This is a genomic window from Sphingobacterium wenxiniae, assembly GCF_900116225.1.
GTDB lineage: Bacteria > Bacteroidota > Bacteroidia > Sphingobacteriales > Sphingobacteriaceae > Sphingobacterium > Sphingobacterium wenxiniae.
Window position 1 is genome coordinate 1 of sequence record NZ_FOZZ01000007.1, and the last position, 57,671, is coordinate 57,671.

The window sequence follows — 57,671 nt, forward strand, 5'->3', positions numbered from 1 at the left end:
CTGATATCCGCAGAGCTATTTATACCACAAATGCTATTGAGGCTATGCACCGTCAGATCAGAAAAGTGACCAAAACGAAAGGTGCATTTACTTCTGATCAGGCACTCTTGAAGTTGGTTTATCTCACGGTTAAGGAGATTTCAAAAAAATGGACCATGCCTATTCGAAATTGGGGATTGACAATGCAACAACTACATATTAAATTTGGGGATAGAATTAAGGCCTTCGGCAACTCCTTTTAGGGTTCGCACTCGAGGCTTTCAGCCTCTGAGCACGAACCCTAAAAGGAGTGATGTGACACAGTTCAGTTTACACTACCTTTTTCACTACAAAACGCAAATACTTCTTCAAGTTATACGCTAAACTTGACATCAGAATATGCTTATTGGCTTGAGACATACCTCGGCTGTTGACTCTTTTCAGGTTGAAAAAGTTAAGCAAAAGTTCGACTTTTTTCGTAAATTTGAGCCTTGTCGCTCGCTCGGAGTTTTCTGCTCGCCTTTTTGGCTGCTTACGTCCTAATCGAACGTATTTTCAGCTGTGCTACTTAATCACCTGCCGCGCAGCTTGCATCAGCGGACTGGCAAATACAAAATCATTCAACTCCTGAACATCTGACTTCAACATATCGGTATTCGATCCTTCCCAAAATTTTTCACCTTTATAGAGGAATAAAATATAATCACCAATTCCCATCACCGAGTTCATATCATGGGTAACCACTACCGTTGTACATTGATACTCCTCGGTGAGTTCTTGAATCAGCTCATCGATCAAGATAGATGTTGCTGGATCTAAACCAGAGTTTGGTTCATCACAAAACAGATATTTTGGATTCATACTAATTGCTCGAGCAATACCAACACGCTTCTTCATACCTCCCGAAAGCTCCGATGGATAAAGGTGATTTGTGTTTTTCAGGTTCACACGCTCCAAACATAAGTTTGCCCGATCCACCTTTTCCTCTTTGCTCATGCTGGTAAACATATCCAACCCAAAGACAATATTTTGTTCCACTGTCATAGAATCAAAGAGCGCAGAATTCTGAAACAACATCCCTATCTCTCGGCGTACAGGGATACGTTCTTCAAAACTCATCTGCGTAAACTCCTCTTTGTCAAAGTAAACCTGCCCTTTCTCCGGCTCATGCAACCCTACAATACACTTCAGAAGCGTACTTTTTCCCGAACCAGAACCACCGATAATCATACTGACCTTTCCTGGTTCAAAAGCCGCATCAATCCCCTTCAACACATGATTATCCCCAAAAGATTTATGTATATTTTGAATCTCAATCATAAATTTATTTTTTGAAATGCAGATCTGCAAATTTGCGCATCTACAAACCTAAAGCATTAGTGCGGTAATAACATAGTCACAAACCAATATCGAAATACAGCCGATGACTACGGCCTGCGTTCCGGCCTGCCCGACTTCCAAGGCTCCTCCACGTACATAAAACCCCTTATAGGCCGGCACAGAGGTAATAATAAACCCAAAAACAAATGCCTTTACCAAGGCTACTGCTACCGTGAAACCATTGAACCCACCTTGTATGCCCTGGATATAATCTGAAGGAGCAACCGCTCCCGATAAAGAACCACCAATCAAACCCCCACAGATCGCACAAAAAATAGCCACAATTACTAATGCAGGCATCATCACTACCCCAGCAATAATCTTAGGCAGGATAAGGTACCCCGGCGCATTAATCCCCATAATTTCCAAGGCATCGATCTGTTCGGTTACACGCATCGAACCTATCTGTGATGATATAGAAGAACCTACTTTCCCCATCAGCACCAATGCCGAAATCGTAGGCCCCAGTTCCAGAATGTTAGAGTCCCTATTAATCTGCCCGATAACCGTAGACGGTATCAGATCTGAAACCAACTGAAACGCAATTTGCAATGTCATTACGGCTCCGATGAACGTCGAAATAATCAGAATCAGCCCCAAAGAACCAACACCAATTTCATTCATCTCATGAAAAATCTCCTTGATGTATATTTTCCACTTCTCCGGTTTTTTGAAAACCTTCCGCAACAACATCACATACTTACCAAAATGATGGAATATCATACTATTTTACAAGCTTAAAACAAATTATAACGCAATATACACATTTACACCTAAGATTATTAATCCTCATTAAGTCATTTTGACTTTAGAAAACCTCATATCTTAGCGACAAGAAGAAAATTCACCGATACAAAACTTCCTTTCGCCGATAATATGAACAACATAACCTAAAAGTAGTTTGCCAAAAAATTAGTATCTTATACTTTTGACCTATATATTTACACAGGAAATCAAGTAACATGGAAAATAAAATCATCTCTGGAATATGGTTCGTCTGCATAGGTCTACTGCTGCTGTTGCACAATCTAGACGTAATCGATTTCAATTTATGGGCAATCGTGAAATACTGGCCACTTTCCGTTATCCTCGTTGGGGTCAACCTCATGGTACAGAACAGAGCCTACGGAGGATACATCAAAATAGCTTGTAACGTACTCTTTTTGGGTTGGATTGTTTTCGTAGGTCTCTCCTCTCCCAATACAGGATGGACTCCCAAAATATTTAACAACGGAAATATCTCTTTCTCCAACGACAAAGATAATAAAGACCTCCTTTCTACAGTCTCAGTACCTTACGAAGAAAACGTGCAAGAAGTAAAATTCGACTTTAACGGCGGTGCCGGAGCCTTTGAAATCGCACCGTCTGATGCAAAACTTCTTGAGGCAACGTGTGAAAGTGAAGACATGGGACTTCGCTTGGAGAGCAAAAACAAAGACGGCGAGCAAAAAATCGAACTTACAGCTAAACCCAAAGGGAAGAAGAATAACAAAGTCAACAGAAAAGTTGCGATGTCATTGCATACAGCTCCCGTTTGGGATATGGAATTAAACTATGGTGCTGCTAAGTTTTCTGGTGATTTATCCCCCTTTAAAATAAAGAAACTGGATATCAACACCGGAGCAAGCTCTATGGACTTGAAACTGGGAGAACCACAATTGGAAACCACAAAAATAAAGATTGCCACAGGTGCTTCAACCATTCACCTGCACATTCCGAAAGATGCTCCTGTACGGATAAAATATTCCACTATAGCCTCTTCCAACAACTTAGAAGGATTTGACAATATGCAAAAAGGGTTGGCAACCAGCAATAACTACGATAATGCGTCAAAAAGATTCGATATCGAATTAGATGGAGCGGCGAATACGTTTACCATTTCAAGGTATTAAGGATAATCCCTACCTTTGTGGGTGACAATGGATACGAAAAACGCAATCATATTAGCAGGCGGATACTGTAACTCCAAAACGGAGTACAGTCGGTTTTTGACAAGAGAAGTACAAATCGGAGATATACCGATGGGCGGACAGCAGCCCATACGTATCCAAAGCATGACCACCGTGGACACAATGGACACTTTTGGTTCTATTGAGCAAACAATCCGTATGGTGGATGCCGGTTGTGAATATGTCCGCATTACCGCCCCGAGTATCAAGGAAGCCGAGAATCTCGCACTTATCAAAAAAGGTTTACGAGACAGAGGTTACCATGTACCCTTGGTTGCCGATATCCACTTCACTCCTAACGCTGCTGAAGTTGCTGCACGAATTGTAGAGAAAGTCCGCATCAATCCCGGCAACTATGCCGACAAAAAGAAATTCGATCAAATCGACTATACGGATAGTGAATATCAAGGTGAATTAGACCGAATCTACAAGAAATTTGCGCCTTTGGTAGGTATATGTAAAGAGTACGGAACTGCGATGCGTATCGGTACCAACCATGGCTCTCTATCCGACCGCATCATGAGTCGATATGGAGATACACCGGAGGGCATGGTAGAATCTGCTTTAGAATTTATCCGTATCTGTGAAGACCTCAGCTATTATAACCTCGTAGTTTCCATGAAATCTTCCAACCCGCAGATTATGGTGAAGGCCTATCGCTTGTTGGTCGAAAGAATGGTTGCTGAGAACATGAACTATCCGCTGCACTTAGGCGTAACAGAAGCTGGTGATGGTGAAGATGGACGCATTAAATCTGCCGTTGGCATAGGCACCCTTCTCGAAGACGGATTAGGTGATACCGTTCGCGTATCCCTTACTGAAGAACCTGAAAAAGAAGCACCAGTAGCTATCGCCTTGGTTAATCGATATGCGCGCAGAAAGACCGCTATAGAAAACCATCCACCGCGTGAAATCCTAAAATTATCCGACTATGCGGAAACACAACCCTACGAAGCTCAGGAAGTAAATGCTTTTATAGGAGGTTCACTTGTTCCTCGCGTAGTGGTGGATATTTCCAATGAAAACTTAAAAGATCCATTTATTCTATCAGCTGTAGGCTATCGTTACGATGCGTTGAACGACAAATACCACATGGGGGATCAGTCTGTAGATTTTGTTTACTTAGGCAACAACCTCCCCTCTTTTCAGCTTCCGGGAAACCTTAAGGTGCTTTACAATTATGCGACTTGGCGCCAACTGGCAGAGAAGGGAAATAAACATCCAGTATATAGCCTATCGGAATACAATACCGCAGCTGAAAAAGACAAGGCATTAAATCTCGTTCATATCAGCAATGACGACCTTTCGTCAGAAGATTTCGCGAATATGCAAGTGGACAAGACCACGGTGTTCATTTTGGAAACACAGCACATACATGGTATGGCAGACCAACGGCAGTTTTTCCAAAACCTGCAAGCTATTGGCATCAACAACCCGGTAATTATTAAGCGGAGCTATGCCGTTGAAGAGTTTTCAGGGCCTTTAGGCGATATTATGAATCCCGAAGAACCCATATCCAAGCTACAATTATATGCAGCAACGGATATTGGAGCCCTTTTAATAGACGGACTTGGTTCAGGAATCTGGATTGAATCTCCGGCTACAGCTATCGACAAATTAACGTCCATTTCATTCGGTGTACTACAAGCTACGCGTTCACGTATTTCCAAGACAGAATACATTTCTTGCCCAAGCTGCGGACGTACCCTATTTGACTTGCAAGAAACAACACAGATGATACGCTTGCGTACAAGCCACCTCAAAGGCCTTAAAATCGGCATTATGGGCTGTATTGTGAATGGACCGGGAGAAATGGCAGATGCAGATTACGGCTATGTTGGTGCTGGTCCGGACAAAATCACCTTATATCGCGGAAAAGAAGTCGTGAAAAAGAATGTAAGTTCCGCCAATGCGCTTGATGAACTTATCGACATTATCAAAGCCGACGGGTTGTGGATAGAAGAGTAAGGGGGAAAGGAATTATCTTACCGAAATACGTTTTACGATAACTTCCGTACCAGAGGTGACACGGACAAAATAGAAACCTGCGGTCAGTTTTCCATTTGCATCGAAAGACAAACTTTGCAAACCGTCATCCAAACGACCGTTCATTAAGTTCAACACTTCATTCCCCAAAGCATCCATCACCTTAATCGCAACCGTATTTTGCTTATTAAGTTTGAAGTTAAGCGTAACTTGATCTGCAATCGGGTTATAGAAAACTTTGACATTCGAAATCAGCTTCTCGCTATCATCATTTGCACGTTCCGAAGAAACAGCATACAAAAATTCTGTTTTTGTCGGGATAAGAGATAAATCTACAGCAGAAAAATTAGCCGTAGCTTTCCCTGTAGTAAGCATCATTGCGCTTACTATCATTGTTAAAGCTACTTTTCCAATTATTCTTGTCATAGTTTATTTCAATAGACTAAAAAATAGATGTTTGGTTTAAATACACTTCTTTCAAAGCACCTATACAAATCTAATTTTTTTTATTGAAAAACCATGCACTGTTAAAAAAAAGTTTTCCTTTTAACAATTTTTAACAGCAATATACGTTGTATTGTTTTTTTTATCTACATTCGCTCCGTTTTTCTAATACCCGTGTTTCAAATAAATTATACAAAATGAAACCAACAAAGCATCACGATGCACATAAACTCAGCATGGCTGGTTTATTGATAAGCTTAGGCATTATTTTCGGTGATATTGGCACTTCTCCCCTCTATGTTTTCAAAGCTATATTCAATCAAGGTATTGTTGAGAAAGACCTTATCTTAGGCAGTCTTTCTTGCGTATTTTGGACATTAACGCTACAAACTACCATCAAATATGTATGGATTACGCTTAATGCAGACAATAAGGGAGAAGGAGGAATACTGTCACTCTATTCATTGGTCAAGAAAAGAGCAAAATGGTTAATCATTCCCGCTATTATTGGAGCAAGCACACTACTTGCAGATGGGATGATTACTCCCGCAATAACCATTTCGTCCGCCGTAGAGGGATTGCTGATTCACAACCCTTCCCTACCCACTGTCCCTATCGTAGTTAGTATCATATCTTTGCTTTTTCTTATACAACGATTCGGCACCTCTATTGTTGGTCGGGTATTCGGGCCATTGATGCTCATCTGGTTTTCGACAATCGGTATATTAGGCGCATTACATATTCATCACGCACCGGAGATAGTCTCTGCCCTTAACCCCTACTACGCTATACGTACCATTATCGAACATCCCAATGCGCTTGTGCTCATTGGGGCTATTTTCCTATGTACAACAGGGGCAGAAGCCTTGTATTCAGATATGGGGCATTGCGGAAAGCAGAATATCCGTATCAGTTGGATCTTTGTTAAGATAGCATTAATATTAAATTACTTCGGACAGGGAGCTTGGTTATTAGAACACGTTGGATCGCCTATTAGCGGACAAAATCCTTTCTATGGGATTATGCCTGCGGGTTTCCTGGTTTATGGCATTGCTATCGCGACCATTGCCGCCATTATCGCCAGTCAAGCAATGATATCCGGTTCTTTTACACTTATTTCGGAAGCCGTGCGCTTGAATATATGGCCCAAAGTAACAATTCGATACCCTAGTGACCAGAAAGGACAATTATATGTTCCATCCATTAATTTCATATTGTATGTCGGCTGTATGCTTATCATCGTCGTATTCAAGGAATCCAGTAATATGGAAGCTGCTTACGGCCTGGCTATCAACCTGACCTTTATTGCCACAACCATCCTGATGTGTTTCTTCTTGATCCGGGTACACATCCAAAAAGTCTGGGTCATCCTTTTCGCCTTAGTATATTTTATCATAGAGATTACATTCTTGATGGGCAATGGGGTGAAAATACAACATGGTGGTTGGTTAACCCTGCTATTGGCCAGTACCCTTTTTATCATCATGTTCTCATGGTATGGCGCTCGAAAAATCAAGAACAGTTTTGTCCGATTTACCAAAATCCAAGACTACTATTCGATCATATCTGAATTAAGCGAAGATAAAAGTGTACCGCTCTTTGCTTCACATCTGGTATATCTCACAAGCGCGAACAATAAAAGCGAGATTGAATATAAAATTATCTATTCTATTATTAACAAAAAACCTAAACGAGCAGATGTATATTGGCTTGTTCACGTCGATGTGATGGACAATCCCCACACGCGGGAATACACCGTCCAACAACTCATTCCTCAAAAACTAGTTCGTATTGATTTTAGATTAGGTTTCCGTGAAGAACAACGTATAAGTCTTCTATTCCGTAAAGTTGTAGAAGATATGGTAGCTAACGGTGAGATTGACATCACTAGTAATTATGACACATTAAAAAAACATCATATAGCCGGTGATTTTAATTTCGTAGTCTTGGAAAAAATAATTTCCAAAACCCATGATCTGCGTTGGTACCAGAAAATAATATTGGAAATCTACAAATTTCTTAAACGCTTTAGCTTATCAGAAGAAAAAGGGTTTGGGTTGGATAGCAGCTTCGTCACGGTAGAACGTGTGCCGTTGAACATACCCAACACCAAAGAAGTAAAACTCCACAGGATATAAGTGCCTAAGTAATCTTATGCACTTATATTCCCGGTGTTCAATTTGGAATGGCGATAACCGTATATAAAATAAATTACCAAACCAAGCACCAACCAGATCACAAAGATTATCCAGTTGCTGGCGCCAAGCTCAGTCATCAAATACAGGTTAACCAGAATACCCGTCACAGGTAACAGGGAGAAATTGTATTTATACCCCATCACGGCCAAGACAATCCACACGATCCAAAAGATAATGGTCAGCGATTTATGTTCAAGGATATAAAGCCAGCTCTCATTGCGCCACTCTTGTAGCGCATCTTGCCCATAAAGCCATAAAAGAACCAAAGCGATAACCAAACCTAAACCTATCAGGTATTTACCATTTACATACGGCACTTTAAACTTAGATTTCTTAGAGAGACCAGAATGATCCATATAAAGAACCCCGCCACAAACAAGGATAAAGGCGAAAAACGTACCTACAGAGGTCAAATCGACAAAGAAATCCATTTTGAAGAACAAAGAAGGAATAGCAACTACAAATCCTGTCACAATAGTAGCATACGAAGGCGTTTTATATTTAGGGTGTATACGCGCAAATTTCTTCCATAGCAAGCCATCACGGCTCATCGTCATCCAGATACGTGGCTGTGCCAATTGAAAAACAAGTAACGCACTCGTAATCGCAATGACAGAAGTTACCGAAATAATACCAGCCATATGGTCAAAACCAACGTATTCAAACACATAAGCCAACGGATCCTTGACGTTCAAATCTGAATAATGAACCATCCCTGTCAATACCAATGTAATCAATACATACAACACTGCACAAATAACCAAACAGTAAATCATCGCTCGAGGCAAGTCCCGTTGAGGATTTTTACATTCCTCGGCTGTAGTCGAGATAGAGTCAAAACCAATAAAAGCAAAGAACACGGCTGCTATTCCACTTAACACGCCTCCCATTCCATTTGGCGCAAATGGTGTCCAGTTCTCTGGCTTGATGAAAAAAATGCCCCCTAAAATCACCGCTACAATAACACCTATCTTAATAAGCACCATAAGATTGCTTGCCTTTTGGGATTCCTTGATACCAATATACACCAACCAAGTCACCAACACTGTAATCAGTCCGGCTGGTAAATCAAAAATAATCGGAATATCACCGATTCTCGGCGCAGTCTGATAAGCTTGCAGAGCAACCTTTTCGATACCTTGCAAGTTTTCCACTCCAACCTCCAACATTTTAGCCTGAGCATCGAGCGCATATCCCGGAGCCATAGTCAGCCATTTAGGTATGTGGAGACCAAAACCAGAACACATCGACACAAAATATTGAGACCATGAAATAGCGACTACCATATTCGATACCGCATATTCCAATACCAGTGCCCAACCTATGATCCACGCAAAAAGTTCGCCAAAAGCCACATAAGCGTAGGTGTAAGCACTCCCCGATACAGGTACAGTACTGGCAAACTGTGCATAGGACAAAGCAGTGAATACACAGGCAAAAGCAACAAACACAAAAAGCAAAGAAACCGCCGGACCACCGTTATAAGCCGCTAAGCCTATCGTACTGAAAATACCTGCCCCAACGATAGCCGCAATGCCCAACGAAACCAAATCCCGCACACCCAGAACTTTCGCTAACCCTGTCCCCTCTTGCGAATCGCGTAAAATCTGGTCAACACTCTTCTTCCTGAAAAGTCTATTATTCATATTATTCTAAAGTTATCGAAGCGAACGAAGTTATGGAGGTAATGAAAGCTATGTCCTTCATCACGATCTTCACTACCATAACCCTTATCACTTTTTTATATTTTATATTCGTGTTAGTAGTATACAAAGCATTTAAGAGCACAAAACTGCCAATAAAAAATAAGAAATCAAGTCAGGTTGTCCTGAATATCATAAAATATTTTCCTAAAACCTCCCAATTCCTTATCCCTGTAGCGAGTTAAACAATCAGTTAGTTTCTCGTAATCCCCATCTTCTATCGAAAAAGTCCACACCCGTTTGCAGATATTGAACAGTGCATAGGCAATATTCTCGATCTGTGCATAATCCAGAATGTAACGCGACGCTATAAATTTCTCATAAAACTCCAGAAACTCCGTGGCATCTATTCCCAATACACTGAGATATTGTCTAATTTGACTCGCTTTAACCTGTCCAAGATGCTCATACAATCGAACAGGATTTACCAAGGAATGTACAATTAACAGATGATCCAGCAACAATTCGACAGCGATGTGCGCCATAAATGAAGCACGAATAGGAAGGTGCGTTAAAATAGGTTCTAACTCCTTACGTAAAACATGACAGTGATCCAGAAAAAAAGGTGCATTATGAAATAACCTATCGACTTCTACATGTCTATACCAGCCCTCTGATATATGCCGCGTGGAAGGATGAGCAAATAAGATCTCTTCGTGACATTGTGGGTGAAAATTATATTCTTTATGCACATTCTTTAACAAATCAGGCAATAAGGCGCCCAAAATACGCTCCGAGTGCGGAGAATAACGTTCAAAATAATAGTGTGATAAAAAATTCACGTCCCAAACTTCTTGTTTATTTATCGTAAGATACGGCTTAATCTCTTATCTTTGCAATCTTAGTTAAAAAAATCTTAACCATATAAAAAGATGAGCTTTGTAGAAGAACTACGTTGGAGAGGTATGCTGCAGGATATCATGCCCGGAACTGAAGACTTACTGAATAAGGAAAAAGTATCCGGCTATATCGGCTTCGACCCAACAGGAGATTCCCTACACGTAGGGCACCTTACGCAAATCATGACGCTTATTCACTTTCAAAACGCAGGGCACAAACCCGTTGCTTTAGTTGGTGGTGCGACAGGTATGATTGGCGACCCTTCCTTCAAATCTGCCGAGCGTAATTTGTTGGATGAAGCCACATTACAACATAATGTGGACTGTTTGAAGAAGCAGTTGGCCAAGTTTCTCAACTTCGGCGAGGGAGAGAATGATGCCAAGATGGTCAACAATTATGATTGGTTCAAGGACTTCAGTTTCTTGGACTTTATCCGTGATGTAGGGAAGTTGATTACGGTCAACTATATGATGGCCAAGGACTCCGTAAAGAAACGTTTGGAAGGGGAGAATGGATTGTCGTTCACCGAGTTTACGTACCAGCTAATCCAAGGTTATGATTTCTACTATCTTTGGAAGCATCACAACTGCAAAATACAGATGGGCGGTTCTGATCAATGGGGCAATATTGTAACAGGAAGTGAAATGATACGCCGCCAGGATCAGGGCACAGCTTATGCCTTGACAACACAGCTTATCAAAAAAGCTGATGGACAGAAATTCGGAAAAACCGAATCCGGTGCGGTATGGCTGGACCCGAAAAAGACTTCACCATACAAATATTACCAATTCTGGTTGAACGCAAATGATGATGATGCAAAAAACTGGATTAACATCTTTACGCTCAAAACAAAAGAAGAAATCGAAGCTATTATTGCCGAACATGATGCTGCACCGCATACACGTGCCGTACAAAAGGCATTAGCAAAAGACATCACTATCCGCACACATTCTGAAAAAGATTACGAGACGGCCGTCAAAACATCGGAATTCCTTTTCGGAAATGGTTCGTTAGCGTTTTTGGCAGACCTAGATCACGAAGGTGTCTTGGAAGTTTTCGATGGTGTCCCACAATTCACTATCAAAAAGGAAGACCTCGCACAAGGTATCAATGTACTGGATTTCTTAGCCACGCATACACAAGTATTCCCCTCTAAAGGCGAGGCCCGTAAAATGCTACAAGGCGGAGGCGTATCCATCAATAAAGAAAAGTTGGGCGATGTTGAGCAAATCGTTGACAACACACAGCTGATAAACGAAAAATATATTGTTGTCCAACGTGGCAAGAAAAACTATTTTTTAGTTATTGTGGAATAATTTTAGAAGTTGTTTCAAAAGTCATTTGAAACCTAAGAAAACGCGTCATTGCGAGGAAGAATGACGAAGCAATCTACGTTTTCGACATCACCAGATTGCTTCGTTCCTCGCAATGACGGTGATGTTTGTTTCTTAATCGCAGTCTTTTCGTAGCTTTCCAACCCCTCTCTTTTTGCCTGCGAATTTCACCATTCACACATCCCAATCTACCCTATCGCTTCAACATTTTTTTTGCTACCTTTGTAAGAAGGAGTAGTATCTAATTTTCATGTCAAATAAAGGAAATACATTTAAAAATTCATCGGGGAGCAACAGTGTGCGGAAACCGCAACGTCCTGCTGGAAATGTCACATATAGCGCCAAATCGCGCCTAAAATCTTTTGATAGCATCAACTTTTCGGAAGGACAACGCAAAGCCCTCAAAATTTTGGGTATTTTCCTACTGTTCGTTTCTTTCATCTTTGCAGTATCTTTCATTTCCTATCTTTTCACATGGAAACAGGATCAAAGCTATATTGCACAGACCAATGGCGGTTGGTCTACCCTGTTCAAATCTGCACAAGAAATAGCCGATGAACATGCCGAATTACCCATCGTCGAAAACAAATTGGGAAAATTAGGTGCTTTGCTCGCCAATCAGTTTATTTATGAATGGTTTGGGATTGCTTCGTTCCTTTTTGTGCTTGTCTTGTTTGTCTTAGGCTATAAATTTCTATACAAAAAATCCATCTTTCCAGTTTGGAAGACGTTGATGTACTCTATTACAGCTATCGTATTTTTATCCGTTACCTTTGGTTTCTTACAAGATTTCCTTACCGATTCCCCCCACATTCTGGAAGGGAAATTCGGTTACTGGACGAATCAGCTTCTAAAAGCACAGATAGGTACTGTCGGTGTGGCAGCTTTATTGATATTTGCTTATTTAACCGTTTTGATATTGATCTACAACTTGGACTTAAAACTTTCTTGGACAAGTAAAAAACAAATCAACGAAGAGGAATTAGAGCATGATGAGGAAGATAATTACGAGTCTTTCTCCGCGGGAAAGCATACGGCAAATAATGTCAGGAATACTTTACCAGAAGAAAAAGAAGAACCAAGCATTCCGCAACACAATACAATAAAGGATACACCTATTACCACAGTAGAGGAAACCATCGACGAAGAGGAAGACGAAGAAGGTGATACCAACTTTACTTTTTCCGCCACCGAACTCCATGTAGAAAACCAGATTCCTTTATCAGTTGATACATCTGCCACAGAGACCATTCCGGTGCAAATCGAACCAGAAATCCACGAGCCCCAGCTCAGCGTAGAAGAGATCAAGGAAGAGAAAGCTATATCTGCAAACGATCTTGTTGCCCAATTTGGCGAATACGACCCCAAGCTGGACCTTTCAGGCTACCAATATCCACCACTTGAGCTCTTGAAAGATTATGGTTCCGGGAAGATACAAGTCAATCCGCAGGAACTCGAGGCCAACAAGAATCAAATTGTCGAAACATTACGCAATTTCAGCATCGAAATCGACCAGATTAAAGCCACCATCGGTCCTACGATTACCCTATACGAGATTATTCCCAAACCGGGAACGCGTATATCGAAAATTAAAAATCTCGAAGACGACATCGCATTAAGTCTTGCTGCTTTGGGTATCCGCATCATTGCACCGATACCCGGACGAGGAACTATTGGTATCGAAGTACCGAATACCAATAAGGAAATCGTACCCATGAAATCTGTACTGGCTACCGAAAAGTTCCAAAAAACAGATATGGATCTGCCAATTGCTTTGGGCAAGACCATCTCCAACGAGGTATACATTGCCGACCTAGCAAAGATGCCACACTTATTAATGGCAGGTGCGACAGGACAAGGTAAATCAGTCGGTATAAACGCGATATTAACTTCGCTTCTTTACAAAAAACACCCTGCAGAATTAAAATTTGTCTTGGTCGACCCGAAGAAAGTGGAGTTGTCTCTACTCAATATCATTGAGCGACATTTTCTGGCAAAATTACCAGGAGAAGAAGAAGCAGTCATCACAGACACCAAGAAAGTAATCAATACGTTGAATTCGTTGTGTATTGAGATGGATCAGCGCTATGACCTTTTGAAAAATGCACAAGTACGTAATTTAAAAGAATACAATACAAAATTTGTCAACCGCAGATTAAACCCTGAGGAGGGTCATCGATTCTTACCTTTTATAGTTCTGGTAGTTGATGAGTTTGCGGATTTGATGATAACAGCAGGTAAGGAAGTAGAAACACCGATAGCCCGCCTGGCACAGTTGGCCCGTGCCATTGGTATACACTTGATTATCGCGACACAGCGACCATCAGTGAATATCATTACAGGTACAATCAAGGCCAACTTCCCGGCACGTATAGCCTTCCGCGTATCATCCAAGATCGACTCACGTACGATTTTGGATACAGGCGGAGCTGACCAGTTGATTGGTAAAGGCGATATGCTTTTATCTTCTGGCAATGACTTGGTCCGCATACAGTGTGCATTTGTAGACACACCAGAGGTTGAAGCTATTGCTCAGTTTATCGGCGGCCAAAGAGGTTATGCATCAGCACTCCTTCTGCCTGAATACGTAGGCGAAGGAGAAGAAGGTGGTGGTATAGCCGATTTCGACCTTTCGGACAGAGATGCTCTCTTTGAAGAGGCAGCCCGACTGATTGTTATGCATCAGCAAGGTTCTACCTCCCTCATCCAACGTAAGCTGAAATTAGGCTACAACAGAGCTGGGCGAATCATCGATCAATTGGAAGCCGCAGGTATTGTGGGACCATTTGAAGGCAGTAAAGCCCGTGAAGTGCTTTACCCCGATGAATATTCGTTGGAACAGTATTTGGAAACATTAAGAAATTCGTAAGATGAAAGGTATTTTAATGGCATTTATGGTCTTGTTCAGTGTTGCAGTAGTTGTAGCACAGACAGACCCGCATGCAAAAAAACTATTGGACGAGGTATCTAAAAAATACGATGCCTATAGAACCATTCAATCCGACTTTACATTTGCCGCACAGCAGGTTCAAGGTGAATCCTACTCAGATAAGGGTACACTCTATTTGAACAAACCCAGAAACCAGTACCGCATCAACCTGTCTGCACAGGAGCTTATAGGCGATGGCAAGGCGACCTGGTCAATCCTCAAAGAAGACAAAGAGGTGCAAGTAAACGAAGCGGATAACAGTACCGATGCTATTGGTCCTAACAACCTGTTCACCTTCTACAAAGAAGGCTTCAAATATGTCAGCATGGATGACGAACGCCTAGGGCAGGAAACACTGAACGTTATCGAATTAAGTCCAATAGACACCCGTAAGAATTATTTTAAAATAAAGCTGCGCGTAAACAAAAACAAACACATCCACGATGTGCTGATTTTTGACAAATCCGGCGCACGCTACACGTATACGATTAAAGCACTCTACGTCAATCACCAAATTCCGGACACATATTTTGCTTTTAACAAAAGCAATTATACGGGTTATGAGGTTGTGGATTTGAGATAGGTGTTAATTTTGTATATTAATTAATATTAACATATTGAATCCGAAGACAGTAGATTTATTAAAAAAATCTGGCTGATTTAAAATTAATCTCTTTAGAAGAGCAATCGAAGAGAGAGTTCGTTAAAGTATTGGCCAAGTTACGCACCAAAGCAGAGTCTGCTCCCGACTTAGATGAAATCACAAAAGAGGTAGAAAAGGTCAGGACAAAGCGGTATGGCAAATAGTCCTACTAAGATTATCATTGACACAAATCTCTGAATTAGTAATCAAATAAAAAAGAATAGATATTTTCATATTCTCCTCATTATGAAAGCCCCAAACCTATAAGGTTTTTTGTATTATCGGCGGGCATTACCGTATAGCTTCTACTTAGATAAAAGCTAAACCTTATAGGTATTTTGTTTTTATAAGCTACATGGATAAGTTATATTTGTCTAATAAGGCTTGATTAAAGCATATTTTATAAATCAACTCAGAAATCATGGCAAAAATCACGTTGAAAAGCTTAGCCCAGGCACTGAACATGTCGGTGTCCACCGTATCCAAGGCACTGAACGACAGCCATGAAATAAGCGAGGAAACCAAGAAACGCGTGCGTGAATATGCGCAGCAACACAATTACCAGCCCAATATCATTGCGCAAATTCTCAAAACAGGTAAGACGAATACCATTGGAGTCATCCTGCCTAAGATGAGCAGCCCTTTTGAGTCCCAGATGCTTGAAGGTATACAAAACACTGCATCGGTCAATAACTTTCGGGTGGTCATTATGAATAGCATGGAAAACGAGGCCGTTGAGAGAACTTCCATTACCGAGATGATTGCCAAAGGCATTGACGGACTATTACTCTGCCCTATTCATGAACAATCGAATACAGCTATAGTTCAAGAAATTGCCAAACACACACCTTTGGTGATTTTCGATCGGACAAACTATCCCGTTGAAACACATAAGGTTGGTGTTTTAAATAGCGAGGGAACGTATGATGCATGTAAACACCTTTTTGAAATTGGCAGAAAAGATATTGCTGTTCTCTGTGGCGTCCATCAAGGGATCACTGCAGATCGATTGGCTGGGTATATAAAAGCTCACGAAGATTTCCAGATTCCTATAAGGAAAGAATTTATTATCTACCTAACTGTAAAAAATATAGCAGAACTGCACGAAGGACTAAGTGAAAACGTTCAAAAGCTCTTGGCACTCCCTCATCCACCCAATGCGATTTTGGGAACTTCAGACACTATAACGACGCATTTATTAGGCGTATTAGCCAATATGGGCATCCCTGTACCAGAGCAATTGGCGGTATTGGGATTTGCCAATACAGATTTGGCGATGTCCTTAAACCCTTCCCTTACAACGATTCGCCAACCAGCAACAGAAATCGGTGAGATTGCCGTAAAAAAACTCGTAGAGATTATCAATAAAAAGAACAGAAGCCAAATTGAATGGGAAAACGTAAAGCTTCCCACTACAATCCGGCTTCGGAAATCAACCGAGGTTGACTAAAAGACTTCCGAAGTTTTAGAAACTTCGGAAGTCTCCTCACTTCTATCCTCTTCTTAAAGCTTGATTAATTTCATTTTCGGCACCAAAGATTTCATGATAGTCCAAGCCAACAAATAAGCTACGGCACAAATCGTGAACATAATGGTATAGCCAGTTTCAATACTCCCCAAAGCTTTATAATGATCAAAAAGACCGCCACCTAACTTAGTAATTAGGGCTCCGCCCAAGCCACCTGCCATACCTCCAATCCCAACTACCGAACCAATTGCCCTTTTAGGGAACATATCCGAGACCGTAGTAAAGATATTGGCACTCCAGGCTTGATGTGCCGATGCGCCTATACCAATGAGAATTACTGGAACCCAAAAGCTATAATGCCCTAACGGTTGAGCCAATAATACGACCAAAGGAATAGATGCAATAACCAACATTGCTTTCATACGTCCGTCATAAGGCGCATAGCCTTTATCAATAAAATATTTCGGAAACCATCCACCTCCGATACTGCCAATCATCGTCATACTGTACAGTACCGCCAACGGAAGCATAATCTGTTCATTCATCATACCGTATTGGTCTTTGAGGTATGCAGGCAACCAAAACAAGAAAAACCACCATACGCCATCTGTCATAAACTTGCCAATCGTAAACGCCCAGGTTTGCTTATAACCCAACAATTTAAACCAGGATACCTTTTCTGTCGGAGTATCGGTGACAGCCTCTTCCTCCTGATCGCTATTGATATATGCCAACTCTTCCTGTGAAAGTCGTTTTTGCTTCTCTGGCGACTCATAAAAAAACAACCAAAAGAATAACCAAAGGAAACCAACTCCACCAACAATTTCAAAGGCGGCCGGCCAGCCCCAATTTGTCGCAATCCATGGCACAGTCAAAGGCGCCAATATCGCCCCTACATTAGCCCCTGAGTTGAAAATACCAGTAGCAAAAGATCGTTCTTTCTTCGGGAAATATTCTGCCGTAGCTTTGATCGCCGCAGGAAAGTTTCCAGCCTCTCCAATCGCCAATATAGCTCGGGAAAACATAAAACCAATAATAGACGCTGGTACGGCTGCTATTCCAATCCAACCAATCGTGGCAATAATCGTTTCGCCAATAGCGATAGAATAAGCGTGAATAATCGCACCAATCGACCATAATATAATCGCCCATCCATACCCCCATTTCGTACCTAACTTATCAACTATCCGACCAGCAAACAGCATTGACACGGCATAGACAATCTGAAATACAGCAGCAATATCTGCATAATCACTATTCGACCAACCAAATTGTTCTTCTAAGTTTGGTTTTAACAAGCTTAGCACCTGTCGGTCTAAGTAGTTGATGGTGGTAGCGAAAAAGAGCAGGGCACATATTGTCCACCTGTAGTTTCCGATGTTCTCTTTTATCATAATCTTGTGTGTTTATAATTTGGAAAGTTCAATGAATCTACAATTTCGGCAAATCCATCCGCTTACCTTATTCTTGATTTCGTACAATTCCCAATTCCAGTCCCCGCAATTCTGCCAGACCTCTTAAACGGCCAATGGCGGAATATCCCGGATTGGTTTTCTTGTGCAAGTCGTCCAGCATCTGGTGTCCATGATCCGGGCGAAAAGGAATACTTTTATCCCGCAGTTGATTCTCTTCCACCAAGGCTTTCATTACAGCATACATATCCACATCCCCATCCAAATGGTCTGCTTCGTAAAAACTTCCGATCTCATCCCTTTTGACGTTGCGCAGATGGACAAAGTGAACGCGATGTGCCAATGCTCGAAACATTTTCGGCAAATCATTTTGGGCTCCGGCTCCCAATGAACCAGTACAAAAACATATTCCATTGAAATCCTTATCCACGCAATCGATGATTCTCTGGAAATCGGTCAAATTACTTGCGATGCGTGGTAAGCCCAAAATCGGAAAAGGCGGATCATCCGGATGCATCGTCATTTTAATACCTTCACGCTCGCAGACATCCGAAATAGCGAACAGAAAGTAAGCAAGGTTATCGCGCAAACCATCGAACCCAATTTCGCCATAGATAGCAATGCTCCTGCGTAAGTCCTCCAATGAAGCATCCTTCTCCCCAGGAATGCCCATCAATACATTAGTTTGAATACCCTGCAAATCATCTTCCGAAAGCGTTGCAACATTCGCTTCTGCTTTAGAAAGGATAGCTGGAGAATAAGAACTCGCCGCATCCGGGCGTTGCAAAATATAGATGTCAAAAATGGCCAGATCTACCCAATCAAAATACAGCGCTTTGGATCCATCTTTCATTACCAAATCCAATTGCGTACGCGTCCAGTCCAATACCGGCATAAAGTTGTAGCAAACGGTTTTGATACCACAATCAGCAAGATTCTGTAAAGTTTGACAATAGTTTTCCAGATAATGTTCAGCCTCAACAGAGCGGGTCTTAATGGCTTCGTGTACTGTTACACTTTCCACAACAGACCATACCAAATCCGCATCCTCTATGATTTTCTTCCGTTGCAATATCTCTGCTTTAGGCCAAACTTCGCCATGCGGAATATGATGTAACGCTGTTACTATTCCCGTAGCTCCAGCTTGCTTCACATCCTGTAAAGTAACCGGATCTTCAGGACCATACCAGCGCCAAGTCTGTTCTAATTTCTTTTTATTCATACTTTAAATCTAATAGCTTACTGCTTATACCCCACACCAAGCATTAAATCCCCCATCCACAAAGATTATTTCACCTGAAACAAAGCCGGAGGCATCACTCAACAAATAAACCAATGTACCTTCCAGTTCGGAAGGGTTTCCCAAACGCGAGAATGGTGTTCCGTTGACAAATTTTTGAGCACGCTCTGTATAGCTTCCATCTGGATTGGTTAAAAGCGTTCTGTTCTGCTCGGTCAGGAACACGCCCGGAGCAATAGCATTTACACGAATTTTATCGCTGTAACGCTGCGCCAGTTCAGTTGCCATCCATTTTGTAAATCCATCAATACCATGTTTAGCGACTGTGTATCCCAATACCCGCGTTAACGGACGGCTTGCCGCCAGAGACGAAATATTCACAATAGCACCTTTCCCCTTCTTGGCAATAACTTCACCAAAGATTAAAGTCGGGATAATCGTACCGTATAAATTCAGCTCTATTGCTTTGATGGTATCACCAATTTTATTATCAAAGATATCGTCATTAGGCCCTATCGTTGCCCCTGGGATATTTCCTCCGGCAGCATTGACAAGTCCATCTATCGTACCCCATTTCTCCAGTATCCGTTCTTTTGCTTCTTTCATCGAAACTTCATCCATGACATTGGCTGCAATCGCCAAACCTTCGGATCCTAATCGTTCTACCAGTTGAACACGCTCTTCGGCTTTTTGCATATCACGACCGATAATGCATACTTTAGCACCAGCCTCTGCCAATGCTTGTACAAAGGACTTCCCTAAGATGCCAGTTCCTCCGGTTACGACGATAACTTTATCTTTCAATGAAAAACTATCTAATATACTCATTGTTGATTTTTCGGTTTATAGTTCAATAATACTTAAATTTTAGAAAAGAATGGAATAAGAAACCTAAAAATCAACGATAACGTTTGCGTAAATCATACCTTGAATAAGTAAAAAAAACTGTAATTTAAGCCTCAACAATAACCGATAACAGACGATGCAACAGATTCTTTCCTTTGGTGAAATACTTATCCGGCAACAAAGCACCGGAGCACATTTCTTCGAAATGGGCAAAAATTATCTGGAAATTTTTCCGGGAGGATCCGAAGCCAATGTCGCAGCCACATTGGCTCAGATGGGGAATAACGTATCCTATGCCAGCGCTTTTCCCAATAACACATTAGCTGAGGAAATCTTAACTACACTGAATGTATTGGGCATTAACACTTCCCAAAGCATCCGTATAGGCGACCGCATTGGCACATATATCCTTATGTCGGCAAATGGTCTGTCGAAAGGGGATGTTATCTACGATAGGAAATATTCCAGCTTCAGCCAGTTACGTACCGAGAATATCAATATGGAGCATTTATTGGATGGTGTTTCATGGTTACATTGGACAGCATTGACACCAGCTCTAAACCAAGAAATGGCTGTGGTTATGCACAATGTGCTAAAAGCCGCAAAGGAACGAAATATTACCATCTCTGTTGACTTAAATTACCGCAATAAATTATGGCAATATGGTAAAGAACCCATTGAGGTCATGCCAGATTTGGTTCAATATTGTGATGTTATCATGGGTAATATCTGGGCTGCCAACAAAATGTTGGATATTCCTGTGGATAGTTCGTTCAACCAAGAAACACCACAAGCAACCTATCTGAATGCTGCCCAAGAATCCGCGGTGGAAATATTTAAGAAATACCCAATGTGTAGACATGTAGCCTATACCTTTCGCTTTATGGACAACCCGACACACAATCTCTTTTACGGCACGTACCATAACCAGGACACACATGTACATTCCAGAACATACGAAACCTTTGAGGTTGTAGATCGTATCGGAAGCGGTGATGCTTTCATGGCAGGAATTATTCACGGATTAATCCACCATAAAGCCCCACAAGATATTATTGATATAGCTACGGGAGCAGGTTATCATAAGCTGTTTGTCAAAGGTGATTTTGGAAATGGGAAATATGAGTAGTGAGTATCGGGATATGCTTATTGAGATATGAGACAAGGAACACGGATAAAAGACAACCTTGAACTTTAAACATTAAACCTTAAACAAAAAATGAACAACATAGTAGAAACCATACAACAATACCCGGCTATTCCGGTATACTATCATGACGATAAAGACACGTGCATTGAAGTCCTAAAAGCCTGTTATGAAGGCGGGGTTCGTGTATTTGAATTTGTTAACCGGGGGAATAACGCGAAAGAAAACTTTACAGCTTTACTGGAATACAAAAATCTGCACTTTCCTGATTTAAAATTAGGTATTGGCACAATCAAAACTCCCGAACAAGCAAAAGAATTTGTAGCACTCGGTGCTGAATTTATTGTAAGTCCTATCATCGTAGAGGAAATTGCGGATGAAACCCTAAATAAGGGTATCTTATGGATACCAGGCTGCATGACTCCTACTGAAATCGCTCTGGCGGAACGTCTACAAGCACCTTTAGTGAAATTATTTCCCGGAGATACTTTAGGGCCTAAATTCCTAAAAGCCATCAAGCCGCTATTTCCGCAGGTAAAATTTATGCCTACAGGCGGTGTAGATGTAGAGGAACAAAATATACAAAGTTGGTTTGACGCAGGTGTATTCTCCGTTGGACTGGGCTCGAAATTATTTGCTGCTCCAACCGATGCATCAGATTATGATTGGTTAGTTGAACGTGCAAAAGACTTAATGAAATGGGTGAAGAGATAAATAGCAACTAGAAATTAGTTGCAAACCTTTAATAAAACACGTATTTTTGTATGAGCACAATAGAAAAATTGATAGAACGACTATGTTCCAGACCCAAAGATTTTACTTGGCAGGAATTATTGAAAGTTTTAAAACATTATGGTTATACAGAAATCCCTCGTGGAAAAACAGGCGGTTCAAGACGGAAATTTATAGATAAAAACCACCAAATCATCAGTATACATGAGCCTCACCCTCAAAAAATATTAAAGTCATATCAACTAAGTGCTGTTATCGATCATTTAAAACTGTAGAAGATGAAAAACTATTTAGAACATAAAGGATACATTGGAACTATCGAATTTTCGGCAGAGGATAGGGTTTTCTATGGAAAACTTCAAGGAATCAACGATTTAGTCACTTTCGAAGGCACGTCTGTCGATGAATTAGAGTCTGCTTTTAAGGAAGCTGTTTCCGATTATATAGAAACCTGCAAATCATTGAACAAAACTCCTGAGAAGACATATAAAGGTACTTTTAATGTACGTGTCCCAAAAGAATTGCATCAGCAAACAGCTCTTTTAGCTGCTAAAAAAGGGCTCAATCTCAATGAGGTGGTTAAAATTGCTTTATCCTATATCGTAGAGCACGAAAACGTACTGAAAATCGACATTTCCAAATAGTGAAACACATATAAAAAAAATAGGGTAGCGATTTTTCGCTACCCTATTTTTTTATAGAAAAGACCTTCGGTCTTAATCTTCTTCTTTCGAAGCCAACAATTGATCGTATTCTTCACGAGAACCAACGATAATGTTGCTGTAATCACGTAAACCAGTACCTGAAGGAATCAAGTGACCAACGATTACGTTTTCTTTCAAACCTAACAAATCGTCACGTTTACCAGCGATAGCTGCCTCGTTCAATACTTTCGTAGTTTCCTGGAAGGAAGCTGCAGAGATAAACGATTTCGTACCTAAAGATGCACGGGTAATACCTTGCAACAATGGGCTTGAAGTAGCAGGGATAGCATCACGCACTTCTACGGTTTTCAAATCCTGACGACGAAGTACGGAGTTTTCTTCACGTAACTTACGCATGGTCACAATTTGTCCCGGACGTAGTGAGTTAGAATCTCCGGCATCAACAACCACTTTCTTGTCGAATAGTGAATCATTCTCTGCCATGAAGTCCCATTTGTTAGCAGCTTCTTTCTCCAAGAAGCGTGTATCTCCCGGATCCTCGATATTTACTTTCTGCATCATCTGGTGAACGATAGTCTCGAAGTGTTTATCGTTGATTTTCACCCCTTGCAGACGGTAAACTTCTTGGATACCATTCACGATATAATCCTGAACTGCAGATGGACCTTTGATAGATAAGATATCGGAAGGTGAAATAGAACCATCAGACAATGGCATACCCGCTTTCACAAAGTCATTATCTTGTACCAAGATGTGTTTAGAAAGCGGTACCAAGTATTTCTTAATCTGTCCATCTCTGGATTCGATAGAAATCTCACGATTACCACGTTTCACACCACCCAAGGTTACTACACCATCAATCTCCGTAACAACAGCAGGGTTAGAAGGGTTACGTGCCTCGAATAACTCCGTAACACGTGGAAGACCACCTGTAATATCTCGGGTTTTACCTGTAGCACGAGGAATCTTCGCTATGATAGTACCTTCTTTGATTTTCTGGTCATCTTGTACCGAAACGTGTGCACCAACCGGAATGTTGTATGAACGCAACGCATCTCCCGCTAAATCGGTAATCTTGATTGTCGGGTTTTTCGTTTTATCACGAGTCTCGATGATGACCTTCTCTTTGTGACCGGTTTGCTCGTCAGACTCATCACGGAAAGTAACACCTTCGATGATGGATTCAAACTCGATTTTACCGGCAAACTCAGATATAATCACCGCGTTGTATGGATCCCAGTCTACCAATACTTTACCCTTTTCAACCGTATCACCTTCGTTTACGTACAAGTTCGCTCCATAAGGGATGATCTGATTGTAAAGCACACGTCTATCTTCGCTAACGATACGAATCTCTCCAGAACGACCGATTACAACTTGGTAAGGACCATTCTCGCCTTCTTTAGGCACGGAGCGTACGTTCTCAAATTCAATCTTACCTTCATACTTAGCAACGATACTGGAATCAGCAGCAATATTCGATGCCGTACCACCCACGTGGAATGTACGAAGTGTTAACTGTGTACCTGGCTCACCTACAGACTGTGCTGCAATTACACCAACCGCTTCACCCAATTGAACACGTTTACCAGAAGCCAAGTTACGGCCGTAACAACAAGCACATACACCGCGTTTCGATTCACAGGTTAATACCGAACGAATTTCCACTCCTTCGATACCAGCTTCTTCTATCGCAGCTGCTACTTCTTCACTGATATCTTCATTTGCCGCAACAATAAGTTCACCTGTCTCTGGATGAAAAACATCATTCAATGGTGTACGACCTAAGATACGGTCATATAAAGGCTCAACGATATCATCGTTTTCTTTCAAGGCTGTCTTGTAGATACCACGTAGCGTGCTACAATCATGCTCTACAACAATCATATCCTGTGCAACGTCATGCAGACGACGAGTCAAATAACCCGCATCGGCCGTTTTCAACGCCGTATCCGCAAGACCTTTACGCGCACCGTGGGTAGAGATAAAGTACTCCAATACCGAAAGACCTTCTTTGAAGTTCGATAGAATCGGGTTCTCGATAATCTCACCACCCGAAGTACCTGATTTCTGAGGCTTAGCCATCAAACCACGCATACCACATAACTGACGAATCTGCTCTTTCGAACCACGAGCTCCAGAATCCAACATCATATAAACAGAGTTGAAACCTTGGTTGTCATTAGAAAGAATATCCATCACGTTTGCTGTCAACCTGTTGTTGATACGTGTCCAGATATCGATAATCTGATTATAACGCTCGTTGTTGGTAATGAAACCCATGTTATAGTTGTTCATCACCTCTTCAACCTCGTTTGTAGCTTGCTGAATCAAATCAGCTTTAGCTGCAGGGATATTCAAATCTTGCAAGTTGAACGACAAACCTCCTTTGAAAGCTGTTTGGAATCCTAACTCTTTCATATCATCCAAGAACTGTGCAGCACGAGCCATACCCGTATTTTTCACAATATCCCCAATGATATTACGCAATGATTTTTTAGTCAACAATTCGTTGATGTAGCCCATTTCGATAGGAACAATCTGGTTAAAGATTACACGCCCTACAGTTGTTTCGATGATGGCATCAACAATCTGTCCTTCTTTATTTTTTGTTTTCGTTTTTACTTTGATGAAAGCATGCAAATCGATCTGATTCTCGTTCAAGGCGATAATTACCTCTTCCGGAGAATAGAAAGTCATTCCTTCACCTCTTACTTTATGATCTTCAGTAGACTTACGGCCTTTAGTAATATAGTAAAGACCCAATACCATATCTTGTGATGGTACTGTCACTGGCGAACCGTTCGCAGGGTTAAGAATGTTGTGCGAAGCCAACATCAAGATTTGGGCTTCCAAAATCGCAGCATTACCCAAAGGTAAGTGAACCGCCATCTGGTCACCGTCAAAATCGGCGTTGAACGCTGTACATACCAATGGGTGCAATTGGATAGCTTTACCTTCTACCAAAGTGGGCTGGAAAGCCTGAATACCCAAACGGTGAAGCGTAGGCGCACGGTTTAATAGTACAGGGTGTCCTTTCAATACATTTTCAAGAATATCCCATACAACCGGATCCTTACGGTCAACGATTTTCTTCGCTGATTTTACAGTCTTCACAATACCACGCTCAATCATCTTACGGATAATGAATGGTTTGTAAAGCTCTGCCGCCATATCTTTAGGAAGACCACACTCGTGTAATTTCAAGTGCGGACCAACGACGATTACCGAACGAGCCGAATAATCCACACGTTTACCTAATAAGTTTTGACGGAAACGACCTTGTTTACCTTTCAAAATATCAGACAACGATTTCAACGCACGGTTACCTTCTGTTTTCACAGCATTCACTTTACGCGAGTTATCGAATAAAGAGTCTACTGCTTCCTGAAGCATACGTTTTTCGTTACGCAAGATAACTTCTGGTGCTTTGATCTCGATTAAACGCTTCAAACGGTTGTTACGGATAATCACACGACGATATAAGTCATTCAAATCCGAAGTGGCAAAACGACCACCATCCAATGGCACCAATGGGCGCAATTCTGGTGGAATAATCGGAACGATTTTCACAATCATCCACTCCGGACGGTTCTCGATACGACCATTTGCACCACGGAAAGCTTCTACCACGTGAAGACGTTTCAAAGCCTCGTTTTTACGTTGCTGAGAAGTCTCGTTAGCCGCTTGGTGACGCAAATCGTATGACAACTGATCCAAATCAATACGTTTCAACAACTCTTCCATAGCTTCAGCACCCATCTTAGCGATGAATTTCTGCGGATCGTTATCGTCTAAGTATTGATTTTCTTTTGGTAAAGTATCTAAAATATCCAAATACTCTTCCTCAGTCAAGAAATCCATGTAAGAGATACCATCTTCTTCCTTGATACCGGCTTGGATAACCACATATCTTTCGTAGTAGATGATCATATCCAATTTCTTGGTAGGAAGTCCCAACAAATAACCAATTTTGTTAGGTAAAGAACGGAAGTACCAGATGTGTGCCACAGGAACCACCAAGTTGATGTGCCCCATACGCTCACGACGTACTTTCTTCTCCGTTACTTCCACACCACAACGGTCACACACGATACCTTTGTAACGGATACGCTTGTATTTACCACAGTGACATTCGTAATCCTTTACAGGACCGAAGATACGCTCACAGAATAAACCATCACGCTCTGGTTTGTAGGTACGATAGTTGATCGTCTCTGGTTTGGTAACCTCACCGCTGGAACGCTCCAAGATAGTCTCAGGAGAAGCCAAGCTGATCGTAATCGATGTGAAGTTACTTTTAATTTTATTATCTTTTTTGTAAGACATACGTTGTATAACTTAAAGATGTATACAAGACCTATAAGGTTTTGAAAACCTTATAGGTCTAAAATTTTGCTTTAATCTAATGTGATATCTAATCCTAAACCGCGTAACTCGTGCACCAATACGTTGAACGATTCTGGTACTGATGGCGTTGGAAGGTTATTGCCCTTAACGATAGCTTCGTAAGTTTTTGCACGACCAACCACGTCATCCGATTTCACGGTCAAGATCTCCTGTAGGATATTGGATGCACCGAATGCCTCCAATGCCCACACCTCCATCTCACCGAAACGCTGACCACCAAATTGTGCTTTACCACCCAATGGTTGTTGCGTAATCAACGAGTAAGGACCAATAGAACGAGCGTGCATTTTATCATCTACCATGTGACCTAATTTCAGCATGTAGATAACACCCACAGTAGTCGGTTGGTCAAAGCGTTCACCTGTCAAACCATTGTACAGATAAGTTCTACCCGACATTGGCAATTCAGCTTTTGCAATCCACTCTTCTACCTCGTCCATTTCAGCACCGTCAAAGATTGGTGTAGCGAATTTCATTCCCAATTTCTGACCAGCCCAACCCAAAACAGTTTCGTAAATCTGTCCAAGGTTCATCCGTGAAGGTACCCCCAATGGGTTCAATACGATATCAACCGGTGTTCCATCTTCCAAGAATGGCATATCCTCATCACGAACGATACGTGCAACGATACCTTTGTTACCGTGACGTCCCGCCATCTTATCCCCTACTTTCAGCTTACGTTTCTTAGCAACATAAACTTTAGCCATCTGAACGATACCCGATGGAAGTTCATCACCTACAGAGATTGCAAACTTATCACGTTTGAAAGCACCCAATTCTTCGTTAACTTTAATGTTATAGAAGTGAAGCGCCAACTTGATCAATTCGTTTTTCTCTTCATCAGTAGTCCATCCAGTTGGGTTAATGTGTGCATAATCCAAATCCATAAGGATTTTTTGTGTGAATTTAGCTCCTTTAGGTACTAACAATTCTTTGTACACATTATATACGCCTTGGCTGGTTTTGCCGTTTACAATCGTGAATAGTTTTTCAACCAAACGATCTTTCAACGTTTTAACAGCTTTGTCGTGTGCTACTTCTAATTTGTCCAAAGCTTTTCTTTCAACTTCTTTAGACATTTTCTTCGCACGAGAGAATAATTTCGTATCGATTACTACACCTTTTAGAGAAGGAGACGCTTTCAATGAAGCATCTTTCACATCACCAGCCTTATCACCGAAGATTGCACGAAGCAATTTTTCTTCTGGTGAAGGATCTGACTCACCTTTAGGTGTAATTTTACCGATTAAGATGTCGCCACCATTAACCTCAGCACCGATACGGATGATACCGTTTTCGTCAAGGTCTTTGGTAGCTTCTTCCGAAACATTCGGGATATCTGCTGTCAATTCTTCTTCACCACGTTTTGTATCACGTACTTCCAATTCAAACTCTTCGATATGCAAAGAAGTGAATAAGTCTTGCGATACTACGCGCTCAGAGATTACAATCGCATCCTCAAAGTTATATCCTTGCCAAGGCATGAATGCTACTTTCAAGTTACGGCCCAATGCCAACTCACCATTTTCAGTAGCATAACCTTCACATAACACCTGTCCTTTAGTAACTTTTTGACCTTTCGTTACGATAGGTTTCAAGTTGATACACGTGTTTTGGTTCGTTTTCTTGAACTTGGTAAGTCTATATGTCTGTACGTCGTTGTCAAACGATACCAAACGATCATCTTCCGTACGTTCGTAACGGATTTTGATTTCGTTCGCATCTACATATTCAACAACACCGTTACCTTCTGCATTAATTAAGGTACGCGAATCCGAAGCTACACGAGCTTCCAGACCAGTACCCACAATCGGCGCTTGTGGTTTCAACAAAGGCACAGCTTGACGCTGCATGTTCGACCCCATCAACGCACGGTTGGCATCATCATGTTCCAAGAAAGGAATCAACGAAGCCGCAATAGAGGTAATCTGGTTAGGCGCAACGTCCATATAATCCAATTTCTCAGGCTCGATAATCGGGAAGTCACCCTCGTATCTTGCTTTTACTTTTGGATCCTCAAAATTACCTTTATCGTCATATTGTGCGTTCGCCTGTGCGATAGTTTTGTCGTCTTCATCCTCAGCAGATAAATAAACTACCGGCTCATCCACAACGACTTTACCATCTCTTACTTTACGGTAAGGTGTTTCGATAAAGCCTAAGTTGTTGATTTTCGCGTGTACAGCCAAAGAAGAAATCAAACCGATGTTTGGTCCCTCTGGAGTCTCGATAGTACATAAACGACCATAGTGTGTGTAGTGAACGTCACGCACCTCGAAACCTGCACGCTCGCGGGATAGACCACCTGGCCCTAAAGCTGACAAACGACGCTTGTGCGTAATTTCAGCCAATGGGTTCGTTTGATCCATAAACTGTGACAACTGGTTCGTTCCGAAGAATGAGTTGATAACAGACGATAAAGTACGTGCATTAATCAAATCAGTCGGCGTGAAGACCTCGTTATCACGGATATTCATACGCTCACGGATAGTACGGGCCATACGTGACAGACCGACACCAAACTGTGCGTACAATTGCTCTCCTACAGTACGTACACGACGGTTTGACAAGTGGTCAATATCATCTACCTCTGCTTTGGAGTTAATTAAGTTGATAAGATACTTCACGATGGCAATGATGTCCTCGCGCGTCAATACTTTGGTTTCATCCGCAGTACCTAAACCTAACTTACGGTTAATGCGGTAACGCCCCACATCTCCCAAATCGTAACGTTTGTCTGAGAAGAACAAACGATCGATGATACCACGAGCCGTTTCCTCATCAGGTGGTTCAGCGTTACGCAATTGGCGATAGATGTGTTCTACAGCTTCTTTTTCCGAGTTAGACGTATCCTTCTGTAAAGTATTATATATAATAGAGTAATCCGCATTGTTTGCACCATCTTCTTTCGCAAGGATAATAGATTTTACACCTGCGTCGATGATTAATTCAATGTGGTCTTCCTCTAAAACGGTTTCACGTTCTAAGATAATTTCGTTACGGTCGATAGATACAACTTCACCTGTATCTTCATCCACGAAATCTTCGATCCATTTTTTCAATACCCTGGCAGCCAAACGACGACCAACGTATTTTTTAAGACCCGACTTGCTTACCTTAACCTCATCTGCAAGATCGAACAATTCTAAGATATCTTTATCGGAATCATAACCGATCGCGCGCAACAAAGTAGTAACCGGGAATTTCTTTTTACGGTCGATATAAGCATACATCACGTTGTTTACGTCTGTCGCAAATTCGATCCAAGATCCTTTGAAAGGAATTACCCTTGCAGAATAAAGTTTAGTACCATTTGTGTGTCTACTCTGACCGAAGAATACCCCAGGAGAACGGTGTAATTGTGAAACGATAACACGCTCGGCACCGTTGATAACGAAGGTACCTTTAGGCGTCATGTAAGGAATCGTTCCCAAATATACATCCTGTACAATGGTTTCGAAATCTTCGTGTTCCTCATCATTACAAGATAACTTCAATTTTGCCTTTAGAGGAACGCTGTAAGTCAGACCACGCTCGATACACTCTTGGATATCGTAGCGAGGAGGATCGATGAAATAATCCAAAAACTCCAGCACAAAAATGTTTCTTGAATCAGAAATAGGGAAGTTTTCCGAGAAAACCTTGAACAGCCCTTCCTGATGGCGATTGTCAGAAGTAGTTTCTAATTGAAAAAACTCCTTGAAAGATTGCAATTGCACGTCCAGAAAATCCGGATAATCAATAACCTTCTTACTGGTAGCAAAATTTATTCTTTCTTTTTGAATATTATTGTTTGCCAAGGGAATAAGATTTTTAGTTTAAAAAAACTGAGCTAACTATGCTGTAATCGTATCGCATATCGTCAAATGTCAGCATCCATTTGACATACGTTAATATAAACAGGAATAGACTCTGTCAAAAACTTGACAGAGTCTAAACCTTTTAAGGTGCTTTTTCGGTGTCGAGATTACTTGATCTCAACAACAGCTCCAGCTTCTTCTAATTGTTTTTTCAAAGCTTCTGCTTCGTCTTTAGAAACACCAGCTTTCAATTCTTTAGGAGCTCCGTCAACTAAATCTTTAGCTTCTTTCAAGCCTAAGCCAGCTAAATCTTTAACCAATTTAACTACTGCTAATTTCTGACCACCAGCTTCTTTCAAGATAACGTCAAATGAAGTTTTCTCTTCAGCAGCACCAGCGCCACCTTCAGCAGGAGCAGCAGCAACTGCAACAGCAGCAGCAGCAGGCTCGATACCGTACTCGTCTTTTAAGATATCAGCTAATTCTTTAACTTCTTTTACCGTTAAGTTAACTAACTGTTCAGCAAGTTGTTTTAAATCTGCCATTTTATTTTTAATTTTTGAATGTACTTAATAAAAAATGTTAATTAAATGCACGAACTTTTATTCAAGGCGTTCGTTAGCCTCTTTCTTCTAAAGCTTTTACCAGACCTGAAATTGTGTTTCCACCTGATTGAAGTGCGGAAATAACATTCTTCGCAGGAGATTGAAGCAATGCGATAACGTCTGCAATAAGTTCCTCTTTAGATTTAAGAGTAACTAACGCATTCAATTGATCATCACCAACAAAAGCTGTCTCTTGGATGTAAGCCGCTTTTAAAAGGGGCTTATCACCTTCTTTACGCAATTGTTTGATCAATTTCGCAGGTGCATTCCCAGTCTCTGAGAACATCATTGTAGAAGCTCCTTTAAGAGCGCCACGCAATTCCTCCGAGTCAATACCAGCTTCGATTAGGGCTTTCTCAATCAAAGAGTTCTTAACCACTTGGATCATGATGCCTTGCTCGAAACCTTTACGGCGAATGTTATTTACTTTTTCAACAGTTAAATCAGCAGTGTCAGTAATGTAAAAATTACCGTAAGATTTAATCTGTTCGGCCAAAGCTTGAACAATTGCTTGTTTTTCTTCTTTTCTCATGATTAAATTCCTGCTACTGATTTTGTATCAACATGAATACCAGGACTCATTGTTGAAGAAATGTGAATACTTTTAAAGTATGTTCCTTTTGCAGCGGAAGGTTTAAGACGCGAAAGAGTTTGTAATACCTCTAATGCATTGTCATAAATCTTGTCTGCCTCGAACGACACTTTACCCACTGAAGTGTGGATGATACCTGTCTTGTCGACTTTGAAATCAATTTTACCACCTTTAACGTCCGTTACAGCTTTACCTACTTCCGTAGTTACTGTACCAGTTTTAGGGTTAGGCATTAAGTTTCTTGGACCTAAGATACGGCCCAATTTACCCACTTTTGCCATCACCGAAGGCATAGTAATAATGATATCAACGTCAGTCCAACCACCTTCGATTTTGCTGATATAGTCATCAAGACCTACGTAATCCGCACCTGCTGCTTTAGCCTCTTCTTCCTTATCAGGAGTACACAATACTAAAACACGCACGGTTTTACCGGTTCCGTGAGGCAATGTTGCGATACCACGAACCATTTGGTTTGCTTTACGAGGATCCACGCCTAAACGAACGTCGATATCCACAGAAGCATCAAACTTAGTCGTTGTAATCTCTTTTACCAAAGCAGCTGCTTCTTGTAAAGAGTACGCCTTACCAGCTTCAATTTTGGATAGTGCCGCTTTTTGATTTTTTGTTAATCTAGCCACTTTCTTAAACTGATTTCGTTAATTAATTGTTCCAAGGAGCGTTACCGGATACGGTAATACCCATACTACGTGCTGTCCCAGCTACCATTTTCATAGCAGCCTCTACAGTAAATGCGTTCAAATCAGGCATTTTATCTTTAGCGATAACCTCAACTTGCTCCCAAGTAATAGAAGCAACTTTTTTACGGTTAGGCTCACCAGATCCACTCTTTAATTTAGCAGCATCTTTTAATTGAACTGCTACAGGAGGGGTTTTGATGATAAAATCAAATGACTTGTCGCTGTAAACTGTAATGACAACAGGCAATACTTGCCCTGGTTTGTCTTGCGTACGAGCGTTGAATTGCTTACAGAAATCCATGATGTTCACACCCTTAGCACCTAATGCAGGTCCTACTGGAGGAGATGGATTTGCAGCACCGCCCTTAACTTGTAATTTTACTAACGCACTGACTTCTTTTGCCATTTTGTTTTGAATTTAATTTGTTAAATGTTTGTTAGTAAGGTGGAAGCATTATAACGTAACATTTTACTTTCGCCAGCTCATTAAGCAATGCCTAACTAACCAAACGAGGTGCAAAGATAACAAGAAGTTTTGAAATACAAAAGGTTAGTAATAAAATATTTTTTTCATCTCCTCTAAACCTATAAGGTTTTAGAAACCTTATAGGTTTACACTATAAACAAAACCGATAACCTATCAAGATTATAAATAAACAAGCAATCACTTTTAGCCTTATCTTTGGTAAACACAGCAAAAGCAATATATTATAAACACATAAAGATCAACACAATGGAGAACAACACCAACGATTTCGGCAAGTGCCCATTCCACAGTGGAGGCGGGAAGGCTTCAAAAGCACAATCAACGCACCTCAGCAGCGACGGAACCCAGAACAGCGACTGGTGGCCAAACCGTTTAAACCTCAACATCCTGCGTCAACACTCCTCTCTAACGGACCCCATGGACGAAGAATTCAACTACGCAGAAGCATTCAAAAGCTTGGATTACGAGGGGCTGAAGAAAGATTTACATGCCTTGATGACAGACTCGCAAGACTGGTGGCCAGCAGATTTTGGTCATTATGGCCCACTATTTATCCGCATGGCATGGCATAGTGCAGGAACTTATCGCATACAAGATGGCCGTGGAGGTGCGGGCAGAGGGCAACAGCGCTTTGCTCCTTTGAACAGCTGGCCGGATAATGTAAGTTTGGACAAAGCAAGACGACTTCTTTGGCCTATCAAACAAAAATATGGCAATAAGATCTCCTGGGCTGACCTCTTGATCCTAACGGGCAATGTAGCGTTAGAATCGATGGGCTTTAAGACATTTGGTTTTGCTGGTGGGCGTGAAGATGTATGGGAAGCGGATCAGGATGTGTATTGGGGTAGAGAAACGACTTGGCTCGGTGGAGACAAACGATATGCCAGGGGTTCTGAGGGCGCACAGGATGATCACGGAGTATTGGTATCCGATGATAATGCTGATGGAAAAATCCACAGCCGCGATTTGGAAAACCCGCTTGCAGCAGTACAGATGGGACTTATCTACGTTAACCCGGAAGGTCCGGATGGCAATCCCGATCCCGTTGCAGCAGCCCATGATATTCGCGACACGTTCAAACGAATGGCGATGAATGATGAGGAAACCCTTGCACTGATAGCTGGGGGGCATACCTTTGGGAAAACCCATGGCGCTGCTTCAGCAGATCATGTCAGCCATGAGCCAGAAGCCGCAGATATGGAAATGCAGGGGCTCGGTTGGGAAAACAGCTATGGCACAGGAAAAGGTGGAGATACCATTACCAGTGGACTCGAAGTAACCTGGACGTCTTCACCAACCCGTTGGACGAACAACTTTCTTTGGAACTTATTCGGTTATGAATGGGAGTTAACTAAAAGTCCGGCTGGCGCACATCAGTGGATACCGAAACACGGCATGGGTGCGAATACCGTGCCTGATGCACATGATCCGAATAAAAAACATGCACCTGCAATGTTAACCACCGACTTGTCTTTACGTTTTGATCCGGCTTATGAAAAAATAGCTAGACGCTTTTTGGAAAACCCAGATCAGTTTGAAGATGCCTTTGCTCGGGCATGGTTCAAATTAACGCACCGTGACCTTGGTCCAAAATCGCGTTATTTAGGCCCAGAAGTTCCCGAAGAAATTCTTATCTGGCAAGACCCTGTTCCGGAAGTTGACCACGAGTTGGTGAACGAAGATGACATCAGTGCGTTGAAATCTCAAATTCTCAATTCCGGTTTGAGCGTAGCAGAACTTGTATCTACCGCCTGGGCTTCTGCTTCTACGTTCCGCGGAGGCGATAAACGAGGTGGTGCCAATGGTGCACGTATTCGATTAGCCCCACAGAAAGACTGGGAAGTTAACAACCCTGCACAGTTAGCCAAAGTATTGGAGGTATTGGAAAGTATCCAAGCAGAGTTTAATAATACGCACAGTGGAAAAAAAGTATCCTTGGCCGATCTAATCGTTTTGGGAGGAAACGCAGCTGTTGAAAAAGCAGCGAAAGCTGCCGGTGTAAACATCACCGTACCATTTTCCGCAGGAAGAACAGATGCGACACAGGAGCAAACCGATGTGGAATCGTTCACTTATTTGGAACCAAAAGCAGATGGTTTCCGAAACTACGTAAAAGCTAAGTACAAAACTCCTACAGAAGCATTCCTGATTGACAGAGCACAATTACTGACACTAACAGCACCGGAAATGACTGTTCTAGTTGGTGGAATGCGCGTGCTGAACACAAATTATGACGGTTCTAATCACGGGGTATTCACTACACGTCCGGAGATATTAAGCAATGATTTCTTTGTCAACCTGCTGGATATGCGTACACAGTGGAAGGCACAATCTGACGAAAAAGAAATATACGAAGGTTACGACCGGAGCAGCAATGACCTGAAATGGACAGCTACACGTGCGGATCTGGTATTTGGGTCTAACGCTGAGCTCAGAGCAATTGCCGAAGTATATGGTAGTGCGGATGCGCAGCAAAAATTCGTAAAAGACTTTGTTGCGACATGGGCGAAAGTTATGGATCTGGATAGGTTCGATCTGAGATAATTCGAGTCGTTGAATATCTTTTGGGTTGTCCTTTTCTGACAATGTCAGAAAAGGACAACCCTTAGATTACTACTTACCCAAAAGCAATCTTACTTGTCCTCCCCAAGCACCAATAACCACGTCCGCAATACCATCATTATTCACATCCCCTATTGCGATCCCCCAACTTCGCTCAACCGTGATAGCTGGAATAACATCCTCTGTGACAAACGTAAAATTTCCCTTTCCATCATTTTGCAACATACGTACCCTATCTGCCTCAAAAGGTGGTATACGAATAGCGCTTAAAATTATATCCAAATCACCATCCCTGTCATAATCAATAACATTCGCTGCATACGTGGAGAAATCGTAGGCCGGAATACGGTTTTCTGTTTCATCGGCGAATTTACCATCGCCTTGATTGATAAACAACCGTCCTCTGGGGTCTCTTTCCCGTTTTCCGGCATTACTTGTCAAGTTAGCAAAAAACAAATCCATCAAACCATCATTGTTGGCATCGAAAGCAATAACTTCCCGCGTATGCAACCCAACTTCTTCTTTCAAAGCACCTTCCCGTTCTTTGAAATTCCCTTTACCATCATTGAAATAAATTCGGCTTGGCGGTGCTTCATTGCCAATAACCATATCCAGATGACCATCCCCATCTAAATCAACTAACTTAACCGATTGTGTTTGATCCAAGTCTTTGGGCAAAGCTTCTTGGGATATATCTACAAAATAACCAGGCTGTGAAAGGTCGTTTAGCCACAGAAAATTAGCAGGCTTTTCACCGGAATTTCCGACCACGATGTCCGGCAAACCATCACCGTTAACATCACCTATATCGAGTCCGTTTGCTTCACTTTTACCTAACAGGCGTTCACTTACATTGTTAAAAGTACCATCGCCATTCCCAAGATAGTATTCGTGGTTCTGGTCATCCTCTGCCACAAAAATCACATCCAATGAAGCATCCCTGTCAAAATCCCCTATGCGCACATGTTCCGTGTCATGATTCTTATCCGCAAACACTCCTTTGACCCAGATAAATTTCCCTGTGCCGTCATTGAGGTAAATTCTGTTGGGTTCTTTTTCCAATGCTAACACCAGATCCAAATAACCATCGCCATTAAAATCAGTCAACGCCACATCTAAGGCGTGACTTTTCGGATCAATGGGGATGTGAGTAGAGGTTACATCCTTGAAATAGGCTGTTTCATCTTTTTGTTCCTGCGCACAGGCGAACAGCGGCAAGCTGCACAGACACACAAAGGTTTTCAATACTTTAGATTTCGAGTTCATCATATTTGAATTTAATAGGATCTACGAAATACCCACAAAATCCTGTCCAAAAACTAAAAATTTCGGTATAATAAAAAACCTCACCCGAATCGGATGAGGTTTTACATTATATTCTCTCATTACGCAGTACCCAATAACTCGGTACTACATAATTACTCTTTTTCGACTTGCATGTAGTTCAATTCAAGCGGTGTCTTTCTTCCGAAGACTTTTACCATAACGGTCAATTTCTTCTTATCCTCATGAACTTCTTCAATTTCACCAGTAAAGCCATTGAAAGGTCCATCGCTCACTTTCACCGTCTCGCCGACATAGTAAGGAACATTCATGCTCTCACCTTGCTCAGCCATCTCATCTACTTTACCTAAGATACGGTTTACCTCAGCTGGGCGTAGAGGAATTGCATTTCCTTCTTTATCACCCAAGAAACCGATAACACTGTTCAGGTTTTTGATAGCGTGTTCAATCTCACCGTCCAAAGCCGCTTCGATCAACACATAGCCTGGATAATAGTTACGCTCTTTAGCTACTTTTTTTCCATCGCGCATTTGGTAATATTTCTCCATCGGTATCAACACCTGAGGTACCAAATGCTGAATGCCCAAGCGACTAACTTCGGCTTCTACATATTGCTTTACCTTCTTCTCTTTTCCACTAACGGCACGAACTACATACCATTTTAACGATTGATCTGCCATAAAATTTAAATGATAATATTAGGAGGTGATCCCGTACAACAACTCTAACAAGTTACTTGAAGCTTTATCCATAACGAAGATAACCAATGCGATGATGATAGAAGCAACAAGTACAACAATCGCTGAGTTTTGCAATTGAGACCAAGTAGGCCAAGTTACTTTTTCAGTAATCTCGACATAAGAGTCTTTAAAAAAATTAAGTACGTTAGCCATTTTAGTTTACCTAAATTATTGTAGCAGGGATACCAGGATTCGAACCCAGACCAACGGTTTTGGAGACCGCTATACTAACCATTATACTATATCCCTTGGTTTTTTGATGATGCAAATATAGCGTTTCAACGCTATAGGAGCAAATATTATTCACCTTTTTTTCTACTTTATTTCATGTAAAACAAGTAGAAAAAAACAAGCTAATCAGCATCAGCCAATTAGCTTGTTTTATATTTAGAATAATCTAAAAAGATTACGCTAAGATTTCAGTTACCTGACCAGCACCTACTGTACGACCACCTTCACGGATAGCGAAACGTAGACCTTTTTCCATTGCGATAGCATTGATCAACTTAACAGTGATTGTAACGTTATCACCTGGCATAACCATCTCAGTACCTTCTGGTAAAGAAATTTCACCTGTTACGTCAGTTGTACGGAAATAGAACTGAGGACGGTATTTGTTGAAGAATGGCGTGTGACGACCACCTTCTGCTTTTGACAATACGTAAACCTCAGCTTTGAAATCTGTGTGAGGAGTTACTGAACCTGGTTTACAGATAACCATACCACGTTTGATATCAGTTTTCTCAATACCACGTAACAATAGACCTACGTTATCACCAGCTTCACCGTAATCCAAAATTTTACGGAACATCTCAACACCTGTTACAGTAGATTTCAAGTTCTCAGCACCCATACCAAGGATTTCAACTGGATCACCAGAGTTGATTACACCTCTTTCGATACGACCTGTAGCAACAGTACCACGACCAGTGATTGAGAATACGTCCTCGATAGGCATCAAGAAAGGAAGATCAGTCAAACGTGGAGGGATTGGAATGTAGTTATCTACAGCGTCCATCAATTCCATGATTTTCTCAACCCACTCAGGCTCACCGTTCAATGCACCTAATGCAGATCCTTTGATCACAGGGATATCATCACCTGGGAATTCGTAGAATGATAATAATTCACGAACTTCCATTTCAACTAAGTCTAACAACTCAGGGTCATCAACTAAGTCAGTTTTGTTCATGAAAACTACTAACGCAGGAACACCTACCTGACGAGCCAAAAGGATGTGCTCACGAGTTTGAGGCATAGGACCATCAGTCGCAGCAACTACGATGATAGCACCGTCCATCTGAGCAGCACCAGTTACCATGTTTTTCACGTAGTCAGCGTGACCTGGACAGTCAACGTGTGCATAGTGACGGTTAGCTGTAGAATATTCTACGTGTGCAGTATTGATTGTGATACCACGCTCTTTTTCTTCAGGAGCAGAGTCAATTGAATCAAATGAACGAGCTTCTGACAAACCTTTATCAGCTAATACTTTAGTGATAGCAGCTGTCGTAGTTGTTTTACCGTGGTCAACGTGACCGATAGTACCAATGTTTAAGTGCGGTTTACTACGGTCAAATTTCTCTTTTGCCATGTTTATGCGAATTAGTAATTATAAAATATTTCTTAATTAAATCTTGTACTTTACAAAAGTAATAAACTTTGTGTATTTTTCCGAGCCAAAGATGGGATTTGAACCCACGACCTCTTCCTTACCAAGGAAGTGCTCTACCCCTGAGCTACTTCGGCTTATCAAAAGCTTATTTACAGATTATTGCCTCTACCTTATAAGACGTTTTATCAAAAAGACAGAGACTCAAATCAAACATTAAAATGGAGCGGAAGACGGGTCTCGAACCCGCAACCTATAGCTTGGAAGGCTATCGCTCTACCAATTGAGCTACTTCCGCTTAAGTCCAAAATCCCATCTGTAAAAGATGAGATTTCGAACCACCTTGGAGTGGAGGGAGAAGGATTCGAACCTTCGAAGCCGAAGCAACGGATTTACAGTCCGTCCCATTTGACCGCTCTGGAACCCCTCCAGACCTGCGATTAAAATCGCATTAGAGCCTCCTATCGGGATCGAACCAATGACCTACTGATTACAAGTCAGTTGCTCTACCAGCTGAGCTAAGGAGGCAATATGATAAAGTTTTAAAAACTCTCTGAAAGAACTTCTACCCTTTCAGATAGCGAGTGCAAAAATCTAATTTAATTTTGATATTTGCAAGCTTTTTAAAAACTTTTTTATCGTGTTAAAGAACTTCTTTTTTTCAGAAACAACACCCTGTTTGTTTTTGATGATGCAAAGATAGCGACTCCATCGAAACTACAAAAATATTTCAGAAAAAAAACACAGCATTTTCATCATATACTTGATATGCAACGAAATAATTTACATCTTGCGCCACATTTTTCCAAAGGCAACAGATTAAAGCAACACATGAAAGCACAGTACAGCATTATATCCTTCCTCCTATCTGCATTATTTATCACATCCATCAGCCCAACTCAAGCTCAGGAACAGCATCCCAACTTTATTAAGAAAACGATAAAAAAGCTATTCTCCTCAGAAACGGATTCCTCCCGCGGAAACAGCTTTATTGTTCTTCCGGCAGTAGGATACGCACAGGAAACCGGCCTCGAATATGGCGTGGCCAGCACCTATAATTTCTATATGGACAAAGCGGATCTAAACAGCCGCACTTCCAATATCACGCTTATTGGGACATTGACCACCAAACAGCAGAAGAATATCAAATTGCTGACCGACATCTGGACCAAAAACAATGATTATCACATCCTTTCCGAATTGCGCTACCGAGATTGGCCATTTAATTTTTATGGCATAGGCAACGACACCTGGAAGGCTGACGAGGATTTTCTGGAACAAAAATTAGTCAGAGCCAAAATCGATGTAGAGCGTAGACTGGCACCTAATTTTTATGCCGGAGCGAATGTCAACTTTGAATACTTCAAATTTGAAGATCGGGAGGCTGGTGGTGTTTTTGACCACCCTTCGGTTCTTGGAAAAACCGGCGGACAATATGTCGCTTTAGGTATTTCCAGTTTATACGACAGCCGAAACTCGACAACCTATACAACAAAAGGGATATATGCCCGCTTAAAATATGCCTATGCACCTGATTTTTGGGGAGGCGAACATTTTACAGGTAGCCAAACAGAGGCCGATTTACGTCTGTTCCATGCCGTATCAGCTAAGGTTACCCTTGCAGGGCAATTGCTCTACCGGGGCACTTATGGTAAAAATACACCGTTCTATGTATACCGTGACTTAGGTGGAGATATGAGCATGCGCGGTTATTACCTAGGTCGATACAAAGACAAAAATTACGCAGCTTTTCAGGCTGAGGCACGCTATCGTTTTATGCCGCGTTTTGGCATCGTGGGCTTTGCAGGTACAGGTAGCACCTTCTCTCCTTCCCACGATCTTCGCCTTGCACCGAGTTACGGAGCGGGCATACGTTACTTCTTCAGCTTGGAACACAGCAGCACCATTCGCTTCGACTATGCTTTTGGTGAAAAACGTCCCGGCGAACAACGACAATCCGGCTTTTATTTAAGTATCAGTGAGGCTTTTTAATCCTTGAGTATCCAGTGTTGAAATTCGTATGGATAAGTTGTGACTACCCCGGAGGCGACAGTGCCTCACCCCTGACGAAGGAAGTTACCCAAAGGAGGTGTCTAAAAAGGCAATAAATTGTCATGTTGAGCTTGTCGAAACACACAATTTATTGCTAAAAAGTACTGTTTATCCTTCGACAGGCTCAGGATGACAGCAAAAAGAAGATTTTTTAGACGCCTCCTATTTTTCCAAATCACCTCCCTATGCTGTCCTTAGACTTCCGAAGGGCGTCTAAGGACTTTGCTATGAACAGGTAGTCTCTCTCTAGACTACCCTTGATTTATCCCATCCGTAGTCCGCTTCGCTCAACACCACAGATAGCAGGGTAACACCCAATTCCATATATAGATTGCCTCCTACTTTTTTATATATCAATAGGGTTTTTATAGGGAGTTTACAGAGGGTTTATAGGGGGTTAGTAGGGGTATATCCCTATTAATCCCCTATAAATACCATATTATTATCGTATAAATCCTATTATATAGGTTAATTGATGGTCAAGATGTCTTGACATTGGTATAAAATAAAGGGAAATAAAACACCGAGTGTCGTAACCTGCAAGTATCTTTACCGGCAATGCGAGAATGCAAAGCACAAGTTACTTTGGGGCTGATTTGTTACGAAGATTTAACTGGATTTTTGATAAGGATAGAAAAATAGCTTATATCCAAAAAAGCAAATATTTCGATGAGCCGTATTATATCGTTAAATAAACTGCTGTTTAACGTCTCCAGAAAGGATAACGGAGCACAAAATTTTCTTTCCGTTGTCCTTCTCGATAGAGCAACAAACCGAAATGAAAAAGATTGATAGAAACAGTCACCTCTTCGGCTTTAATCAACTCTTCCCACTTTTTCTTTGTTGCTGAAGTTTTAAAAGGTTCATGCACCACCAATATTTTCCCATCACGGACGGCGGAAAGAAGCTCTACCGTATCCAATGCTTGCAGATCCACCCATAAGGCTTTTGCTGTATTTTCGGGTGGGAGTTCACTTAATCGATCGACATTTAAATACGCCAATATATCGGATAACAACTGCCGGTAAGAAGGGTTGTAATCTCGTGGCCAATTAACTTTTGCAGGTTGTGCAAGGGAGTTTTGGTAAATCACATTACTCGCCAAACCGTAAACAAATGGCGAATGGGTGCCATGACGACTGTTCGAAACAAAGAAATGCTTAATTAAATCCCAATAATACCGCATAGGGCAAAAGTAAAGATTTTTAATTATTGCGGAACTGCAGGGTGAAAACACTGCCTCTCCCCTCTTCACTATCGACGAAAATCGTTCCACCGTGCAGCAACATAATCTGCTTACTTAGGGTCAAGCCTACACCTGTACCGGATTTCCTTGTCGTGAAGAATGGGGTGAAAATCTGCTCCTGTATTTCCGTAGACATTCCTTTACCATTGTCGGTTATCTGAATCTGGATAACTTCTTCACGCTTTATGCCACTGATACTGATATAGGATTCCTGCTGTCCCTGTACGGCTTCAATAGCGTTCAGCAACAGGTTTATCAACACCTGTTCTATTAAATTTCGATCTGCACTCAATAGCAACCTCGTATCTTTGAGAATAATATCCACATCGATTCCTTTCTGCAACATAGTGGGTTCCAGAAGCTGGTAAATCCCTTCGAAAAGATCTACCATCAGGATTTCTTTGAAATCCGGCTGATCCACCTTGTTAATCATCCGGTAGCTCTTGGCAAATTGTAGCAATCCCTCGCTTCGCCTCTTAATGGTGTACATCCCCAACTTGAGATCGTCTATTCCCTCTTCAATATCGCCCTGTTCCAGTCGGGTATGCAATGTTTCCGCCAACGAACTAATCGGCGCTATAGAGTTCATAATCTCATGGGTAAGCACGCGAAGGAGCTTTTGCCATGCGCGGGTTTCCGTTTCATCAAGCGCTTCATTGATATTCTGGTACACCACGATGCGGAATGACCCTTCTTCGGTTTCAAAGCCTGTACTTTGCATCAAGAGTTTAATCTTCCCTTTACTGGAATGGGCTGCCTCAACCTGTTGTTTTCCCGCTTTTAGCAACATCGTTTTCTCAAAAAGATCGGGATGTCGTTTTGCCAGACCTTTAATATTACCCAAGTGCGGAACTTGAAAAAGTTGCTTAAACGCATCATTCACCCAGATGACTTTCCCTGTATCCCCTTCATAAAAGATGATACCTGAATCCAGCATATTGATAACCTTTTGCAGATACTGTTGCTGGATTTCCATATCAATGCTGATATTCTTGTATACCTGGTTGATGTTGTTGAACGCTGTATACAGCTGTCCTTCTGTAGATAGTGGTTTCTTCACCACAAAACGCCGAGTAAAATCCCGGTACTTCACCGCTTCGGCAAATTCGAGCATTTGTTGCAACAGAAAACGGTGCTGGGCATGAAAACGAAAAGCAAAATAAAGCACGACCAAGAACAGCACAACAGCATAGGTATATTGCTTGTGGAAGTATAGGTAAGCGACAGCTACTGCCCCTGCCATCAAAAGCACGAGCTTAAAAAAATCACGTACAGTCTGCCATCTCATCCTTTAGATATTGTATTTATCCAGACGTCTGTACAATGCCGCCCGTGTTAATCCAAGTTCTTTCGCTGCTTTGCTGATATTGCCATTATATCGTTCTATTGCCGCACGGATGGCTTTCTGTTCCATCTCTTCGAGATTGTGGCTGTTAAATTCCGGATTTTCGACAGGTCCTACATAGGTTTCCTGTTCGATAGGCGAAAATAACACGTCCAATGCACGGATATACTGTTGATCCGACATAATGACCGCTCGTTCGATACTGTATTGTAGCTCACGCACATTCCCAGGATAGTGGTAAGTCCGTAATTTACGGAGTGCATCATCTTCAAACCCAAAAATATTTTTATGGTATTTTTTGCTGTAAAAATCCAGAAAATGGTTTGCCAACAGAACGACATCCTCACCCCGTTGTCGCAAAGGTGGCACTTGGATTTCTACCGTATTGATACGGTATATTAAATCTTTTCGGAAACGATTTTCATCAGAAAGTGTTTTAAGCGCTACGTTCGTTGCGCTCAACAACCGTATATCAATCGGAATGGGATGTACGGAACCTAATGGTATAACATGTCGGTTTTGCAATACACTCAACAGTTTCGCTTGTTGCTGCAAGCTGATATTTCCGATTTCATCCAAAAACAATGTTCCCCCTTGGGCAGTTTCAAACCGACCTTTCCTATCCTCCCGCGCATCAGTAAATGCCCCTTTTTTATAGCCAAAAAGCTCACTTTCAAAAAGTGTTTCTGTGAGCGAGCCCACATCCACCTTAACATAAGGGTGTTTGTTCCGCAGAGACCGCTGATGGATTTCCTGCGCAATAAGATCTTTACCCGTGCCATTTTCTCCCAATATCAGAATGTTCGCCTCTGTCGGCGCAACTTTATCCATCTTGTATTGCAGATCCTCCATAATAGCCGATCGCCCTATCAGATTCACGTCTGTACCGGTACGCAAGCTGGATGTTTTGGCAACCTTAGCGGGTTGTTTTTCATGGAATGCCGCTTCCAAGGTTTGCAGCAGCTGTTCGTTCTGCCAAGGCTTGACAATAAAATCTGCCGCACCTTGCTTCAAGGACTTCACTGCCAAATCCACCGCTCCATAGGCTGTAATCATGACGACCTGGATAGCAGGATAGCTCTCCTTTATCTTGGAGAGCCAATAGAGTCCTTCATTTCCAGTATGAATAGCACTTTTAAAATTCATATCCAGCAACACCATATCCACTGCTTTGCTCTCCAAAATACGCAAAAGCTTTTCGGGATTCGACTCAACCAATACTTCGTGCACTTTGGGGCGTAACAAGATACGCGCCGCAGTCAACAAGTCCTGATCATCGTCTACTACTAATATGGTTGCTTTCTTCATGGTCGCACTAAGATATTACATTTTTTTCACTACCTCAATAAGAACTTGTCAATGGATGCTTGACAGATCTTTGCAAGCCCTCGTTGTCGTCATTGTGAGAAGGCGCCACGACCGCGAAGCAGCTCCTAAGGAACTATCTCGATCAGGGCTGAGGTGGTGGATGTGGGGCTGATAAAAACCAATCTGCTTTTTTGGAAAACGGTTTTTTGTCGTGTACCTCTTGTCAACACCGGGATATTACCAGCCCAGATTTCCTGCATAATAATCGTTGATATACTTCTGTAACAACCATTCGTATTCCTTGACAACCAACTGGCTACGAGCATTGTCATATCTAGTTTTGGCATTTAAAAAAATGTAAGAGTTGCTATTTCCGTTTTCGAAATGCACCGTAGCGATGCGAAAGGATTCTTCGAAAGCTTCAACTTGTGTTTGCAAATTATTAATATTTCCCCGCAATGCAGTAAGGTTAAAAATCACATTGGCAGTTTCCTGACGTAGCGTATTTAACTGAACTTCGCGGCTATAAATGGCATCCTGCATGTTCAACCGCATCTGTTTGACCTGCGTACGGTTACGCATCCTATTAAAAAGCGGCACCTGCAAATTGAGCGAAAGAGTTTTTCCGATATTGTTCTGCATCTGACTGAAATAAGAAGCACTGTTGGAACTAGAATAGTTCGTGTTGAAACCACCGTTAAGCGATAGGCTGGGCCATAGATTTGATTGCGCAACTTTTATACTTTCCTTAGCTTCCTTGATACGCCAATCCAAAGCTTTTATATTGGGAACGGATTGCTGTGCTTGTGCGAATAAAGATTCCGCATCTATATATTCCATCAACAGGTCTGTTGTCGATACGGCTTCGATGCCCGGAAGGTCTTCGACAGCAATATTGAGCAGTGAAGCCAATCTCGAGCGGCTGATGTTATGGCTTTGCTGATTGTTCTCAATAGCATTCTGCTCCATGCTGAATTGGCCTTTTAGGTCATAATAATCTCCCGGCGAATACGCTCCCTCTTTTTGCATCACTTCTGCTCTCCGCATTTGCTCTTTTGTTACTTCCAATTGCGCAATAGATTGATTAAGTATATCCTCTGCCATCAATACGCCCAGATAGGCTTCTATTACATCAAGCTTCAACTCGTTGACACTACCCTCATACTCCAATTTCCCGGCTTCTTTGGCATTGGCTTTCATACGGATATCGTGTAGGATACCGAAACCTGTGAATATCGGCAATGATGCGTTTATACCTTGCGAACCATAAGCCGAATTGACGTCTACATATTGGTTGATACTTTGGTCTAAGGTTCTTCCCTGACTCCAACTATGCCCCGCACTCGCATTCAACGATGGTAAACGTTCGTATTTTGCCTGTTGTAAGTTTAGTTTATCTCGGGACAATTGCAACTCACTTCGTAGCAAAGTCGGGTTATTCCGCACTGCCAGTTCCATGCAGTCAGTCAGGGACAGACTTTTTTCCTGCCCCCTCCCACTGCTTACTAAACAACAAACAATATAAAACAATATCAGGTATCTCATGATTTTCTTTTACCTTTTTCTACCACAGGTTGTGCCAAACCAACAAACAGCTAAACATCAACAAATTAGATAAAACAAAGCTTAGAAAAACTGTCCGATATCGGACAGATAGGTGTTCGTTGACGGACATCAAGGAGTGAAAAGCTCTTATACCATCGTTGCAAATGAGGACTTAAATAAAGACTTTCTTTGTATAGACGTCAAGTTATAGCTTTTTGTCATAGCTCTCACTCTTAGACCAATTAGTTTCCCTTATCTCGTCCTCGTTTAAGCGTAGCGATAACGAGGATGCACTATGACATTTGTTTGCAAAAAATCATTGTACGAAACCTATTTTTTGCATTACAAATGCAATGAACTAAAAATCCATTCTTCATACTCTTTGCAAACGAGTACGAGTTGGTGATAGGACCCTCTATCACTCTCAACGGAGTCGAAGAGCGACAGGGATACGATCTCCTGTTCGCTTACGAACAAAAAACTGTCCGATTTCGAACACCCACATATTCAAATCCCCAACACAACAACTGATTATCAATAGATTACAAAAGTGGCACAACATTATAGGCAACTTTAGGCAAAGAACGATCATACAGTCCTTTTTTAACCGAACTTTAGCGAGCTCATCTTTAGATAATTTTGACTTATTAATTTTTACTTCATTTAATGGACAGACCGATACAACAGAAGAAATGGAATACCAAACGCATCTTAACAATAGCAGGCGTTGTCGGTATCGTTGGACTTATAGGCGCAAGCTACTACTTTACCAGTGGCAATAGCCGCTTAAATGTAGAGGCTGAGCGCATCAGCATCGTGGAAGTCAAAGAAGGCACATTTCAGGAGTTTATTCCTATCAACGGAACGGTATTGCCAATCAGCAGCATTTATTTGGATGCTTCGGTAGGTGGACGTGTAGAAGAGAAATATGTAGAGGACGGTGCAATTCTGAGAAAAGGCGACCCGATTATGCGTTTATCAAATACAGACTTGGAACTAAGTCTCGTCAATCAAGAAACACAAGTTCTCAACTTATTGACACAAGCACAAATCGCACAGACCAATGCCCAACAGGTTACCATATCCAACCGCAATCAAATGGCAGACGTGGAACAGGGCTTGAAAGAAGCCCAGCGTATTTATAACCTCAATAAAAAGCTATACGAAGAAAAGGCCATAGGTTCTCAAGACTATCAAAAATCGCTGAACGAGTACAACTATCAAAAGCAGCGAGTAGAATTGACCCAGCAGATCTTACAGCAGGATGAAGTCTCGAACAACCAGAAGGCTACACAAGATAGGAAAACATACGAGCGAACCCAAAGTGCCCTGGAACTTATGCGTCAAAAAGTAGGCGATCTTATTGTCCGTAGCCCTGTTGATGGACAACTAACCTCATTTGATGCCGAAATAGGGCAAAGCAAAAATGCAGGCGAACGTCTTGGACAGATTGATGTATTAACCGGTTTCAAAGTACGTGCTGAAATTGATGAACACTATATCAACCGCATTTTTACCGATCAAGTAGGCGAGTTTACACTGAGCGGAAAAGTCTATAAGCTGAAAATCAAAAAAGTATACACACAGGTAACTAATGGCCGTTTCCAAGTAGATATGGAGTTTGAAGGTGAAGCACCTTCGAGCGTGCGTCGTGGACAGACCTTACAAATCCGATTGGCATTGAGCGATGAGACTAAAGCTTTATTGCTTGCTAAAGGTGGATTCTACCAACAGACAGGCGGCAACTGGATTTTCAAACTGGATAAAGATGGAAAAACGGCATATCGGGCGGATATACAACTTGGTCGCCAAAACCCGGAATATTACGAAGTCATTGGTGGCTTACAGCCAGGCGATAAAGTAATCGTATCCAGCTATGAGACTTACGATAAAATACAGGAGTTAAATGTGAAATAGTATTGAGTAGTACGTATAGCGTATTGAGAAGGTTAGATAATCTTATAACTATGTGGAACCGATCCGCCAGTTGGCGGATCATCGAAGATAATCATATTAAATCAGTGCAATCATATAAACATGATAAAAAACTTTTTAAAAACAGCCTTTCGTAACCTTTGGAAAACCAAAGGTTACAGCTTCTTGAATATCTTCGGTCTGGCCGTAGGTATTGCAGCTGCTTCATTGATTTTTCTATGGGTAGAAAATGAGGTTACCCGAAATGACCACTTCCCTCACAAAAAGGATATATACAGTGTAAAGTCCAAACAACAATACGATGATGTAACCTATGTATTTGAAGCAACACAAGGCCCTTTAGCGGCAGCGATAAAAGCAGAAATCCCAGGCATCAAGCATGCTGTCCGTATGGCAAACGGTAGCAATCTTTTTTCAGTGGAAGACAAGAACCTTTACCAAGGAGGGCTGTATGCAGATCCAGAGATATTGGACGTGTTATCCAGTACTTTTTTAGAAGGCAACGCTCATACTGCGCTGTCCGAGCTTAACAATATTGTATTGACTGAAAAAAGCGCCAAACGTGTATTTGGTAATATTCCAGCATTGGGAAAAACCATACGGGTGAACAACGAAGAGGACTATGTTGTGTCAGGTGTTGTAAAGAATTTTCCGAAGAATAGCAGTTTTCAGTTTGATTGGTTAATACCCTTCAAAAAGTATGAAGCTGGTCAGGAATGGTTACAGAGCTTTAGCAATAATGGTATTCAAACTTTGGTACAATTGGAACCAAATATAGATGTATCACAAGTCAACGAACCATTATTGGAATTTGTAGAACGCAAAACCGATGGTCAAGTAACATTTTCCAAAAACTTCCTTTACCCGATGGAGCGCTGGAACATGTACAACAGTTTCGACAAGAATGGCAATGAGCAAGAAGGTTTTATAAAGTATATTCGCTTGTTCAGTATTATCGCTTGGGTGGTATTGTTGATAGCTTGCATTAATTTTATGAATTTAGCAACAGCCCGATCGGAGAAAAGAGCAAAAGAAGTAGGGATGCGCAAAGTCGTCGGAGCAAGCCGTAGAACGCTTGTACTTCAATTCTTGGGTGAATCTTTGATGTATGCTTTTTTATCAGCACTATTTGCCATAGGTTTGATGCATTTATCTATTGGCCCATTCAATAGCCTACTGGGGAAAGAGCTAACAATCGATGTATTTAAACCATCACATCTTGTTTTCCTTATCGGAATTATCCTAACCTGTGGATTGTTAGCCGGCAGTTATCCAGCATTCTACCTATCCTCTTTTAATCCGCTAAAAACCCTGAAAGGCGCAAAACAAAAAGCGGGTGCTGCTGGGTTCATCCGTCGCGGATTGGTTATCCTACAATATACGGCTTCCGTTGTACTGATTATCTGTACTACCATTATCTATCAACAGATACAGCATGCGAAGAACAGAGATTTAGGTTTTGAGCATAGTCAAGTAATTACTACTTGGGTACAAGGGAGCATGGGACAACATATAAATGTCATCAAAGAGCAACTGAAAGCTACCGGAAATATCGAAGAAGTTGGCATATCGGATATGAATGTGCTTAACATACATAACAACAGCAGTAATTTTGAGTGGGAAGGCAAAGATCCGAACGCGAATATACTTATTGGACGTCTCAGAACTGACCCGGGCTTGATACCAAGCTTAGGTATGAAAATGCATGATGGCCGCAATTTCCATCCCCAATATGTTGGAGACAGCACTTCTTTAATTATCAACGAAACATTTGCAAAAATGATAAAACCTGATGGCATGGTTGCCGGACAGATTTTGCGTGTATCGGGAGAACCTTATACGATTAGAGGTGTAGTGAAAGATTTTGTTTATAATAATGTCTATGCAGACCCCGATCCTGTTGTCTTCATTCCTTATGCCTCACCAAGCAGCGGAATAATGAACATTAAGACGAAGGCAGGTGCTGATCTGCCGAAAACAATCTCACAAATCGAAGAGATCATCAAATCGAACAATCCGGGTTATCCATTTGACTATCGCTTCCTTGATGAATCTTTTAACAATAAATTTTACTCTGAAATGCTGATACAGAAGCTGGCAGCCGTATTTGCCATACTTTCCATCATCATTTCCTGTTTGGGGTTATTCGGTCTTGCTTCTTATTCTGCCGAACAACGTTCCAAAGAGATTGGCATACGCAAAGTATTGGGCGCATCAGTCGGTCGTTTGATAGGCATGCTCAATAAAGAGTTTGTTGTATTAGTGGGAATATCTTGTCTTATTGCCTTCCCTTTAGCTTGGTGGTTTATGCACGATTGGCTCAGTTCCTACAACTACCGAATAGAAATAGGTTGGATGGTATTTGCTTTGGCAGCCTTGGTAGCTGTTTCGATAGCGATATTGACTATCAGCTCACAGGCCTTGCGTGCAGCAACCGCAAACCCAACGAGAACTTTAAGAGATGAATAAATAAGTAGGCAGCGGACAGAGACAACTGGACACGAAGTAATCAAAGAAATTTAACAAACTATACAAAAATCGCAATACGCATATCGCTATTCGCAATACTAAAAAAGATATGATAAAAATAACAAACCTACAGAAATATTACCGCACCGAAGAGGTGGAAACGGTAGCGTTGAACAACGTGAACATCCACGTAAAAGAAGGCGAATTCGTTGCTGTGATGGGTCCTTCTGGCTGTGGCAAGTCTACCTTGCTTAATATCGTTGGCCTCTTGGACGATTTGGATGAAGGCAGCTATCTTTTCAATGGCACAGAAGTGGCTAAATTTAAAGAGGGCAACCGCTCTAATCTGCGCAAACACAATATCGGCTTCGTGTTCCAAAGCTTCAACCTAATCGATGAGCTTACCGTGTTTGAAAACGTGGAACTCCCATTGGTATACACCAATGTCCCTGCTGCTGAGCGTAAGCGCCGTGTCGAAGAAGTCTTGGAGAAAGTACAGATCATGCATCGTCGCAATCACTTTCCACAACAGCTATCCGGTGGTCAGCAACAGCGTGTCGCTGTAGCACGTGCAGTGGTCAACAATCCAAAGCTGATCCTTGCCGATGAGCCTACAGGTAACCTGGATTCCAGCAATGGTAACGAGGTGATGCACCTATTGACCGAACTCAACGAGGCTGGCACAACCATCGTTATGGTAACGCACAGTGAACACGATGCAAAATTCGCTGACCGCGTAATCCGTATGCTGGATGGGCAGGTCATTATGGAAACGTCGACGGTCTGAGAGAACGAAGAGCATAGACGCTAACATGGTTCGTCGATTAGTCGGTTAAACAACCAAATACCGAACGATTAGAAACTTAAACATTATGCTAAGAAAATTAAAAAAAGTGTTTCGGGCGCTGATGAAGAAAAAATTCTACACGGCTATCCATATCCTGGGCCTATCTATTAGCCTTGCAGCGTCCATATTAATCATACTGTGGGTGCAAGATGAACGCAGCTTTGATAAGTTCCATCCTGATTATGAACGTATTTACAAAGTAAACTCCCATTTGGACCCGAAAAATAATGGTTCGATATGGGGGACCTCCCCCGGCCCCGTCGTGAACTATGCACATACCTCTCGCGATGTCGAATTTGCGACACGCTTTTCTGAAGATTGGAATGTAACCTTGGTCAATGATGAAAAAAAACACAAAGTAACTGGTTTGAAGGTCGGTTATGGGGATAGTACTTTTTTTGATATATTCCATTTTCCACTACGTGCAGGTTCGCTCACCGGTTTTCAGACGAATTATACCCATACACTTATCACCGAATCAACAGCAGAAAAGCTCTTTGGAAGTCAAGACGTTATTGGAAAGACCTTTCGCTGGGACGACGACCTGTTCTTCGTCTCCGGTATTTTAGAGGATGTACCCCACAACTCTTCTTTGCAATTTGATATAATGATTCCACTAGGCTACCTCGCTAAGATTTTCGGGGGAAATGGCAAATGGAAGACTATTGATGAAGATTTGGGCAGCTACCGCTTTGCCACTTACATCAAAGCAAAACCCAACAGCAGTCCTGATGCGATAAGCAAAGTTATATCAGATGCTTTCTCCAAAGCGAGGGATGGCGAAACTTCGACGGTATTCGTGTTAGATCCCATAAAAACAATGCATTTAATTACTCCTGACGGCAACAAATCAAGTCTTCGTACCGTACAGATTTTCAGCATTATCGCGATCTTGTTGTTGGTTATAGGTGCAGTAAATTATGTCAATCTAAGCACTGCCCGAGCGTTGGACCGTGCAAAAGAGGTCGGGATACGCAAAGTAATCGGAGCGAGCAGAACAAAACTGTTTTTTCAGTTCGTCATCGAAACAATAGTCGTCTTCTGCATTTCATTGATTATTGCCTTCGTGCTCATCTTTGCCCTTCAATCCGGTTATAGCCAAATTGCACAGAAGTCACTGAGCTACTCGCTCTATAACAGCTCCATGTGGCTGTACATTGGGTTAGCTATTTTCGGAACATTAAGTCTTTCCAGTATTTATCCAGCCATACAGCTATCTGCTTTCAGACCTATCGAATCCTTAAAAGGAAAGTCACTGAAACAGCTTACGTCAAATTCTATTCGGAAGATACTGGTGGTTTTCCAGTTTACTATATCTATTACCCTTATCGTATGTACGTTGGTTATTAAAAATCAACTCACGTATATCCAGCAAATCAATTTGGGCTATGACAAAGACCACGTGTTGACCCTTGGCCTGCCTGATGAAGCCTATAAACATATCGACGCTATCCGCGATGAGCTCAAGAGCAATAGTGCCATTCAAGGCGTATCTGTTACAGGTGTATGGAACCTGACCGATTATTTTCACTCTACCGGTGATATCGACTGGCCTGGAAAATCCAAGGACAATAAGCTAATCGTATCACAAGCAACCATTGATCAAGACTTTATTCCGTTAATGGATATCCAACTCCTTGAAGGCAAAAACTTCTCAGGCCTACCAGCAGATTCGTCCGGCTATATCATTAATGAAACATTGGCCAAACAAATGGGGTTGACACCGCCTTATGTAGGTGCAAGTATGAGTTTCCACGATATTCCCGGACAAATTATCGGAGTTGTTCAAGACTTTCATTTTAAATCCGTAAAAGAGCAAATAGGTCCGATGGTCTTCTGGACACGTTGGGGAGCTGGTACTTTGTACGTCAAAACGACCACGGATCAAGCACAGCAAGCTATTAAGGCCTTAGAAACGATATACAATCGTTATCCCTCTGATGTTCCTTTCAGTTACACGTTCATCGATGAACAATTCGATAATTTATATAAAACGGAGCAACGGACAGGTCTATTATTCAATATTTTTTCAGGTATTGCGATATTCATTTCCGCATTAGGTCTATTCGCATTGGCCACGCATGAAGCCCAGACACGGGTAAAAGAAATAGGTATCCGAAAAGTACTTGGTGCAAGTGTTTTCGGTGTCGTAAAGTTATTGGGAAAGAACTTTATTGTACTTGTCTGTATAGCCATACTGATTGCTTGCCCCGCTGCCCTATATCTGATGAACCAATGGCTCGGAAACTTTGCCTATAAAACGGATTTGAGCATCTGGACATTTGTTGCGGGTAGTGTAATAGCTATCGGCATAGCGATGATTACCATCAGTTACCAAGCAATACGTGCCGCGCGAGCTAATCCAGTGGATAGTTTAAGGGATGAATAAGTAGTGCGTATTGATATTTGGGACGAAAGAACAAAGGGTAAAGAAATAAAGGAACAAAGAAAACAAACTGATCACTGACAACTGTCCACTGATAACTAAAAAGATGATAAAGAACTATTTTAAAACCACACTTCGATACCTTTGGCGCAACAAGCTCTTCACAGTCTTGAATATCGTCGGGCTTTCCATCGGTATCAGTGCCTGCTGGATGGTATTCAGTATGGTGCATTATGAATTTAGCTTCGACAAGGAGATTCCCGAATTGACGGATATTTACCAGATTGTATCTGCTCAAGAATATGAGGGTAAAAAAAGCAGCTTCGCAGGCATTCCGCTGGGCATGCCACCACTATTAGCCGATGAATCGCTGGAGGGCACATTGGTGGTGCCAATTTACAGTCAATATATCGAGCGCTTCTCTATACCGCAAGAGGGAGAAAAAGAACCTTTATTGCTCGAAGAACAAAGCGGAATTGTAGGTACACGGACGAGTTATTTTGACCTTCTCCCCTATGAATGGCTTGCTGGCAATGCCAAAACAGCCTTTGCTGACCCCAACAATGTCGTGCTGACAACAGATAGAGCAAAAGTTTATTTCCCGAAAAGCGACCCGGCCGACATTGTCGGGAAGGTAATCATGCGTGATACGACACAGTTGGTCGTATCGGGCGTGGTCAAAAATCTTCCGTTCCCCAGCAGCTTTAATGCGCAGGTCTTTATGCCCATTCCCGAAAAACAATGGAGCGACCATAATTGGATGGGCATGAATTCCAATCACACCCTCTATGTGAAAGCAAAAAACAAATCTTCTCTCCAACACTTATTGGACGTAGCTCATAAACGCTATAAGGAGACTGCCGCCGAAGAGCATCTCGCTATGGGAGCCAAAGTGCAATTTGGGTCATTTCCTTTAGTAAACAAACATTTCGAAAGGCAACACGATACAGATGGGAGTAGCGCAGACATAAAAGTAATATATGGCCTTATCGCGATTGGCGGGTTCTTGCTCATCCTGGCCTGCATCAATTATATCAACCTCAGCACGGCACAAGTACCGCAACGCGCCAGAGAAATCGGTGTCCGAAAAACGTTGGGAGCAAGACCCGTTTCTCTTACAGCAAATTTTATGGTGGAAACGTTGTTCATCACTTCTTTTGCCTTATTGCTTTCGTGGCCGTTGGTGTCCTTATTCCAAACGATATTCCCGGAGTTCATGCCCAAGGGAATAGACCGCTTCGATAACAGTCTTATCGTGGGTATATTTCTTTTCGGACTGCTAATATTGATTTCATTTTTCGCCGGTCTCTATCCCGCTTATCTAATCAACAGGGTACGTGCGGTAGAAACCCTAAAAGGGAAGGTAGAGACAAAGATCAAGGGAACGCGCCTTACCTTGCGCAAATCCCTGATCGTGTTTCAGTTTATCATTGCCCAATTTTTTATCGTGAGTGCATTGATCATCGGACAACAACTAGATTACACATTGAAAGCAGACTTAGGATTTGTACATGATGCTATCGTGAATGTTCGAATGCCCTATAAATCATACCAAAATAGCGATGTCGATCCCTTCCTGTACAAACAGGCATTGGAAAAATATCCCGAGATAGCAGGCATCGCCTTGGGACACGAACCCCAGAGCAATAACCATTGGGGCAACCTATACTATTTCACTGCAGATACCGGACGCATACAACTGCATGCTCCACGGAAATACATCGATAAAGATTACATCGATCTCTACCAAATCGAACTGTTGGCAGGACGCAATATCCTGCAGACCGATACGATGCGCGATATATTGGTCAATGAGGCCACGCTAAAGGCTTTGGGCTTGCAAGCCCCGGAACAGATCATCGGACAGCATCTCATACAGCACGATGGTGTTAGCCTCCCCGTAGTAGGCGTGTTCAAGGATTTCCACCAAAAGTCATTGCGTGCAGAGATAGAGCCCTTGTTATTGGGTTCTTCGGGCAAAAGAAGAGAATTACAGGTATTCCATATCAAACTGCCTAACGATCGGAGACAATGGAAAAAGGCGTTGGCGACAATGGAAAAAGAATGGACAACCTTTTACCCGAACGCGCCGTTTGAATACAAATTTGCCGACGAAAATATAAAGACGCTTTATGAAACCGAACACCGTACTGCAAAGCTGATTGACCTGGCTACAGGGGTTACGATATTTATCAGTTGCCTCGGCCTATTTGGCCTGGCAACACTCACAGCATTTCAACGCACCAAGGAAATCGGTATCCGAAAAGTGCTTGGTGCTTCGGTGGCCGGTATTGTAGGTTTACTCTCCAAAGACTTTGTGAAGCTGGTGCTTATCGCTATCGTCGTCGCTTCACCCATTGCCTGGTGGGCTATGAATGAGTGGCTGGCCGATTTTGCTTACCGCATTCCTATCCAATGGTGGATGTTTATGTTGGCGGGTTTGCTGGCGGTTCTTGTAGCGTTACTCACAGTGAGTTACCAAGCTATCAGGGCGGCACGCACTAATCCTGTCAATAGTTTAAGGGATGAGTAGTGCGTCATGAGATGTAGGATAAAAGAACAAAGATGAAGAAACAAAAGATAGGTAAGTCTAATAGCTAGAAAAATGATAAAAAACTATTTCAAAATTGCGTGGAGAAGTTTGCTGAAAAACCGTTTTTTCAGTTTACTTAATATTTTAGGACTGGCCGTTAGCCTCACTGTAGCCATTCTATTAATCACATACGGCCGACAAGAGTTGAGCTTTAACCGACAGTTTAAACAAGAGGCCAATATCTACCGTGTGCTGATGCAGGCAACGGCCGAATATAACCATGAAAAATGGAGCAACTTGCCGAATGCTGTTGGCCC

At 41.8% G+C, this 57,671-nt stretch carries 42 protein-coding genes and 5 tRNA genes (1 of these 47 running past the window's edge); 20 read left to right on the top strand and 27 right to left on the bottom strand.

The genetic code is table 11. The features are described from left to right. Positions 1–242 (top strand): transposase (locus tag BM375_RS10225; protein ID WP_139227559.1); only part of this gene is annotated, 242 nt, incomplete at its 5' end. Positions 243–543: 301 nt separating this feature from the next. Here BM375_RS10225 and BM375_RS10230 read toward each other — a convergent pair. Continuing rightward, a complete protein-coding gene (locus BM375_RS10230) occupies positions 544–1,299 on the bottom strand; it encodes an ABC transporter ATP-binding protein (protein WP_093365804.1) in 756 nt (251 codons plus the stop codon). 48 nt (positions 1,300–1,347) lie between these two features. After that, entirely contained in the window at positions 1,348–2,082 is a 735-nt protein-coding gene (locus BM375_RS10235) for an MlaE family ABC transporter permease (protein WP_093365805.1), read from the bottom strand. 239 nt (positions 2,083–2,321) lie between these two features. On the opposite strand from BM375_RS10235, the gene BM375_RS10240 reads away from it, so the two are divergent. After that, the gene (locus BM375_RS10240) at positions 2,322–3,251 is read left to right on the top strand and encodes a LiaI-LiaF-like domain-containing protein (protein ID WP_093365807.1); all 930 of its coding nucleotides are present in this window, start codon (positions 2,322–2,324) and stop codon (positions 3,249–3,251) included. Positions 3,252–3,278: 27 nt separating this feature from the next. Beyond that, a complete protein-coding gene (gene ispG, locus BM375_RS10245) occupies positions 3,279–5,276 on the top strand; it encodes a (E)-4-hydroxy-3-methylbut-2-enyl-diphosphate synthase (RefSeq protein ID WP_093365808.1) in 1,998 nt (665 codons plus the stop codon). Between the two features lie 12 nt (positions 5,277–5,288). Here the strand turns inward: ispG and BM375_RS10250 are convergent, their stop codons facing one another. Next, the gene (locus BM375_RS10250) at positions 5,289–5,720 is read right to left on the bottom strand and encodes a T9SS type A sorting domain-containing protein (protein WP_093365810.1); all 432 of its coding nucleotides are present in this window, start codon (positions 5,718–5,720) and stop codon (positions 5,289–5,291) included. A 215-nt stretch (positions 5,721–5,935) separates the two neighbouring features. Here BM375_RS10250 and BM375_RS10255 point away from each other — a divergent pair, with 215 nt between their 5' ends. Continuing rightward, positions 5,936–7,876 carry a KUP/HAK/KT family potassium transporter gene (locus tag BM375_RS10255; RefSeq protein WP_093365811.1) on the top strand — a complete coding sequence of 647 codons (1,941 nt, stop codon included), beginning with the start codon at positions 5,936–5,938 and terminating at the stop codon, positions 7,874–7,876. A 14-nt stretch (positions 7,877–7,890) separates the two neighbouring features. On the opposite strand, the gene BM375_RS10260 is transcribed toward BM375_RS10255, so the two are convergent. Then, complete coding sequence (locus BM375_RS10260) at positions 7,891–9,582, bottom strand: amino acid permease (RefSeq protein WP_093365813.1); 1,692 nt, start codon at positions 9,580–9,582, stop codon at positions 7,891–7,893. A gap of 167 nt (positions 9,583–9,749) precedes the next feature. Next, the gene (locus BM375_RS10265) at positions 9,750–10,421 is read right to left on the bottom strand and encodes an ACP phosphodiesterase (RefSeq protein ID WP_093365814.1); all 672 of its coding nucleotides are present in this window, start codon (positions 10,419–10,421) and stop codon (positions 9,750–9,752) included. Between the two features lie 90 nt (positions 10,422–10,511). On the opposite strand from BM375_RS10265, the gene tyrS reads away from it, so the two are divergent. From tyrS to BM375_RS10285, 4 genes are all read left to right on the top strand, one after another. Further along, positions 10,512–11,795, top strand: a complete 1,284-nt coding sequence (gene tyrS, locus BM375_RS10270; RefSeq protein WP_093365816.1) for a tyrosine--tRNA ligase — start codon at positions 10,512–10,514, stop codon at positions 11,793–11,795. Between the two features lie 268 nt (positions 11,796–12,063). Further along, a complete protein-coding gene (locus tag BM375_RS10275; protein ID WP_093365817.1) occupies positions 12,064–14,682 on the top strand; it encodes an FtsK/SpoIIIE family DNA translocase in 2,619 nt (872 codons plus the stop codon). A gap of 1 nt (position 14,683) precedes the next feature. Continuing rightward, entirely contained in the window at positions 14,684–15,325 is a 642-nt protein-coding gene (locus BM375_RS10280) for an outer membrane lipoprotein periplasmic chaperone LolA1 (RefSeq protein ID WP_093365819.1), read from the top strand. Positions 15,326–15,806: 481 nt separating this feature from the next. After that, positions 15,807–16,835 carry a LacI family DNA-binding transcriptional regulator gene (locus BM375_RS10285; protein WP_093365820.1) on the top strand — a complete coding sequence of 343 codons (1,029 nt, stop codon included), beginning with the start codon at positions 15,807–15,809 and terminating at the stop codon, positions 16,833–16,835. A gap of 53 nt (positions 16,836–16,888) precedes the next feature. On the opposite strand, the gene BM375_RS10290 is transcribed toward BM375_RS10285, so the two are convergent. From BM375_RS10290 to BM375_RS10300, 3 genes are all read right to left on the bottom strand, one after another. Next, entirely contained in the window at positions 16,889–18,247 is a 1,359-nt protein-coding gene (locus BM375_RS10290) for an MFS transporter (RefSeq protein WP_093365822.1), read from the bottom strand. 67 nt (positions 18,248–18,314) lie between these two features. Continuing rightward, positions 18,315–19,487, bottom strand: coding sequence for a mannonate dehydratase (uxuA, locus tag BM375_RS10295; protein ID WP_093365823.1), 1,173 nt, complete (start codon positions 19,485–19,487; stop codon positions 18,315–18,317). A gap of 24 nt (positions 19,488–19,511) precedes the next feature. Next, positions 19,512–20,333, bottom strand: a complete 822-nt coding sequence (locus BM375_RS10300; protein WP_093365824.1) for an SDR family oxidoreductase — start codon at positions 20,331–20,333, stop codon at positions 19,512–19,514. A 154-nt stretch (positions 20,334–20,487) separates the two neighbouring features. Here BM375_RS10300 and BM375_RS10305 point away from each other — a divergent pair, with 154 nt between their 5' ends. The 4 genes from BM375_RS10305 (at position 20,488) to BM375_RS10320 (ending at position 22,874) form a co-directional block, all read left to right on the top strand. Then, on the top strand, positions 20,488–21,480 hold the full coding sequence (locus BM375_RS10305; RefSeq protein WP_093365826.1) for a sugar kinase: 993 nt from the start codon (positions 20,488–20,490) through the stop codon (positions 21,478–21,480). Between the two features lie 90 nt (positions 21,481–21,570). Beyond that, positions 21,571–22,212 carry a beta/alpha barrel domain-containing protein gene (locus BM375_RS10310; protein WP_093365827.1) on the top strand — a complete coding sequence of 214 codons (642 nt, stop codon included), beginning with the start codon at positions 21,571–21,573 and terminating at the stop codon, positions 22,210–22,212. A 50-nt stretch (positions 22,213–22,262) separates the two neighbouring features. After that, positions 22,263–22,505 (top strand): type II toxin-antitoxin system HicA family toxin, encoded by a 243-nt coding sequence (locus BM375_RS10315; RefSeq protein ID WP_093365829.1) that lies wholly within the window; start codon positions 22,263–22,265, stop codon positions 22,503–22,505. A gap of 3 nt (positions 22,506–22,508) precedes the next feature. After that, entirely contained in the window at positions 22,509–22,874 is a 366-nt protein-coding gene (locus BM375_RS10320; RefSeq protein WP_093365830.1) for a type II toxin-antitoxin system HicB family antitoxin, read from the top strand. Between the two features lie 72 nt (positions 22,875–22,946). Here BM375_RS10320 and rpoC read toward each other — a convergent pair whose 3' ends face one another. The 6 genes from rpoC to rplK form a co-directional block, all read right to left on the bottom strand. Further along, positions 22,947–27,224 carry a DNA-directed RNA polymerase subunit beta' gene (rpoC, locus tag BM375_RS10325; protein WP_093365832.1) on the bottom strand — a complete coding sequence of 1,426 codons (4,278 nt, stop codon included), beginning with the start codon at positions 27,222–27,224 and terminating at the stop codon, positions 22,947–22,949. A gap of 71 nt (positions 27,225–27,295) precedes the next feature. After that, positions 27,296–31,105 carry a DNA-directed RNA polymerase subunit beta gene (gene rpoB, locus BM375_RS10330; RefSeq protein WP_093365833.1) on the bottom strand — a complete coding sequence of 1,270 codons (3,810 nt, stop codon included), beginning with the start codon at positions 31,103–31,105 and terminating at the stop codon, positions 27,296–27,298. 167 nt (positions 31,106–31,272) lie between these two features. Beyond that, entirely contained in the window at positions 31,273–31,650 is a 378-nt protein-coding gene (gene rplL / locus BM375_RS10335) for a 50S ribosomal protein L7/L12 (RefSeq protein ID WP_093365835.1), read from the bottom strand. A 73-nt stretch (positions 31,651–31,723) separates the two neighbouring features. Then, entirely contained in the window at positions 31,724–32,242 is a 519-nt protein-coding gene (rplJ, locus tag BM375_RS10340) for a 50S ribosomal protein L10 (RefSeq protein WP_093365836.1), read from the bottom strand. A gap of 2 nt (positions 32,243–32,244) precedes the next feature. After that, entirely contained in the window at positions 32,245–32,943 is a 699-nt protein-coding gene (gene rplA, locus BM375_RS10345; protein ID WP_093365837.1) for a 50S ribosomal protein L1, read from the bottom strand. A gap of 22 nt (positions 32,944–32,965) precedes the next feature. Beyond that, a complete protein-coding gene (gene rplK, locus BM375_RS10350; protein WP_093365839.1) occupies positions 32,966–33,409 on the bottom strand; it encodes a 50S ribosomal protein L11 in 444 nt (147 codons plus the stop codon). A 327-nt stretch (positions 33,410–33,736) separates the two neighbouring features. Here rplK and katG point away from each other — a divergent pair, with 327 nt between their 5' ends. Next, a complete protein-coding gene (gene katG / locus BM375_RS10355) occupies positions 33,737–36,034 on the top strand; it encodes a catalase/peroxidase HPI (RefSeq protein WP_093365840.1) in 2,298 nt (765 codons plus the stop codon). 69 nt (positions 36,035–36,103) lie between these two features. Here the strand turns inward: katG and BM375_RS10360 are convergent, their stop codons facing one another. The 9 genes from BM375_RS10360 to BM375_RS10400 all read right to left on the bottom strand — a co-directional run bounded on the left by BM375_RS10360 (position 36,104) and on the right by BM375_RS10400 (position 40,216). Beyond that, the gene (locus BM375_RS10360; RefSeq protein ID WP_093365842.1) at positions 36,104–37,321 is read right to left on the bottom strand and encodes an FG-GAP repeat domain-containing protein; all 1,218 of its coding nucleotides are present in this window, start codon (positions 37,319–37,321) and stop codon (positions 36,104–36,106) included. Between the two features lie 149 nt (positions 37,322–37,470). Beyond that, positions 37,471–38,016, bottom strand: a complete 546-nt coding sequence (gene nusG, locus BM375_RS10365) for a transcription termination/antitermination protein NusG (protein WP_093365843.1) — start codon at positions 38,014–38,016, stop codon at positions 37,471–37,473. Between the two features lie 18 nt (positions 38,017–38,034). Further along, positions 38,035–38,229, bottom strand: a complete 195-nt coding sequence (gene secE, locus BM375_RS10370) for a preprotein translocase subunit SecE (protein ID WP_093365844.1) — start codon at positions 38,227–38,229, stop codon at positions 38,035–38,037. Positions 38,230–38,253: 24 nt separating this feature from the next. Next, positions 38,254–38,325, bottom strand: a tRNA-Trp gene (locus BM375_RS10375). Between the two features lie 157 nt (positions 38,326–38,482). Next, entirely contained in the window at positions 38,483–39,670 is a 1,188-nt protein-coding gene (tuf, locus tag BM375_RS10380; RefSeq protein WP_093365846.1) for an elongation factor Tu, read from the bottom strand. A gap of 83 nt (positions 39,671–39,753) precedes the next feature. After that, a tRNA-Thr gene (locus BM375_RS10385) sits at positions 39,754–39,825 on the bottom strand. Between the two features lie 85 nt (positions 39,826–39,910). After that, positions 39,911–39,986: transfer RNA gene (locus BM375_RS10390), tRNA-Gly, on the bottom strand. Between the two features lie 51 nt (positions 39,987–40,037). After that, positions 40,038–40,118 (bottom strand) — tRNA-Tyr (locus BM375_RS10395). Between the two features lie 25 nt (positions 40,119–40,143). Further along, positions 40,144–40,216 (bottom strand) — tRNA-Thr (locus BM375_RS10400). Between the two features lie 303 nt (positions 40,217–40,519). Here BM375_RS10400 and BM375_RS10405 point away from each other — a divergent pair. Continuing rightward, positions 40,520–41,680, top strand: coding sequence for a BamA/TamA family outer membrane protein (locus BM375_RS10405; RefSeq protein WP_093366115.1), 1,161 nt, complete (start codon positions 40,520–40,522; stop codon positions 41,678–41,680). A gap of 763 nt (positions 41,681–42,443) precedes the next feature. On the opposite strand, the gene BM375_RS10410 is transcribed toward BM375_RS10405, so the two are convergent. From BM375_RS10410 to BM375_RS10425, 4 genes are all read right to left on the bottom strand, one after another. Continuing rightward, positions 42,444–42,926 carry a hypothetical protein gene (locus tag BM375_RS10410; RefSeq protein WP_093365847.1) on the bottom strand — a complete coding sequence of 161 codons (483 nt, stop codon included), beginning with the start codon at positions 42,924–42,926 and terminating at the stop codon, positions 42,444–42,446. A 19-nt stretch (positions 42,927–42,945) separates the two neighbouring features. Continuing rightward, entirely contained in the window at positions 42,946–44,274 is a 1,329-nt protein-coding gene (locus tag BM375_RS10415) for a sensor histidine kinase (RefSeq protein ID WP_093365849.1), read from the bottom strand. A 3-nt stretch (positions 44,275–44,277) separates the two neighbouring features. Further along, positions 44,278–45,639 (bottom strand): sigma-54-dependent transcriptional regulator, encoded by a 1,362-nt coding sequence (locus tag BM375_RS10420; RefSeq protein WP_093365850.1) that lies wholly within the window; start codon positions 45,637–45,639, stop codon positions 44,278–44,280. 237 nt (positions 45,640–45,876) lie between these two features. Then, positions 45,877–47,184, bottom strand: coding sequence for a TolC family protein (locus BM375_RS10425; protein ID WP_093365852.1), 1,308 nt, complete (start codon positions 47,182–47,184; stop codon positions 45,877–45,879). A gap of 666 nt (positions 47,185–47,850) precedes the next feature. On the opposite strand from BM375_RS10425, the gene BM375_RS10430 reads away from it, so the two are divergent. The 6 genes from BM375_RS10430 to BM375_RS10455 form a co-directional block, all read left to right on the top strand. Further along, complete coding sequence (locus tag BM375_RS10430) at positions 47,851–49,101, top strand: efflux RND transporter periplasmic adaptor subunit (protein ID WP_093365853.1); 1,251 nt, start codon at positions 47,851–47,853, stop codon at positions 49,099–49,101. A gap of 120 nt (positions 49,102–49,221) precedes the next feature. Beyond that, complete coding sequence (locus tag BM375_RS10435) at positions 49,222–51,588, top strand: ABC transporter permease (protein ID WP_093365854.1); 2,367 nt, start codon at positions 49,222–49,224, stop codon at positions 51,586–51,588. A gap of 109 nt (positions 51,589–51,697) precedes the next feature. Further along, positions 51,698–52,375, top strand: coding sequence for an ABC transporter ATP-binding protein (locus BM375_RS10440; protein WP_093365856.1), 678 nt, complete (start codon positions 51,698–51,700; stop codon positions 52,373–52,375). Between the two features lie 85 nt (positions 52,376–52,460). After that, positions 52,461–54,824, top strand: a complete 2,364-nt coding sequence (locus tag BM375_RS10445) for an ABC transporter permease (protein ID WP_093365857.1) — start codon at positions 52,461–52,463, stop codon at positions 54,822–54,824. Positions 54,825–54,927: 103 nt separating this feature from the next. Next, a complete protein-coding gene (locus BM375_RS10450) occupies positions 54,928–57,354 on the top strand; it encodes an ABC transporter permease (protein WP_093365858.1) in 2,427 nt (808 codons plus the stop codon). Positions 57,355–57,426: 72 nt separating this feature from the next. Next, on the top strand, positions 57,427–57,671 hold the 5' end (the start) of the coding sequence (locus BM375_RS10455) for an ABC transporter permease (protein ID WP_093365860.1). It continues 2,155 nt past the right edge of the window; the window shows 245 of its 2,400 coding nt (coding positions 1–245); its start codon is at positions 57,427–57,429; its stop codon lies off the right edge, out of view.

Bases quoted from the DNA above. Each gene is read 5' to 3' on its own strand.
- BM375_RS10230 (WP_093365804.1), bottom strand. From the start codon at position 1,299: ATGATTGAGATTCAAAATATACATAAATCTTTTGGGGATAATCATGTG.
- BM375_RS10235 (WP_093365805.1), bottom strand. From the start codon at position 2,082: ATGATATTCCATCATTTTGGTAAGTATGTGATGTTGTTGCGGAAGGTT.
- BM375_RS10240 (WP_093365807.1), top strand. From the start codon at position 2,322: ATGGAAAATAAAATCATCTCTGGAATATGGTTCGTCTGCATAGGTCTA.
- ispG (WP_093365808.1), top strand. From the start codon at position 3,279: ATGGATACGAAAAACGCAATCATATTAGCAGGCGGATACTGTAACTCC.
- BM375_RS10250 (WP_093365810.1), bottom strand. From the start codon at position 5,720: ATGACAAGAATAATTGGAAAAGTAGCTTTAACAATGATAGTAAGCGCA.
- BM375_RS10255 (WP_093365811.1), top strand. From the start codon at position 5,936: ATGAAACCAACAAAGCATCACGATGCACATAAACTCAGCATGGCTGGT.
- BM375_RS10260 (WP_093365813.1), bottom strand. From the start codon at position 9,582: ATGAATAATAGACTTTTCAGGAAGAAGAGTGTTGACCAGATTTTACGC.
- tyrS (WP_093365816.1), top strand. From the start codon at position 10,512: ATGAGCTTTGTAGAAGAACTACGTTGGAGAGGTATGCTGCAGGATATC.
- BM375_RS10275 (WP_093365817.1), top strand. From the start codon at position 12,064: ATGTCAAATAAAGGAAATACATTTAAAAATTCATCGGGGAGCAACAGT.
- BM375_RS10280 (WP_093365819.1), top strand. From the start codon at position 14,684: ATGAAAGGTATTTTAATGGCATTTATGGTCTTGTTCAGTGTTGCAGTA.
- BM375_RS10285 (WP_093365820.1), top strand. From the start codon at position 15,807: ATGGCAAAAATCACGTTGAAAAGCTTAGCCCAGGCACTGAACATGTCG.
- BM375_RS10290 (WP_093365822.1), bottom strand. From the start codon at position 18,247: ATGATAAAAGAGAACATCGGAAACTACAGGTGGACAATATGTGCCCTG.
- uxuA (WP_093365823.1), bottom strand. From the start codon at position 19,487: ATGAATAAAAAGAAATTAGAACAGACTTGGCGCTGGTATGGTCCTGAA.
- BM375_RS10300 (WP_093365824.1), bottom strand. From the start codon at position 20,333: ATGAGTATATTAGATAGTTTTTCATTGAAAGATAAAGTTATCGTCGTA.
- BM375_RS10305 (WP_093365826.1), top strand. From the start codon at position 20,488: ATGCAACAGATTCTTTCCTTTGGTGAAATACTTATCCGGCAACAAAGC.
- BM375_RS10310 (WP_093365827.1), top strand. From the start codon at position 21,571: ATGAACAACATAGTAGAAACCATACAACAATACCCGGCTATTCCGGTA.
- BM375_RS10315 (WP_093365829.1), top strand. From the start codon at position 22,263: ATGAGCACAATAGAAAAATTGATAGAACGACTATGTTCCAGACCCAAA.
- BM375_RS10320 (WP_093365830.1), top strand. From the start codon at position 22,509: ATGAAAAACTATTTAGAACATAAAGGATACATTGGAACTATCGAATTT.
- rpoC (WP_093365832.1), bottom strand. From the start codon at position 27,224: ATGTCTTACAAAAAAGATAATAAAATTAAAAGTAACTTCACATCGATT.
- rplL (WP_093365835.1), bottom strand. From the start codon at position 31,650: ATGGCAGATTTAAAACAACTTGCTGAACAGTTAGTTAACTTAACGGTA.
- rplJ (WP_093365836.1), bottom strand. From the start codon at position 32,242: ATGAGAAAAGAAGAAAAACAAGCAATTGTTCAAGCTTTGGCCGAACAG.
- rplK (WP_093365839.1), bottom strand. From the start codon at position 33,409: ATGGCAAAAGAAGTCAGTGCGTTAGTAAAATTACAAGTTAAGGGCGGT.
- katG (WP_093365840.1), top strand. From the start codon at position 33,737: ATGGAGAACAACACCAACGATTTCGGCAAGTGCCCATTCCACAGTGGA.
- BM375_RS10360 (WP_093365842.1), bottom strand. From the start codon at position 37,321: ATGATGAACTCGAAATCTAAAGTATTGAAAACCTTTGTGTGTCTGTGC.
- nusG (WP_093365843.1), bottom strand. From the start codon at position 38,016: ATGGCAGATCAATCGTTAAAATGGTATGTAGTTCGTGCCGTTAGTGGA.
- secE (WP_093365844.1), bottom strand. From the start codon at position 38,229: ATGGCTAACGTACTTAATTTTTTTAAAGACTCTTATGTCGAGATTACT.
- tuf (WP_093365846.1), bottom strand. From the start codon at position 39,670: ATGGCAAAAGAGAAATTTGACCGTAGTAAACCGCACTTAAACATTGGT.
- BM375_RS10405 (WP_093366115.1), top strand. From the start codon at position 40,520: ATGAAAGCACAGTACAGCATTATATCCTTCCTCCTATCTGCATTATTT.
- BM375_RS10410 (WP_093365847.1), bottom strand. From the start codon at position 42,926: ATGCGGTATTATTGGGATTTAATTAAGCATTTCTTTGTTTCGAACAGT.
- BM375_RS10415 (WP_093365849.1), bottom strand. From the start codon at position 44,274: ATGAGATGGCAGACTGTACGTGATTTTTTTAAGCTCGTGCTTTTGATG.
- BM375_RS10420 (WP_093365850.1), bottom strand. From the start codon at position 45,639: ATGAAGAAAGCAACCATATTAGTAGTAGACGATGATCAGGACTTGTTG.
- BM375_RS10425 (WP_093365852.1), bottom strand. From the start codon at position 47,184: ATGAGATACCTGATATTGTTTTATATTGTTTGTTGTTTAGTAAGCAGT.
- BM375_RS10430 (WP_093365853.1), top strand. From the start codon at position 47,851: ATGGACAGACCGATACAACAGAAGAAATGGAATACCAAACGCATCTTA.
- BM375_RS10435 (WP_093365854.1), top strand. From the start codon at position 49,222: ATGATAAAAAACTTTTTAAAAACAGCCTTTCGTAACCTTTGGAAAACC.
- BM375_RS10440 (WP_093365856.1), top strand. From the start codon at position 51,698: ATGATAAAAATAACAAACCTACAGAAATATTACCGCACCGAAGAGGTG.
- BM375_RS10445 (WP_093365857.1), top strand. From the start codon at position 52,461: ATGCTAAGAAAATTAAAAAAAGTGTTTCGGGCGCTGATGAAGAAAAAA.
- BM375_RS10450 (WP_093365858.1), top strand. From the start codon at position 54,928: ATGATAAAGAACTATTTTAAAACCACACTTCGATACCTTTGGCGCAAC.